Annotated in this window: 42 protein-coding genes (2 of these 42 only partly in view); 20 read left to right on the plus strand and 22 right to left on the minus strand. The window is 70.5% G+C overall.

Features of this window, described 5'->3' with window-relative positions:
• Nucleotides 1-541: the 5' portion of a non-ribosomal peptide synthetase gene (locus BLU84_RS15715; RefSeq protein WP_074869267.1), read on the minus strand. Its footprint begins 4553 nt before the window's first position; the window shows 541 of its 5094 coding nt (coding positions 1-541); it begins with the start codon at nucleotides 539-541; its stop codon lies off the left edge, out of view.
• 36 nt (nucleotides 542-577) lie between these two features.
• The gene (locus BLU84_RS15720; protein WP_083382681.1) at nucleotides 578-10060 is read right to left on the minus strand and encodes a non-ribosomal peptide synthetase; all 9483 of its coding nucleotides are present in this window, start codon (nucleotides 10058-10060) and stop codon (nucleotides 578-580) included.
• A 659-nt stretch (nucleotides 10061-10719) separates the two neighbouring features.
• On the opposite strand from BLU84_RS15720, the gene BLU84_RS15725 reads away from it, so the two are divergent.
• The gene (locus BLU84_RS15725) at nucleotides 10720-11121 is read left to right on the plus strand and encodes a DUF4180 domain-containing protein (RefSeq protein WP_083382682.1); all 402 of its coding nucleotides are present in this window, start codon (nucleotides 10720-10722) and stop codon (nucleotides 11119-11121) included.
• Between the two features lie 58 nt (nucleotides 11122-11179).
• Here BLU84_RS15725 and BLU84_RS15730 read toward each other — a convergent pair whose 3' ends face one another.
• Nucleotides 11180-11992 carry an isocitrate lyase/PEP mutase family protein gene (locus tag BLU84_RS15730; RefSeq protein ID WP_074870254.1) on the minus strand — a complete coding sequence of 271 codons (813 nt, stop codon included), beginning with the start codon at nucleotides 11990-11992 and terminating at the stop codon, nucleotides 11180-11182.
• Nucleotides 11993-12420: 428 nt separating this feature from the next.
• Between BLU84_RS15730 and BLU84_RS15735 the strand changes: the two genes are divergently transcribed.
• Nucleotides 12421-13107, plus strand: a complete 687-nt coding sequence (locus BLU84_RS15735; protein ID WP_074869274.1) for a response regulator — start codon at nucleotides 12421-12423, stop codon at nucleotides 13105-13107.
• A 426-nt stretch (nucleotides 13108-13533) separates the two neighbouring features.
• Here BLU84_RS15735 and BLU84_RS15740 read toward each other — a convergent pair whose 3' ends face one another.
• Nucleotides 13534-17136: an Rne/Rng family ribonuclease gene (locus BLU84_RS15740; protein ID WP_083382752.1), complete on the minus strand. Its 3603-nt coding sequence runs from the start codon at nucleotides 17134-17136 to the stop codon at nucleotides 13534-13536.
• A 513-nt stretch (nucleotides 17137-17649) separates the two neighbouring features.
• Here BLU84_RS15740 and BLU84_RS15745 point away from each other — a divergent pair.
• Nucleotides 17650-18609 carry an RluA family pseudouridine synthase gene (locus tag BLU84_RS15745; RefSeq protein WP_074869280.1) on the plus strand — a complete coding sequence of 320 codons (960 nt, stop codon included), beginning with the start codon at nucleotides 17650-17652 and terminating at the stop codon, nucleotides 18607-18609.
• Nucleotides 18610-18653: 44 nt separating this feature from the next.
• On the opposite strand, the gene BLU84_RS15750 is transcribed toward BLU84_RS15745, so the two are convergent.
• Genes BLU84_RS15750 through BLU84_RS15760 form a run of 3 tightly spaced genes read right to left on the minus strand, consistent with a single transcriptional unit; the run spans nucleotide 18654 to nucleotide 20035 of the window.
• Nucleotides 18654-19247, minus strand: a complete 594-nt coding sequence (locus BLU84_RS15750) for a hypothetical protein (protein WP_074869283.1) — start codon at nucleotides 19245-19247, stop codon at nucleotides 18654-18656.
• A gap of 31 nt (nucleotides 19248-19278) precedes the next feature.
• Entirely contained in the window at nucleotides 19279-19686 is a 408-nt protein-coding gene (locus BLU84_RS15755) for an energy transducer TonB (protein ID WP_074869286.1), read from the minus strand.
• Between the two features lie 7 nt (nucleotides 19687-19693).
• The gene (locus tag BLU84_RS15760) at nucleotides 19694-20035 is read right to left on the minus strand and encodes a 4a-hydroxytetrahydrobiopterin dehydratase (RefSeq protein WP_074869290.1); all 342 of its coding nucleotides are present in this window, start codon (nucleotides 20033-20035) and stop codon (nucleotides 19694-19696) included.
• A gap of 141 nt (nucleotides 20036-20176) precedes the next feature.
• Here BLU84_RS15760 and BLU84_RS15765 point away from each other — a divergent pair, with 141 nt between their 5' ends.
• Both BLU84_RS15765 and BLU84_RS15770 read left to right on the plus strand, forming a co-directional pair.
• Nucleotides 20177-20773: an NfuA family Fe-S biogenesis protein gene (locus BLU84_RS15765; RefSeq protein ID WP_074869293.1), complete on the plus strand. Its 597-nt coding sequence runs from the start codon at nucleotides 20177-20179 to the stop codon at nucleotides 20771-20773.
• Between the two features lie 19 nt (nucleotides 20774-20792).
• Nucleotides 20793-22526 (plus strand): hypothetical protein, encoded by a 1734-nt coding sequence (locus BLU84_RS15770; protein ID WP_074869296.1) that lies wholly within the window; start codon nucleotides 20793-20795, stop codon nucleotides 22524-22526.
• A gap of 742 nt (nucleotides 22527-23268) precedes the next feature.
• Here the strand turns inward: BLU84_RS15770 and BLU84_RS15775 are convergent.
• A complete protein-coding gene (locus BLU84_RS15775) occupies nucleotides 23269-23721 on the minus strand; it encodes a c-type cytochrome (RefSeq protein WP_074869299.1) in 453 nt (150 codons plus the stop codon).
• 11 nt (nucleotides 23722-23732) lie between these two features.
• Nucleotides 23733-24128, minus strand: coding sequence for a c-type cytochrome (locus BLU84_RS15780; RefSeq protein WP_074870257.1), 396 nt, complete (start codon nucleotides 24126-24128; stop codon nucleotides 23733-23735).
• 383 nt (nucleotides 24129-24511) lie between these two features.
• Here BLU84_RS15780 and BLU84_RS15785 point away from each other — a divergent pair, with 383 nt between their 5' ends.
• From BLU84_RS15785 to BLU84_RS15795, 3 genes are all read left to right on the plus strand, one after another.
• Nucleotides 24512-25663 carry an efflux RND transporter periplasmic adaptor subunit gene (locus tag BLU84_RS15785; protein ID WP_074869304.1) on the plus strand — a complete coding sequence of 384 codons (1152 nt, stop codon included), beginning with the start codon at nucleotides 24512-24514 and terminating at the stop codon, nucleotides 25661-25663.
• A 133-nt stretch (nucleotides 25664-25796) separates the two neighbouring features.
• Nucleotides 25797-29309, plus strand: a complete 3513-nt coding sequence (locus BLU84_RS15790) for an efflux RND transporter permease subunit (RefSeq protein WP_074869307.1) — start codon at nucleotides 25797-25799, stop codon at nucleotides 29307-29309.
• 1 nt (nucleotide 29310) lies between these two features.
• Nucleotides 29311-32394, plus strand: a complete 3084-nt coding sequence (locus BLU84_RS15795) for an efflux RND transporter permease subunit (RefSeq protein WP_074869311.1) — start codon at nucleotides 29311-29313, stop codon at nucleotides 32392-32394.
• 558 nt (nucleotides 32395-32952) lie between these two features.
• On the opposite strand, the gene BLU84_RS15800 is transcribed toward BLU84_RS15795, so the two are convergent.
• Together BLU84_RS15800 and BLU84_RS15805 are read right to left on the minus strand one after the other, a co-directional pair.
• A complete protein-coding gene (locus BLU84_RS15800; protein WP_074869314.1) occupies nucleotides 32953-34164 on the minus strand; it encodes a TraB/GumN family protein in 1212 nt (403 codons plus the stop codon).
• Between the two features lie 102 nt (nucleotides 34165-34266).
• Nucleotides 34267-34881: a TetR/AcrR family transcriptional regulator gene (locus BLU84_RS15805; RefSeq protein WP_074869317.1), complete on the minus strand. Its 615-nt coding sequence runs from the start codon at nucleotides 34879-34881 to the stop codon at nucleotides 34267-34269.
• A 128-nt stretch (nucleotides 34882-35009) separates the two neighbouring features.
• On the opposite strand from BLU84_RS15805, the gene BLU84_RS15810 reads away from it, so the two are divergent.
• Nucleotides 35010-35654, plus strand: a complete 645-nt coding sequence (locus BLU84_RS15810) for a glutathione S-transferase family protein (protein WP_233431164.1) — start codon at nucleotides 35010-35012, stop codon at nucleotides 35652-35654.
• A gap of 264 nt (nucleotides 35655-35918) precedes the next feature.
• On the opposite strand, the gene BLU84_RS15815 is transcribed toward BLU84_RS15810, so the two are convergent.
• The 7 genes from BLU84_RS15815 to ykgO form a co-directional block, all read right to left on the minus strand.
• The gene (locus BLU84_RS15815) at nucleotides 35919-36845 is read right to left on the minus strand and encodes an alpha/beta hydrolase (RefSeq protein WP_074869321.1); all 927 of its coding nucleotides are present in this window, start codon (nucleotides 36843-36845) and stop codon (nucleotides 35919-35921) included.
• Nucleotides 36846-36868: 23 nt separating this feature from the next.
• Entirely contained in the window at nucleotides 36869-37510 is a 642-nt protein-coding gene (locus BLU84_RS15820; protein ID WP_074869324.1) for a TetR/AcrR family transcriptional regulator, read from the minus strand.
• Nucleotides 37511-37883: 373 nt separating this feature from the next.
• Nucleotides 37884-38456, minus strand: coding sequence for a GNAT family N-acetyltransferase (locus tag BLU84_RS15825; protein ID WP_074869327.1), 573 nt, complete (start codon nucleotides 38454-38456; stop codon nucleotides 37884-37886).
• A complete protein-coding gene (locus BLU84_RS15830) occupies nucleotides 38456-39343 on the minus strand; it encodes a carbon-nitrogen hydrolase (protein WP_074869330.1) in 888 nt (295 codons plus the stop codon). The genes BLU84_RS15825 and BLU84_RS15830 overlap by 1 nt, the downstream gene beginning before the upstream one ends.
• Nucleotides 39344-39712: 369 nt before the next feature.
• On the minus strand, nucleotides 39713-40750 hold the full coding sequence (locus tag BLU84_RS15835; protein WP_074869336.1) for an agmatine deiminase family protein: 1038 nt from the start codon (nucleotides 40748-40750) through the stop codon (nucleotides 39713-39715).
• Between the two features lie 4 nt (nucleotides 40751-40754).
• Nucleotides 40755-41084: a hypothetical protein gene (locus tag BLU84_RS15840; protein ID WP_074869340.1), complete on the minus strand. Its 330-nt coding sequence runs from the start codon at nucleotides 41082-41084 to the stop codon at nucleotides 40755-40757.
• Between the two features lie 203 nt (nucleotides 41085-41287).
• Nucleotides 41288-41413, minus strand: coding sequence for a type B 50S ribosomal protein L36 (gene ykgO, locus BLU84_RS15845; RefSeq protein ID WP_010342887.1), 126 nt, complete (start codon nucleotides 41411-41413; stop codon nucleotides 41288-41290).
• Nucleotides 41414-41586: 173 nt separating this feature from the next.
• Between ykgO and cmk the strand changes: the two genes are divergently transcribed.
• From cmk to galU, 8 genes are all read left to right on the plus strand, one after another.
• The gene (cmk, locus tag BLU84_RS15850) at nucleotides 41587-42279 is read left to right on the plus strand and encodes a (d)CMP kinase (protein WP_074869343.1); all 693 of its coding nucleotides are present in this window, start codon (nucleotides 41587-41589) and stop codon (nucleotides 42277-42279) included.
• 200 nt (nucleotides 42280-42479) lie between these two features.
• Nucleotides 42480-44168, plus strand: coding sequence for a 30S ribosomal protein S1 (gene rpsA / locus BLU84_RS15855; RefSeq protein ID WP_074869346.1), 1689 nt, complete (start codon nucleotides 42480-42482; stop codon nucleotides 44166-44168).
• A gap of 268 nt (nucleotides 44169-44436) precedes the next feature.
• Nucleotides 44437-44739: an integration host factor subunit beta gene (locus BLU84_RS15860; RefSeq protein ID WP_057947915.1), complete on the plus strand. Its 303-nt coding sequence runs from the start codon at nucleotides 44437-44439 to the stop codon at nucleotides 44737-44739.
• Between the two features lie 226 nt (nucleotides 44740-44965).
• Nucleotides 44966-45247, plus strand: coding sequence for a LapA family protein (locus BLU84_RS15865; protein WP_074869349.1), 282 nt, complete (start codon nucleotides 44966-44968; stop codon nucleotides 45245-45247).
• A gap of 4 nt (nucleotides 45248-45251) precedes the next feature.
• Nucleotides 45252-46430 (plus strand): lipopolysaccharide assembly protein LapB, encoded by a 1179-nt coding sequence (gene lapB, locus BLU84_RS15870; RefSeq protein WP_074869352.1) that lies wholly within the window; start codon nucleotides 45252-45254, stop codon nucleotides 46428-46430.
• 3 nt (nucleotides 46431-46433) lie between these two features.
• Complete coding sequence (locus BLU84_RS15875; protein WP_074869355.1) at nucleotides 46434-47402, plus strand: MraY family glycosyltransferase; 969 nt, start codon at nucleotides 46434-46436, stop codon at nucleotides 47400-47402.
• Nucleotides 47403-47462: 60 nt separating this feature from the next.
• Nucleotides 47463-49373: a polysaccharide biosynthesis protein gene (locus BLU84_RS15880; protein ID WP_074869358.1), complete on the plus strand. Its 1911-nt coding sequence runs from the start codon at nucleotides 47463-47465 to the stop codon at nucleotides 49371-49373.
• Nucleotides 49373-50275 (plus strand): UTP--glucose-1-phosphate uridylyltransferase GalU, encoded by a 903-nt coding sequence (gene galU, locus BLU84_RS15885; RefSeq protein WP_074869363.1) that lies wholly within the window; start codon nucleotides 49373-49375, stop codon nucleotides 50273-50275. The genes BLU84_RS15880 and galU overlap by 1 nt, the downstream gene beginning before the upstream one ends.
• 241 nt (nucleotides 50276-50516) lie before the next feature.
• Here the strand turns inward: galU and BLU84_RS15890 are convergent, their stop codons facing one another.
• On the minus strand, nucleotides 50517-50945 hold the full coding sequence (locus tag BLU84_RS15890; protein WP_074869366.1) for a hypothetical protein: 429 nt from the start codon (nucleotides 50943-50945) through the stop codon (nucleotides 50517-50519).
• 129 nt (nucleotides 50946-51074) lie between these two features.
• On the opposite strand from BLU84_RS15890, the gene BLU84_RS15895 reads away from it, so the two are divergent.
• The 3 genes from BLU84_RS15895 (at nucleotide 51075) to BLU84_RS27535 (ending at nucleotide 53324) form a co-directional block, all read left to right on the plus strand.
• Nucleotides 51075-52370 (plus strand): NAD(P)/FAD-dependent oxidoreductase, encoded by a 1296-nt coding sequence (locus BLU84_RS15895; protein WP_074869369.1) that lies wholly within the window; start codon nucleotides 51075-51077, stop codon nucleotides 52368-52370.
• Nucleotides 52367-52732 carry a tRNA-binding protein gene (locus BLU84_RS15900; RefSeq protein ID WP_074869372.1) on the plus strand — a complete coding sequence of 122 codons (366 nt, stop codon included), beginning with the start codon at nucleotides 52367-52369 and terminating at the stop codon, nucleotides 52730-52732. The genes BLU84_RS15895 and BLU84_RS15900 overlap by 4 nt, the downstream gene beginning before the upstream one ends.
• Before the next feature lie 277 nt (nucleotides 52733-53009).
• Nucleotides 53010-53324 (plus strand): hypothetical protein, encoded by a 315-nt coding sequence (locus tag BLU84_RS27535; RefSeq protein ID WP_211664558.1) that lies wholly within the window; start codon nucleotides 53010-53012, stop codon nucleotides 53322-53324.
• A gap of 375 nt (nucleotides 53325-53699) precedes the next feature.
• On the opposite strand, the gene BLU84_RS15910 is transcribed toward BLU84_RS27535, so the two are convergent.
• The 3 genes from BLU84_RS15910 to BLU84_RS15920 form a co-directional block, all read right to left on the minus strand.
• Nucleotides 53700-54905, minus strand: coding sequence for an acetyl-CoA C-acyltransferase (locus BLU84_RS15910; RefSeq protein WP_074869376.1), 1206 nt, complete (start codon nucleotides 54903-54905; stop codon nucleotides 53700-53702).
• A gap of 27 nt (nucleotides 54906-54932) precedes the next feature.
• Nucleotides 54933-57308, minus strand: coding sequence for a 3-hydroxyacyl-CoA dehydrogenase/enoyl-CoA hydratase family protein (locus BLU84_RS15915; protein WP_074869379.1), 2376 nt, complete (start codon nucleotides 57306-57308; stop codon nucleotides 54933-54935).
• Between the two features lie 186 nt (nucleotides 57309-57494).
• Nucleotides 57495-57671, minus strand: the 3' portion of a protein-coding gene (locus BLU84_RS15920) for a TetR/AcrR family transcriptional regulator (RefSeq protein ID WP_074869381.1). 444 nt of this gene lie beyond the right edge of the window; 177 of the gene's 621 nt are visible here — the last part of the coding sequence; the start codon falls outside the window, past its right edge; it ends in the stop codon at nucleotides 57495-57497.

Consider the following 57671-nt stretch of genomic DNA (forward strand, 5'->3'; position numbering starts at 1 on the left):
AGGTGTAGATCACATAGGCCAGCCGCTGCGGATCGTCGCTGGGGTCGCAGGCCGCGGCGGGCGCGGGGCCGGGCCGGTGGCAGTCGTCGAGGTCGATGTCGCGGCCGTCGCCAGTGTCCGCCGCCAGTCCCAGCGCAAGGCGGCCGGCAGCGTCGCATAGCCGCGCCGCGGGCGCGGCGTCGTCCAGCAGCAGCTCCAGGCGCGCGCGCGGGTAGTCCGGATCCAGCGGCAGATACGCGGCGCCGGCCTTGAGCGCGGCGAGCATCGCCACCACCGGGGCGATGCCGCGCTCGGCGCAGACGGCGACGCGGTCGTCGGCGCCGACGCCCAGGCGCCGCAGCCGCTGCGCCAGCCGGTCGGCGCAGGCGTCGAGTTCGGCGTAGCTCCAGCGGCGTTCGCCGTGTTCGAGCGCGATCGCCTGCGGCGTGCGCTGCGCTTGCAGACGGAACAGCGCATCGACGCCGGCAGCGCCGTCGTCGTCGCGGTCGTCGTTGCCGGCGTGCGTCGCGCTTGCCGGCGTATTCGTACGGATATCGTCCATGGCCTCGTTACGATCGATGTGGGGAAGGGCGGCGGCTCAATCGCGATGGCGGTACAGCCACTGCGCGCAGCGGCGCAGGTGTTCGCGGTCGAGGGTGGGGAAACGCGTCGGATCCAGCTGTTCGGCGATGGCGTTGGAGATAACGACGTCCTCGTCGTCGTGGCTGCCGTCGTCGGGCGTCAGTTCGGGCGGCAGGATCGAAGCGATCGCCGCGGTCGCCGGATCGGCCGCGCATTCGCGCAGCCACTGCGGGTAAGGGCGCTTGGCCGCGGCCATGCCGGGCTGCTGCAGTGCGCAGTCGATCCAGTCGGCCAGGCGATAGCCGCGCGGGTCGGCGAGGTTGAAGCTGCGGCCGTTGCAATCGTCGCGCAGCGACAGCTCGACGATCGCCGCGGCCATGCGGTCCACCGCCAGCGAGTTCATGCGCAGGTCGATGTCGGGCGCGCTGCCCAGGCGATAGCAGGCCTGCACGAACAGGCTCCAGGCGTCGCTGGCGTTGCAGGCGCCGTCGCGGCCGGCGCCGGCGATGTGGGTGGGGCGGTAGACGGTGAACGGCAGCGCGCGTTCGCCGCCGGCGCGCAGCAGGCGTTCGGCCACCCACTTGCTGCGCGCGTAGCCGCTGCCGAGCGCGCGCCAGCAGCGCGCCAGCGCTTCTTCGTCCGCGGCCGGCGCGCCGAGCGCGCGCGCCTGCGACGGCGCGGGCAGGGTGCTGAGGGTCGAGACGTAGTGCACGTGCTTGCGCCGGGTGTGCGCGGCCAGACGCATCACTTCCACGGTGCCTTCGACGTTCGCCGGCTTGAGCGCGGCGTAGCCGTGCAGCGAGTTGACCCAGGCGCCGTTGTGGTAGATCGCGTCGATGCGTTCGGCCAAGGCGGCGAACGCGGCTTCGCTCAAGCCCAGGCGCGGCTGGGCCAGATCGCCGGGCACGATGATCACGCGCGCCGGATCGGCGATGCCGGCCAGGCCGAGCGCAGCCAGTGCGGCTTCGAGCCGGCGCCGGCCGTCGGCCTCGTCGGCGCAGCGGACCAGACAGTGCACGCGCGCGTCGGTGCCTTGCAGCAGCGCCTGCAGCAGGAACGCGCCGAGAAAACCGGTGGCGCCGGTCAACAGCAGTTCGCGGCAGTGAGCAGGCGCCGTGGCGGGCGGTAAACCGGCGCCGTCGATGGATGCGTCGAGCTCGGCTTCGGCGCCCAGGTTGGGGCCGTCGTTTTGCGCGGACGGGGCACGTTGCAGCAGCGCAGCCATGCGGTCCAGACGCGAATGCGCGAACAGTTCGCGCACCTGCACCGGCGCGTCGAATTCGTCGCGCAGCCGTGCGGCCAACTGCACTGCACGCAGCGAGTGGCCGCCGAGTTCGAAGAAATCGTCGTGGCGGCCGACCCGGTCCACGCCCAGCAGTTCTTGCCACAGCGCGGCCAGGCGCCGTTCGGCGCCGGGATGCGGCGGCTGGTAAGCGGCATGGGCGAAATCGCCGCCGCCGGGCGCGGGCAGCGCGCGCCGGTCGAGCTTGCCGTGCGCGGTCAGCGGCAGCGCGTCCATGCGCACGAACGCGGCCGGGCGCATGTAATCGGGCAGGCGTTCGGCCAGGAACGCGCGCAGCGTGGCGGCGAGCGCGTCTTCGTCGCCGGCGTCGGCGACCACATAGGCGGCGAGGTACGGCTCGCCGGCGCGGTCCTCGCGCGCGATCACCGCGCAGTCGCGCACCGTCGGATGCTCGCCCAGGCGCGCCTGGATCTCGCCCGGTTCGATGCGGAAGCCGCGCAGCTTGATCTGCTCGTCGTTGCGGCCGACGAACAGCAGTTCGCCGTCGGGCAGGTAACGCACCAGATCGCCGCTGCGGTACATGCGCGCGCCCGGCTTCGGGTCGAAGGGATCGTCGAGGAAGCGTTCGGCGGTGAGGTCGGGGCGGCCGAAATAGCCGCGGGCGACGCCGTCGCCGCCGATGTACAGCTCGCCGACCGCGCCGGTCGGCACCGGCTGGCGCTGCGCGTCGAGCAGGTACAGGCGCACGTTGGCCAGCGGCCGGCCGATCGGCAGCGGCGCTTCGGGATGGCGCGCGAAGTCGCGCGGTGCGGTCCAGGCGCTGGCGCAGACGGTGGCTTCGGTCGGGCCGTAGGCGTTGACCACGCGCGCGTGCGCCGACAGTGCGCGCATCAGCGCCGGGTTCGGCGCTTCGCCGCCGAACAGCAAGGTCGGGCGGTGCTCGAAGCGCGGCACGGCCTGGCCTTGCAGCAGCGCCGGTGGCAGGGTCGCGTGAGTGATGCGGTGGCGCTCGATGAAGTCCATCGCCGTCGCGGCCGAGGCGCGATCGGCCGGTTCCGGCAGGTACAGCGCGCCGCCGCGCACGAACGCCATCAACAGGTCGAACACGCTGGCATCGAAGCCGATCGAACCGAATTGCAGCACCCGGCTGCGCCGGCTCACGCCGAAGCGGCGCACCTGCGCGGCGGCCAGATGCATCGCGTTGCGGTGTTCGACCATTACGCCCTTAGGGGCGCCGGTGGAGCCGGAGGTGTAGATCAGATAGGCCAGGTCCGCGGCCTCGCGGCCGGGCACCTGCGGCGTGTGCGCGGGTTGTTGCTGCCACAGCGTCGCGTCGTCGAGATCCAGGCGCGGCGGCGCGGCCGAGTCTTCGGCTGCGTCGAGCGCATCGAGCGCGGCGCGGCCGGAGGCGTCGCACAGCGCCAGCGCCGGCGCGGCGTCGGCGAGGATGCGGCCGAGCCGCGCCGAAGGATAGGCCGGATCGAACGGCAGATAGACCGCGCCGGCCTTGAGGATGGCGAGCACGCCGGCGATGAAGCCGAAGCCGCGCTGCGCGCCGAGCGCGACCCGGTCGCCGCGGCCGATGCCGCGCGCGATCAGCGCGTGGGCGAGGCGATTGGCGCGGGCATCGAGTTCGGCATAGCTCAGGCTCGACTCGCCGTGGACCACCGCGTCGGCGTGCGGCGTGCGCGCGGCCTGGCGGGCGAAGGCGACATCGAGCAGGCCGTCGCGGTCGTAATCGGTTTGGTCGCGGTTGCGCTGGTGCAGCAGTTCCTCGCGCTCGCGCGGTGGCAGCAGCGGCCACTGCGCCAGCGGGCGGGCGTCTTCGGCCGCGAACGCGCGCAGCGCCGCCAGCAGATAATCGCGATGGCGCTCGATGGTGGCGGCGTCGAACAGCGCCGATGCGTAGTTGAGCCCGCCTTCGATCAGGCCGTCGCGTTCGCCCAGCACCAGTTCCAGGTCGAACTTGGCCCAGCGCAGGCGCAGCGGTTCGCCGCGTACCTCCAGGCCGGGCAGGCGCGGCAGCGCATCCTCATCGCTCTGCCAGGCGAACATGGCCTGGAACAGCGGCGCGCGATCGAGCCGCGGCGGCAGGCGCAGCGCTTCGACCACCTGTTCGAACGGCAAGTCCTGGTGCGCCTGCGCGTCGAGCGTGGCCGCGCGCACGCGCGCCAGCAGCGCGGCCGCGTCGGGCGCGCCGGACAGGTCGATGCGCAGCGCCAGAGTGTTGACGAAGAAACCGATCAGCGCCTGGGTCTCGTGGCGGTTGCGGCCGGCGGTGGCGGCGCCGACGACGATGTCGTCCTGCCCCGACACCCGTGCCAGCACCGCGCTCCACGCCGCCAGCACGGTCATGAACAAGGTCGCGCCGAAGCGCTGGCCGCAGCGCTTGAGCGCGGCGCTGAGCGCGGCGTCCAGGTGCAGCGGCACGAAACCGGCGTCGAAGGATTGCTGCGGCGGGCGCGGCCGGTCGGCCGGCAGTTCCAGCAGCGCCGGCGCATCGGCCAAGGTCGCGCGCCAGTAGTCGGCCTGGGCGCGCAGGCGCGCGTCGTCGGGGTGGCGGCGCTGCCAGACCGCGTAGTCGGGGTATTGCAGCGGCAGCGGCGGCAGCGGATCGGCGTGGCCTGCGGCGAACGCGGCGTACAGCGCGCTGAGCTCGTCCATCAGCACGCCCAGCGACCAGCCGTCGGCGACGATGTGGTGCAGCACCAGCAACAGCACGTGCTCGTCGCCACCGAGGCGGAACAGGCGCGCGCGCAGCAGCGGCCCGCGTTCCAGGTCGAACGGCGCGTCCACCTCGCGGTCCATGCGCGCGCGCAGGTGCGCCTGCGCGTCGTCGCCGCGCAGATCGCATTCGGCCCAGTCGATGCCGCTGGCGGGATCGAGCAGGCGCGCCCGGGCGTTGCCGGCGCGTTCGTAGAATACGCTGCGCAGCGCTTCGTGGCGGGCGACGATGCGCTCCAGCGCGCGCCGCAGCGCGGCCGGGTCGAGCGCGCCGCGCAGGCGCAGCGCCAGCGGAATGTGGTAGTTGGCGCTGACGCTGTAGAACTGCGAGAGAAACCACAGGCGTTGCTGCGACAGCGACAGCGGCAGCGCGCTGTCGTCGATGGCATTTGGGTCGCGCGGCCCGATTGCGGCGAAGGCGGCGCGGTTGGTGTCGCGTGCGGCGAGCGCGTCGATGGCCGCGGCGAGGTCGGCCAGGCGCGGCCGCGCGAACAGCTCGGCCAGCGGCAGCTCGACCGCGAACGCGCGCGCGATCCGGCTCAGCAGCCGAACCGCGATCAGCGAATGGCCGCCGAGTTCGAAGAAGTGGTCGCCGCGGCCGACCCGGGCCACCGCCAGCAGTTCCTGCCACAGCTGCGCCAGCGCGGTTTCGGTGGCGCCGCGCGGCGCTTCGAACCGGGCGTGGGCGAATGCGTGCGCGTCCGGCGCGGGCAGGGCGCGGGTGTCGAGTTTGCCGTTGGGCGTGACCGGCAGCGCGGCGACGGCGACGAAGGCCGCGGGCAGCATGTAGTCGGGCAGGCGCGCGGCCAGATGCGCGCGCAGCGCGCCGGCCCATTCGCTGTGGGCGTCGGCATCGGCGTCGATAGGGGCGTCGTCGCCGTGCGCCGGCACCGCGTAGGCGACCAGTGCGGTCGCGCCATCGGGGCGTTCGCGCGCGATCACCGCGCATTCGCGCACCTGCGGATGTTCGGCCAGGCGCGCTTCGATCTCGCCCGGCTCGATGCGGAAGCCGCGGATCTTGATCTGCTGGTCGTTGCGGCCGAGGAACTCCAGCCGACCGTCGGCGCGGAAACGGGCGAGGTCGCCGGTGCGGTACATGCGCGCAGCGCCGCCGGCGAAGGGATCGGCGAGGAAACGCTCGGCTTCCAGCGCGGGCCGGCCCAGGTAGCCGCGAGCGACGCAGGCGCCGGCCAGATACAGCTCACCGGCCGCGCCGCGCGGCACCGGCTGGCCGTGGCGGTCGAGCAGATAGACGCGGCTGCCCGAGATCGGCCGGCCGATCGGTGCGTGATCGGGCTCGGCGTCGAGATCGGGGCCGAGCGCGCAGGCGACCGCGACGTGGGTTTCGGTCGGGCCGTAGTGGTTGTGCAGGCGGCAATCGGGCAGGCGCCGCAGCATCCGCCGCAGCGGCGCGGTCAGGCGCAGTTGTTCGCCGGCGACGACGATCTCGCGCAGGTGCGCGCGCAGCCCGGCCAGCGCCGCGTCGTCGCAGTCCTGCACCGCTTCGGCCAGGCTTTGCGCGGCGATGTACGGCAAGTGCAGGCGGTCGACCGCGTGCGCGGCCAGCAACGCCGGCAGCGCGGCGATGTCCAGGCGCTGGCGCGCATCGATCATGACCAGGGCCGCGCCGCTGCACAGCGCGCCGAAGATTTCCTGGAACGCCACGTCGAAGCCGATCGCGGCGAACTGCAGCACCCGCTGCGCCGGCGCCAGCGCCTGGCGCTGCCAGTGCAGCAGCTGCGCCAGCGGCGCGTGCGGCATCGCCACGCCCTTGGGCGCGCCGGTGGAGCCGGAGGTGTAGATGACGTAGGCGAGGTGATCGGGGTGCGGCTCGGCGGGCGACGCGTGTTGCGTGTCGTCGCCATCGCCATCGTCGTCCGGATCCAGCACCGCTACGCCATCGGGCAGCGCCGCGGCCAGCGCATCGCGTCCGGCCGCGTCGGCCAGCACCGCGACCGGCGCCGCGTCGGCGAGGATCTGGACCAGACGCTCGCGCGGATGGTCCAGGTCCAACGGCACATAGGCGGCGCCGGCCTTGAGCGCGGCCAGCGCGCCGACCGCCACGCCGAAACCGCGCTGCGCGCACAGGCCGATGCGCGCGTCGGCGCTGGCGCCGCAAGCGCGCAGGCGCCGCGCCAGGCGGTCGGCGCGGGCGTCGAGTTCGGCGTAGTCCATGCGCCGGTCGCCGTGGATCAGCGCGGTCGCGTGCGGCGTCGCGCGGGCCTGGCGTTCGAACAGGCGATGCACGCAGTGCGGCGCGGCCGGCTGCGCTTCGGGTTCGCCGCGGCCGAGTTCGTCGAGCAGATGCGCCCGCTGCGCGGCATCGACCAGGGCGATGCGCGTGGCCGCGTGCTGCGGCTGCGCGCACATCGCGTCCAGCGCTGCGTGCAGGCAGCCGAGTTGGCGTTCGATGGTGGCGGCCTCGAACAGTTCGCTGGCGTAGCCCAGCTCGCCGACCAGTTCGCCGTCCTGCTCGCGCACATGCAGCTCCAGCTCGAAGCGCACCGCCGCGAACGGCTGGCTGGCGCGCACCTCCAGGCCGGGCAGGTCGAAGCGGCCGGTTTCGTTGCTCTGCCAGGCCAGCAGCGCCTGGAACAGCGGCGTGCGGTCGGCGCGGCGTTCGGGCTGGGCGAGTTCGACCACTTGTTCGAACGGCAGGTCCTGGTGCGCCTGCGCGCCGAGCGCGGCGGCGCGCACGCGCTGCAGCAGCTGCGCGGTGTCGGGCTCGTCGGCGAGGTTCACGCGCAGGGCCAGGGTGTTGACGAAGAAGCCGAGCAGGGGCTCGATCTCGGCGCGCTCGCGATTGGCCGAGGGCGTGCCGATCACCACTTCGTCCTGTCCGGACAGGCGCGCCAACACCACCGCCCAGGCCGCGGCCACGGCCATGAACAGGCTGCAGCCGTGGGCGCGGCACAGCTGCTGCAAGCGCTGCACGCGCGCGGCGTCCACGCGCAGCGGCAGCGCGCCGGCCGCGTGCGACGGCCGCGGCGGGCGCGGACGGTCGCTCGGCAAGGTCAACAAGCCGGATGCGCCGGCCAGCGTTTCGCGCCAGTACGCGGCCTGCGGCGCCAGCCGCTCGCCGTGCAGCCAGCGCCGCTCCCAGGCGGCGTAATCGGGGTATTGCACGCGCAGCGGCGGCAGCGGATCGGGCGCGCCGGCGCGTTGCGCGGCGTACAGCGCGCCGAGCTCGCGGCCGAGCAGATGCAGCGACCAGCCGTCGCAGACGATGTGGTGCTGGACCAGCATCAACACGTGGCGGCGCTCGCCGGTGCGGATCAGGCGCGCGCGGATCAACGGCCCGGCGGCCAGATCGAACGGCGTGCGCGCGTCGATCTCGCACAGCTCGCGCAAGCGCGCCGCGGCGTCGCCGGCGCCGCGCAGATCGTGCTCGGCCAGCGCCAGGCCGGCCGCGGCCGGCAATAGCCGCGCCTGCACGTCGCCGTCGACCGAGTCGAACACCGTGCGCAGCGCCTCGTGGCGCGCGAACACCGCGTCCAGGGCGCGGCCCAGCGCGGCGCGGTCGAGCTCGCCGTCCAGCTCCAGGCGCAGCGGCATGTTGTAGCTCACCGCGTCCGGGTCGAGCCGGTGCAGGAACCACAAGCGCTGCTGCGCGTGCGAGACCGCGAGCGCGCCGTCGCGTGGCGCCGGTTCGACCGGCGGCAGCGGCGGCTGCGCGTCTTCGGCGCGCGCGCTTTGCCGCGCGATCTCCTGCGCCAATGCGGCGAGGGTGGGGTGATCGAACAAAGCCTGCATCGGCAGGTCCACGCCGCTGCGTTCGCGCAGGCGCACGCGCAACCGCGCGCCGGTCAGCGAATGGCCGCCGAGGGCGAAGAAATCGTCGTCGCGGCCGATGCGTTCGATGCCGAGCAGTTCGCGCCACAGCTGCGCCAGCGTGGTTTCGTCCTCGCCCTGCGGCGGCCGGTAGTCGGCGTGGGCGCGGTCGGCGTCGCTGGGCGCCGGCAGCGCGGCGCGGTCGAGCTTGCCGTTGCCGGTCAGCGGCAGCGTCGGCACGGCCACGAACGCGGCCGGCAGCATGTAGCCGGGCAGGCGTTGCGCGAGGAAGGCGCGCAGCGTCACCGGTCCGGCTGCGCCGGCGTAGTAGGCGACCAGGCTCGGTTCGCCAGAGGCGTCTGCGCGCGCCACCACCGCGCATTCGCGCAACTGCGGATGCTCGCTCAGGCGCGCCTGGATCTCGCCCAGCTCGATGCGGTAGCCGCGCAGCTTGATCTGATCGTCGTTGCGGCCGAGGAACAGCAGCGAGCCGTCGATGAGTTCGCGCGCCAGATCGCCGGTGCGGTACATGCGCGCGCCGGCTTCGCCGGCGAACGGATCGGCAAGAAAGCGTTCCGCACTCAGTTCCGGCCGGCCCAAGTAACCGCGCGCCACGCCGTCGCCGCCGACGTGGATCTCGCCGGTTTCGCCGCGCGGCACCGGTCGGCCGTCGGCGTCGAGCAGGTACACGCGCACGCCGGCGAGCGCGCGGCCGATCGGTACCGGCGCGTCGGCGAGTGCGTCCGCTTCGGTTTCGATATCGGGCGCGATCCATTGGGTCGCGCACACGGTGATTTCGGTCGGGCCGTAAGCGTTGACCACGGTCGCCTGCGCGCTCAGTTCGCGCACCAGCGCGGGGCTGGGCGCTTCGCCGCCGAGGATCAGCACCGGGCGGCGGGCGAAGCGCAGCGCGCGGCCCTGTACGAACGCCGGCGGCAGCAAGGCATGGGTGAGGCGTTCGCGTTCGAACCATTGGTTGAACGCCTCGGCGCTGGCGCGCTGCGCGGAGGTGGCCAGATGCAGTTGCGCGCCGTGAGCCAATGCCATCGCCAGTTCCAGCACGCTGGCGTCGAAGCCCGGCGATGCGAACTGGGCGATGCGGCTGTCGGCGTCGATGCGCAGCCGCGTCAGTTCGGTCGCGCACAGATGCGCCAGGTTGCGGCGTTCGATCATCACGCCCTTGGGCGCGCCGGTGGAGCCGGAGGTGTAAATCACGTAGGCCAGGTGCTGCGGGCGCGACGCGTTCGCTTGCGGATCGCGCGCGGTCCAGGCGCGCTCATCGTCGCACACCGAATCGGCGAGCGGATCGAATACGCGCAGCGGCGCCAGCGCCTGCGCGCCGAGCGCGGCGCGGCCGGCGGCGTCGCACAGCGCGATCGTCGGTGCGGCATCGGCCAGCATCGCGGCCAGCCGCGTCGAAGCATGCTCGGGATCGAACGGCACGTAGGCCGCGCCGGCCTTGAGCGTGGCCAACACTGCGACCGGCAGGGCGAAGCCGCGTTGCGCGCACAGCGCGACCAGCCGGTCGGGGCCGGCGCCGGCTTCGATGAGCGTCTGCGCGAGCCGGTTGGCACGCGCGTTGAGTTCGCCGTAGCGCATGCGTTGGCCGTCGTGGACCAGCGCGATCGCATCGGGCCGCCGCTGCGCATGGCGTTCGAATCGCTGCTGCAGATCGTTCGCGGCGTCGTCGCGCGCGTCGCTAAGTTGCGGCGCGAGCGACGGTGCAGGGTTCAACGGGGAAGCGGATTCGAGTCGGGACATGGGCGCAGCGGGCTCCGGAGACGTCGACAGGCGAGGCCGCCCGACGGCGACCGGGTCGCGGTGCGACAGTCCGGTGGCAACGTCGCGACGGGCGACTCGTGAACGGGGATCGAGACGGGCGCGAAGACGATCGGTTCGCGACCGGGCTGGGGCGGCGCGACTGCCGCGGAAACATCGGGCATCCGTTCGCGTTGAAATGAACGTGATCGAATTCCGTTTCCGCGGTCGCCGGCGCCGTTCATCGCGTGCCTGTGGGCGGCCGCGCCGGCGCAGTCTGGCAACGAATGCAAGGCTTCCGAAGTGAGGGTTGTCATGGCCAGTCAGCTTGGCGCGGGCGCATCCCACGGGCTGAGAACGCAGATGCGCTCGCGACGATTGCGTGCGCGGTCACGCTTTGCGCATCGGCGTCGCAGCGGCGCTATTGGGTAAGCGCTGTCGCGGCGGCTGCGTGTGCGCATGCGGCATGATGCGCGCGCTCGATGACGCAGCCGATTGCGCAGCCGTTCGCCATCCGGCGTTTTCGTTCGCGGCGTTTGCCGTTTCGCCGTATACGCTTCGCGCTTGCCGCGTGCGTCGGCTACCGCGCGTCGGCGACGAAACGCGCGCTCCTGCGCGCAGCGCGTGCGAGACTGTGACGCCGCTTCCTTGGGTTCATCGATATGAACAACGTCGCCGACGCATCGGCACCCAATCCGGATTTCACCGTGCTCTCGTTCGGGGCCGAGCGCGTGCTGGTGTGCGCGGAAGCAGGCGCGCCGATCGCCGACGCGCGCGCGGCGACCGACTTGATCGGCGAAGCCTCGTTCGCCGGCGCGACGGTGTTGGCGTTGCCGGTGTCGCGGCTGGACGCGGCGTTCTTCCGCCTCGCCAGCGGGCTGGCCGGCGAGATCGCGCAGAAGGCGGTGAACTATCGCTTGCGACTGGCCGTGGTCGGCGATATCCAGGCGTACCTGCAGCGCAGCCAGCCGTTGCGCGACTGGGTGCGCGAGTGCGGCGAGGGCCGCGCGCTGATGTTCGTCGCCGATCTGGACGAACTGGCGCGCGCGCTCGAACGCGGCTGAGCGGCGCGCCCGCTCGGCGCGCTAACGATCAGCGCGCGGTCAGTCAACGCACGAAGAGTCAGCGCGGTTCGAACAAGGCGTTGAGTTCGCCGTAGCCCATCGCCGCGGCGGCCAGCGGCTTGCTGTCGCCGTCGTGCAGGAAACCGGCGGCGAGCCGTTGGGTCAGCGCGTGCACGGATTGGGCGAGGTCGGAACCGGCGCTGAGCCGGCGCACACCCCAGTCGCGCAGTTGCGCCGCCGGCGGCAGCGCGGCGCGGGCGAGCAGGTTCAGCGGCAGGCCGCAATCGGCGGCGATCGCGCGCACCTGGGTTTCGTCGGTCAGCCCGGGCACGAACAAGCCATCGGCGCCGGCCTCGCGGTAACGCGCGGCGCGCGCCAGGGTTTCCTCGACGCGGCGCGCGTCCGGCGCCAACCCGCGCAGATAGACGTCGGTGCGCGCGTTGACGAACAACGCCACGCCCAGCCGCGCGGCCGCGCGCTTGATCCGTTCGATCTTGGCGCACAGCGCGTCGGGCGCGCCGCCACCGTCTTCGAGGTTGATGCCGACCGCGCCGACCTCGATCACTCCGGCGACGTGGTCGGCGACGGTGTCGGGATCGTCGGAATAGCCGCCTTCCATGTCCACGCTCAGCGGCACCCGCACCGCGCGGGCGATGTCGGCGACGGTGGCGATCAGGCGCGGCACCGGCAGGTGGTCGCCGTCGGCGAAGCCGTGCGCCCAGGCCACGCCGGCGCTGGTGGTGGCCACGGCGGCGGCGCCCAGGCTCTCGATCAGGCGCGCGCTGCCGGCGTCCCAGGCGTTGGCGAGCAGCAACAGGCCGTCGGCGTGCAGATGGCGGAATCGTTCGGCGCGTTGGTCTTGCGCGGTCATGGGGCGGCTCGCGGCGGAGGGGAGGCCCAGCATCGCATGCGCGCCGGGGCGCGACCGGCCGCTTTCGGACGGATACACCCTCGGGCCGCGATCCCCTAGGGAGGCGGCGTCCAGCGCGCGCGCCGCCGCGGTTTTTTCCCGGTTTGCGCGGGCGATTGCGTTCAATCGCGCGGCGCTGAGATACCATTGCCGCGCGCTCGCACTAGCAACTCAGCCTAGGGATTGCCAAGTTGTGACCCAGTTCATCGGTTGCGGGCGGCATGGCAGCCGGCGTGCGCCTTTTCGGCGCGGCCAGATGCAGGACTCGGTGCGGACGCGGTGCGGCTCAGGGCGTCGGCGGTGAGCCAATAAATATCAATGCCTTGCGCGGCCCCCTGGGCGCCGCGTAGCCTCGTTGGCGTGGGCTTCAAGGCAGTTCTGGGGACGGTATGACCATCCGTGTATTCATCGTGGACGACCATGCGCTGGTGCGTACGGGCATGCGCATGATCCTCTCGGCGGAGACGGATATCGAAGTGCTGGCCGATGTGGAGAGCGGCGAGGAAGCCTTGCCGCTGATCCGCAAGCTCAAGCCCGACGTGGTGCTGTGCGACCTGCACCTGCCCGGCGTGAGCGGGCTGGAAGTCACCGAGCGCATCGTCAAGGGCGACCACGGCACCCGCGTGATCATCGTCTCCGTGCTCGAAGACGGGCCGATGCCCAAGCGCCTGCTCGAAGCCGGCGCCTCGGGTTATGTCGGCAAGGGCGGCGACGCCAGCGAACTGCTGCGCGCGATCCGCGACGTGGCGCGCGGCAAGCGCTATCTGGCCAGCAACATCGCCCAGCACCTGGCCTTGTCCACGCTCGACGGCGGCGCCTCGCCGTTCGACGAGCTCTCGCCGCGCGAGCTGGAGATCGCCTTGCTGCTGGTGCAGGGCTTCCGCCAGGAAGAGATCGCCTTGCTGCTGGTGCAGGGCTTCCGCCAGGAAGAGATCGCCAAGCGTTTGAGCCTGAGCGCGAAGACCGTCAACACCCACAAGACCCGGTTGTTCGAGAAGCTGACGATCACCGACACCATCGCCCTGGCGCGGTTGGCGGCGCAGTACGGGTTGGCCGATCCGGCGCATTCGTTGTAAGGCGGGCGGGTAGGCGATCCGACGTATTCGTCTGGAGCCGGGCGCGCAGAGCGCCGGCGGGTAGTGAAGCCGGCGCTCGGTGGCGGGCTCGCACGGGCGGATATGCGCAGCCGCGGCCATCGCAGGTCAAGCGGGTAAATCAAAATGGATTCCGGCTTTCGCCGGAATGACGGAATGGGGAAGCGCACGAGCGACCTTCCTGCCGTCATTCCGGCGAAAGCCGGAATCCATTTTGCTGTCGCGCGTGCTCGTACTCGCGCCTGCATGCTCGCGCACTGTTGCAGGCGCTACCGCACGGACTTTCGCGCGCGGCGCTTTCGCTGCGGGCTCATCTACACCGCCAGGCATAAAAAAACCGGCCGCGTGAGCGGCCGGTTTTCGTTTTCGCGGCGAGGGCAGGGCGGCCGCGTCGCAGCCGCCCCGCGATCAGGCGCGGTGCTCGTGCGAGCCGTCGCCGTTGTCGCCGTCGGCGGGCTTGCTCTCGCCGTCGGCCGCCGCTTCGGCGTTGTCGGCCACCGGCGCCGGCGCGACCGGATGCGGCAGGCCGTCGAACAGGCCGGCGGTGCTCGGCAGCAAGGGCGAGGCGGGCTCATCGGCGGCGGGCTCGGCGTCGACGGCCGCTTCGGCGACCGGCGCGGCCGGCGCTTCGGGCGGCGCGGCGAAGCTGAAGCCCGGCACGGCCTGGGCGGCTTCGCGCGCCGGCGAGGCCGCGGCCTGCGCCGCGGCTTCGGCCTGGGCCAGTTCGGCTTCGCTCGGCTGCACGGTTTCGGCGACCGCCACGACCGGCTCGACGACCGGCTCCGGCGTTGCCACGACCGCGGTTTCGACCGGGGTCGCTTCGACGGTCACGGCCGGCTCGACCGGCGCGGCAGCGACGACCGCAGGTGCGGCTTCGGCCTGCGGCTGAGCCTGGATCGCACTCTCAGCGGCGACCTGGGCCGGAGCGGCCTCGGCGGCCGGTTCGGCCTGGGCCGGGGCCTCGGCGCGGCTGTCGGTGTAGCTCGACGGCTCGACCGGGGCCGGGGCGACCGCGACCGGCTCGGCGGCGGCAGCGACTTCGACCGCAGCGGCCGCAGGCGCTTCGGCCTCGACCGCAGCGACGGTTTCGGCCTTCGGGGCCTCGGCCTTCGGCGCGAACGCGCTTTCGCCGGAATCGGCCGGAGCGTCGGTCTTGGCGACAGCGTGGCGGTCCGCTTCGGCCTGGACCGGCGCGACGGCAGCGTAGGACGCGCGTTCGCTGACGACCGGCGCGGCCGCATCGCGGTTTGCGGCTTCGGCCTGGGCCGAATCGGCCGGAGCGTCGGCCTGGACGTTGGCGGCGTCCTCACGACGGACCGGCGCAGCGGCTACCGCGGCAGCCGCGACGGCGGCCGGTGCGGCAGCAGCGGCGGCGCTGCGCGCCGGTGCAGGCGCGGCGACGTCGTCGAAGTCGAACTCCGGCTGCGAACGGTGCGCGGCGGCCGGGGCCTGGCCCGGTTCGGCGCCGGCATCGTCCTCGTCGTCGAAACCGCCGTCGGCGTCGAGCGCGCCGTCGGCGCCGCCCTCGGCACCGGCGTTCTCGCCGTTGCCGCGACGGCGGCGACGGCCACCGCGACGGCCGCGGCGGCGGCGGCCGCCGCTTTCGCCGGCATCGCCGGCGGCATCGGTCGGGGCGTCGTTGTTCGCGATCTCGCCAGCGGTGGTGCCGGCAGCGGTGGCGTCGGCGACGACAGCCGCTTCGACGGCTTCGTTCTTCAGCGGGGTCTCGGCAGCCGGCGCGGTGCCGGTGGCGACGACCGCAGCGACCGGCGCGACGACCGCGGCGGCGGCGACGGCCTCAGCGGCGGCGTCCTGGCGCGGCGGACGCGGCTCGCGCGGCGGACGCGGCGCATTGCCGTTCTGGGCCGGGTTGCCGTTGTGCGCATTGGCGTTGCCGGCCTGCGGCGCGGCCGCGTCCTGCTGCGGCTTGGCCGGCGGGTTCTGCGCCTGCTTGGGCTGCTGCGGCTGCTGTTGCTTGGGCGCCTGCGGGTTCTGCGGCTGGCCCTGCTTAGGCTGCTTCTGCTGGCCCGGCTGCTGCGCCTGGGCGCCGCCGGCCTGGGCCTGGCCCTGTTGCTGCGGCTGCTTTTCGCGACGCGGCTGCGCGTCCTGCTGGCGCGGCTCGTCGCGGCGGCCGTCGCGGCCGCCCTTGCCGTTGTTGCGGTTCTCGTTGCGACGCTGGCCGTTGCCGCGCTCGCCGCGCGACTCGTTGCGGCCGCCGTTGCCGCGGCTGCCGTCCTGGTTGCGCGAAGCCGGTTCCGGCGCGGCCGTAGCCGGCTGCGGAGTGCCGCGGAAGATGCGCAGGATGCGCTCGACCAGGCCGACCGAGTGGGTCGGCGCGGCCACCGGCGCGGGCGCCGGAGCCGGGACGGGCGCCGGCGCGGCGGCGGCCGGCGCTTCGCGCGGCTCGCGCAGCGGCGCGGGCTGGGCCGGGCGCACGTTGGTGACGGCCGGCGCTTCGGGAATGTTGAGGTGGGCCTTGGTCAGCGCGTGGACCGGCAGCTTGCGCTGGGTGCCGCGCTGGTAGCTGGGCTTGGCGGTTTCCTCGCCGACTTCGTTCTCGCGCACGCGCGTGACTTCGTAGTGCGGGGTTTCCAGGTGCTCGTCGGCGACGATGACGATCGGCGCGTCGTGGCGCGCTTCGATCTCCATCAGCGCGCGGCGCTTCTCGTTGAGCAGGAAGTTGGCGATCTCGGTCGGCGCCTGCACCAGCACCTGGCCGGTGTTTTCCTTCATCGCGTGCTCTTCGGCCACGCGCAGGATCGACAGCGACAGCGACTCGACGCTGCGCATGCGGCCGTGGCCCTCGCAGCGCGGGCAGACCAGCTGGCTGGACTCGCCCAGCGACGGACGCAGGCGCTGGCGGCTCAACTCGAGCAGGCCGAAGCGCGAGATGCGGCCGATCTGCACGCGCGCGCGGTCCTGCTTGAGCGCGTGCGACAGGCGGTTCTCGACCTCGCGCTGGTGGCGGTTGGACGACATGTCGATGAAGTCGATCACCACCAGGCCGCCGAGGTCGCGCAGGCGCATCTGGCGGGCGACTTCTTCGGCCGCTTCCAGGTTGGTGTTGAACGCGGTCTCCTCGATGTCGCCGCCCTTGGTGGCGCGCGCCGAGTTGACGTCGATCGCGGTCAGCGCCTCGGTCTGGTCGATCACCAGCGCGCCGCCGGAGGGCAGGCGCACGGTGCGCTCGTAGGCGTTCTCGATCTGCGATTCGATCTGGAAGCGGTTGAACAGCGGGGTGTCGTCGGCGTACTTCTTGAGCTTGCGCAGGTTGTGCGGCATCACCTGCTCGACGAACTGGCGCGCCTCGGCGTACATCTCGTCGGTGTCGACCAGGATCTCGCCGATGTCCGGGCGCATGTAGTCGCGCAGGGCGCGGATGATCAGGCGCGACTCCTGGTAGACCAGGAACGGGGCGGGCTTCTTCAGCGCCTCGTCGGTGATCGCCTTCCACACGCTGACCAGGTAGTCCAGGTCCCACTGCAGTTCTTCGGCGTCGCGGCCGACGCCGGCGGTGCGGATGATCACGCCCATGTCGTCGGGGATGGTCAGCTTGTCCATCGCCTCCTTGAGCGCGGCGCGGTCGTCGCCCTCGATCCGGCGCGAGACGCCGCCGGCGCTGGGCGAGTTCGGCATCAGCACCATGTAGCGGCCGGCCAGGGAGATGAAGCTGGTCAGGGCGGCGCCCTTGTTGCCGCGCTCTTCCTTGTCGACCTGGACCACGATCTCCTGGCCTTCGCGCAGCAGCTCGCGCAGGCCGGCCTTGTGGTGGTCCACGCCGGGCTGGAAGTAGTCGCGGGAGATTTCCTTCAGCGGCAGGAAGCCGTGGCGGTCGGCGCCGTAATCGATGAAGGCGGCTTCGAGCGAGGGTTCGAGCCGAGTGATGCGGCCCTTGTAGATGTTGGACTTCTTCTGTTCCTTCGACGGCTGTTCGATGTCGATGTCGTACAGGTTCTGGCCGTCGACGATGGCCACGCGCAGTTCTTCCGCCTGCGTCGCGTTGATCAGCATGCGCTTCATTGTTGCGTTCCTCGCGCGCTCTACCGCGCGGAACGCCATGGCGTTTCGCTATCTGGGAACTGAGTCCGCGCCGTCGCGTTCGGCGCCCGCGGGGTGCGGGCCGCCCGCCGCGCCGGCGAGGCCTCCACTACCAGCGCTACATCACCACGGCACGCCGCGGGAGCGCTTAATACCTTTCACGTACTTTCGGGCCGGCGGCGCGAACGCCGCACGGGACGGGCGGCGGCTGCTTCGAGTGTCTGCTCGTTCGTGTTCGAGGACGGACTCTGGCGCCGCACGGGTGTTCATCGCGACGGTGTCATCCGTCGGGCGAGGGCGGGTTCCGCCGGTCCGTCGCTGCTAACATGGCTGCCCCGTGGGCAGTGGTTAGACGCGGACCGGAATCGCGGGAGGGGCTTTCGGCCCCGTACCGGGTTGCCCGCCGCGAGGCGGACGACCGGGTGCAACTCCCAGCGAAATCAAAACCTTATCTCGCGTCGCGAGTGTAACAGATAACGCTTCGGGATGACCCAATCAGCAAACTCCGGCAATGCCGGCGCCCGTACCGTGCGCGTGCCCGACGATCGCGACGGCCAGCGCCTGGACAACTTCCTGCTCGGCCAACTCAAAGGTGCGCCCAGGTCCTTGATCTACAAGCTGGTCCGCTCCGGTCAGGTGCGCGTGAACGGGGGCCGGGCCAAGGCCGAGCGCAAGCTCGAGGCCGGCGACGAGGTACGCATCCCGCCGGTTCGTCTCACTGAGCCCGGCGACAAGCCGACGCCGCCGAAGGGCTTTCTCGACGCGATGGAGCGCTCCATCGTGTTCGAGGACGCGCGCCTGCTGGCCCTGAACAAGCCCTCCGGCGTGGCCAGCCACGGCGGCAGCGGGATCAGCTTCGGCGCGATCGAGACCCTGCGCGCGCTGCGCCCGAACCAGACCCTGGAGCTGGTCCACCGGCTCGACCGCGACACCTCCGGGCTGCTGATCGTGGCCAAGAAGCGCTCGGCCCTGACCGAGATGCAGGCCCTGATGCGCGAGGAGGGCGGCATCGCCAAGCGTTATCTGGCGCTGCTGACCGGGCGCATGCCCGACGGGACCATGAGCGTCGACGCGCCGCTGCACATCGGTCTGCGCCAGGGCGGCGAGCGCCACGTCCAGGTGCACCGCGACGGCAAGGCGTCGCTGAGCCACTTCAAGGTGCTGGAGCGCCGCGGCGGGCAGTCGTATTGCGAGGTGCGGATCGAAACCGGCCGCACCCACCAGATCCGCGTGCATTCCCAGCACATCGGCCACCCGGTCGCCGGCGACGACAAATACGGCGAGCCGGAAGCGAACAAGCGCCTGCGCGACCAAGCCGGCCTGCGCCGGCTGTTCCTGCACGCCTCGACCCTGGAGTTCGCGCTCGACGGCGGGCGCGAGCCGTATTTGCTCAACGCGCCGCTGGCGCCGGAGTTGGTCGAGGTGTTGGACCGGTTAGCAGGCTGAGCGGCGCGGCGAGCGCGCCGCCGGGCCCCGGGCGGGCCTGGCGGTCAGGGTGTCGTGGCGAACGAACCGATCTCGACGCTGGCTGCGACAAAGTTCCCGCTCAGAATCACCTGGCGACGCTTGTGCGCGTAGCGGTCTTCGTTTTCGAACCAGTTCAAGAGGGTGGCGCTGTCGTCGAAGTCCACGATGCGGCCGTTCTTGATGATCACGCAGATCCGGTTTCCCGAGACAGTGTCCGTCTCCAGGCAGACGAAGCGGGAGACGCTATCGTCGTGGATGTAGACCTGCAACAGCTGCGCTTTGCGCAGCGCGTCGCGCGGGCCGGCCAGTTCGAACGCGCGCAGATGCGCATCCACCCGGGTTTCCTCGGGCCGCACGTCGATGCCGTAATCGCCGGTCTCGAAGGCGAACCGGCATTCTTCCCACAGCAATGCCTCGATCTTCAGCAGATCGTCGTGGCCGAGCGCTAGCGTTTCGCGCAGCGTCTGCGTCATCCGCTCGGTCACGGCGGGTGCGCCGCGGTCGGCGGGGATCGCGGTGAATGCGACGGTTTGGCCGACCATCGGCAGCAACAGCTCGAAATGGCCGCAGCCCTCGTCGCACCACCGGATCAGCGTGGCGAGTTCGTCTTGGTGCATCTGGATATCCCCGGCGCCGGGCGGTTCGGCGTCAGCCGGCGGCCTGCCCGCAATGCTCCGGCCGCTCGGCCGGCGCGTGGAAGGTCACCGGCACCTGGATGTCGGTCGACACCGGCTTGCCGTTGCGGGTCGCCGCCTCGAAGCGCCAGCGCTGCACGCCCTTGGTCGCGGCCGCATCGAGCGCGGGCACGCCGCTGCTGGTCAGCACGTTGGCCCGGGTCGGCTTGCCTTCGGCGCCGACGGTGAGCTGCAGCACGACCTTGCCGCCGACCTGGTCGCAGCCGATTTCCAGCGGATAGTCCGGCGGCGGCGTGTCGACCGCGCGCAGCGGCGTGGACGGGATGATCGGCTCTTCGGCGGCGCGCTGGCCGCAGCCGCTGGCGGCGGCGATCAGGGCCAGGGCGAAGGGCGCGGCGAACAGGCGGCGATGCAGGGTCATGAGGTGATCAACCAATCAGGGCTTCGGCCTTGGCCGCGCAGATGAAGTCGTTCTCGCTGAGCCCGCCGACATCGTGGGTGGAATAGCGCACCACGCAGCGGTCGTAGTGCACGCCGAGGTCGGGGTGATGATCCTCGCGATGGGCCATGAACGCCAGTGCGTTCACGAACGCCATGGTCCGATAGTAGTCGTCGAAGCGGAAAGTCTTGGTGAGGGCGTGGCCGTCCTCGGCCAGCTCCCAGCCAGGCACCTGCAGCAGCAGTTCGCGCACGCGCGCTTCGCTGAGACGGTGCTCGCTGCCGCGCAGCGCGACGCAATGGGCCTGGTCGAGCGGAATGAGGTCGTTCATGGGGGGCTCCTGGCGGCCCGGCGCTGGCGCCGCGGCGTTGCGTCTGCGCCGCGGCGGCCCCATGTGAATGGACCCGTATCCGCGGCGGTCGTAGGCTTGCTGCGCGACATCCGGCCGCGCCGTCCCCGTTAGAATAGCCCGATGATCAATATTTCCGAATCCGCCCAGGCGCACTTCCGCAAGCTGATCGAACGCGAGGCCCTGCCGGGCCTGGGCGTGCGTCTGTCGGCGGTCCATCCCGGCACGCCGCGCGCCGACGTGCGCCTGGAGTTCGCCGAACCGGCCGACCTGGCCGGCGACGAGTGGGCGGTGGATTGCGACGGCTTCACCTTGTGGCTGCGCGCCGACAGCGTGAAGTACCTCGACGGCGCCGAGATCGATTACGAAACCCGCGCCACCGGCGGCCAGCTGCAGATCCGCGCGCCCAAGATCAAGGGCGAGGCGCCGGCCGATTCGGCCTCGCTGGTCGAGCGCGTGCACTGGATCGTCGAGCACGAGATCAACCCGCAGCTGGCCCAGCACCGCGGCCACGTGTCGGTGCAGGAAGTCACCGCCGAAGGCGTGGTGCTGCTGCGCTTCGGCGGCGGTTGCCACGGCTGCGGCATGGCCGACGTCACCCTCAAGCAGGGCATCGAAACCACCTTGATGAGCAAGGTGCCGGGCGTGACCGCGGTGCGCGACGCGACCGACCACGACACCGGCCAGGCGCCGTACATCCCGCGCGACAGCGCGGCCTGACCCCGCTGCGGCGCCGCCTGTGCCCACCGCCGCATCGATCATCGAAGCCCTGCAGCGACGGTTGCGGCTGACCCTGCGCCGCGATTCGCCCGAGCCCGGCGAGTACCCGTCGGCCTGGCAAGGCTGGCTGGACGCGCAGAGCGCGCGTCCCGGCGCGGTCACCGGCGCGACCGCCGACGCCTGGCTCGCGGTGTTCGCGCAGCGCCCGTTGAGCGCGCCGCCGCGGCGCGCGCCGGCGCTCAACCGCTGGCAGGCCTTCGCCACCTTGTGGCGGCAGCAGTGGCTGCCGCCGGAACCCGAAGACCGCCGCCTGCGCTGGGGCGCGGGCGCGATCTCGCTGCTGTGGCATCTGCTGTTCGGCGGGCTGCTGGTGTGGCTGATGTACCTGCAGTACTTCGCCACCCGTCCGCCGCCGCCGGGCGAGACCACGGTGACGATGATCGAATACGTCGGCCAGGGCACGCCGCAGGAGCCCGGCGGCGGTTCCCAGCAACCCAGCGATCAACCGCAACCGGCGCCGCCGGCCGAACCGGCGCCGTCGCAGCCCGCGCCGGCCGAGCCTTCGCCGCCAGCGCAGGTCGCGGTGGCCGCGCCGCCGCCGCCGCAGTTGCAGGCGCAGTTGCCGGATGTGCCGGTGCGCGACGTGCCCGAACCGCAGCTGCCGCCGCCGACGGTCGAGCAGCCGGTGATGGTCAGCAAGGAAACTCCCGACGCGCCGCAAGTGTTCGTGCTGCCGCCGACGCGCAAGCGCGTCGACGACAGCGTGCGCGCGCCGCAGATCCAGGCCGCGCAGCAGCCGCTGCGCAGCGTCGACGTGCCCGCGCCGGTGCAGCCGCCGGCGTTGCGCGCGCCGCAGCAGGAGATCGCGCTGCCGAGCGTGCAGGCGCGGCCGCGCGAGGTTGCGGTGCGCGATGTGCCCGCGCCGGCGCAACTGCCACAGTTGCAGGTGCGCGAAGCGGCGCCGCGGCCGGTCGAGGCGCCGCAATTGAATTCGAACCTGCCGCAGGTGCGCGTCGCCGCGATTCCGAGCCCGCCGACGCCCGCGCCGAGCCCGGCCCCGGCCGCCGCGACGCCGGCGCCCGCAGCGCCCGCCACCGCGACTTCGACCGCGCCCAGCGCCACCGCGGCGACGCCGTCGCCGTCCAGCGCCCGCCCGGCCGCGCCGAGCGCGCCCGCGGCCGGCCCGAGCGCGACCGCCGCGGCGCCGCCGGCGGCGAGCGCCGGCGCCGGCCCCAAGCCGAACCCCGCGCCCGGCAGCCTGCCGACGGCGCGGCGCGGCGACGATTGGGGCGATTCCACCCGCAACCGCCCGGGCGGCAAGCCCGGCGACGCGCCGGGCCTGTTCAATCCCGACGGCAGCGTGCGCATCGCCGACGCGCCGGGCTCGGCCTCGCCGGGGTTCCCGCCGGGCACGGTCACCGAGGAGATCAAGAACCTCGACCGCGCCGGCACCTGGCTGCGGCGCAAGCCCACCGACTACGAAGCGACCACGCTCGACAAGTACTGGCGGCCGAACGAAACCCTGCTGGCCGAGTGGGTGCGGCGCAGCGTCAAGAGCGTGATGATCCCGATCCCGGGCACCAGCAAGCGCATCAACTGCTCGGTCGCGCTGCTGATGCTGGGCGGCGGCTGCGGCATCAGCGACCCGAACCTCAACGACCAGCCGGCCGAAGCGCGGCCGCCGCCGGAGGTGCCGTTCAAGCCGCACCTGCAGGAAGACAACGGCAGCGTGCGGCCGCCGCCGGGTGGTTGAGGGGATGGGCGCGTAGGGCGGAAGGGCGGCGTGCGGAAGGGCAGCGTGCGGAAGGGCGGCCAAGCCCGTTTGCCGCGTAACCCGCCTATCGTCATGCCCGCGAAGGCGGGCATCCAGGGCTTCATCGGGGCATGACTTTGAAGTCTCTGGATCCCCGCCTTCGCGGGGATGACGGCTTGAGGCGACGCGGTACGACGCAGCATTGCGAACGCCGGTCGCCGCGGAATCCGCCTTTCGCCGCGGAACCTGCCTCTCGCCGCGAAACCTACCTATCGTCATGCCCGCGAAGGCGGGCATCCAGGGCTTTATCGAGGCATGACTCTGAAGTCTCTGGACCCCCGCGCTCGCGGGGATGACGGCTTGGGGTGGCGCGGTACGACGCAGCATTGCGAACGCCGGTCGCCGCGGAATCCACCTTTCGCCGCGAAGCCTACCTCTTGCCGCGAAGCCTACTTCTCGCCGCGAAAGCTACCTGTCGTCATGCCCGCGAAGGCGGGCATCCAGGGCTTTATCGCGGCATGACTCTGAAGTCTCTGGATCCCCGCTTTCGCGGGGATGACGGCTTGGAGCGGCGCGGCGAAACCTGCGCGCGGCGAAGCCTGGCGGCAAGCACCTGCTTGCCGTCATGCGGGCCAAGGGAGGCCCCTGAACTCACCACGCCGCTGCGCCATCGAAGCCCAAAACGCGAACGGCCCGCGATTGCGGGCCGTTCGTGCGGGCGCTCGCCGCGAGCGGCGCGGGCTCAGTGGATGCCGTGCAGGTCGCGCAGCTTGCCGTTGTCGATCGAGTTGAAATAGGCCGCCACATCGGCGATCTGCTGGTCGGTCAAGTCCTTGGCCTGATTCGACATCAGCGAATGCTCGCGGTCGCCGTCGCGGTACATCTGCAGCGAGTGGGCGATGTAGTCGTGGTACTGCCCGGCCAGACGCGGGGTGAGCGAGTCGTTCGGCTCGCGATTTTTCGGGCCGCCGTGGCATTCCACGCAGGCCTGGTTGGTCGGCGGGCGCTTGGTCTCGGCGAACTTCTCGCCCGCGGCGGCGTTGCCGGCCGGCAGGCCCGAGGACGAGGCGGTGTGGCCGTCGTTGCGGTCGGCCGAGGAATGGCCGGCCGGGGCGTCGCCGGAGTTGGAGCAGGCGGCCAGGGCGAGGGCGAGCGAGGCGATGGCGAGGCCGCGCAGGAAGCTGGGATTCGTCATGGGTCGGCGGCTCACTTGGCGCTGGAAAGGAAGGCGGCGATGTCGGCGATGTCCTGGTCCGAGAAGCTCTGCGCCTGGGCCTGCATCGTCGGGTGCTTGCGCGCGCCCTTCTTGTATTCGCTCAGCGCGTTGACCAGGTACTCCGGCGATTGGCCGACGATCTTGGGAACGTGGTAGTTCGGATACGCGTTCTTGTAGCCGGTGACGCCGTGGCAGCCCTGGCAGGTGTAAGTGAGCTGACGGCCCGTCTGCGCGTTGCCGACGGCAGCGGCCGGCGCGGCGGCGGGCGCCGCCGCCGCAGTGGCGGCGGGCGCGGCGGCGGCCGGAGTCTTGGCGGGGTCCTGCGCGGCCGCGGTCGCGGCGGCGAGGGTCAGGGCGAAGCAGCAGGCGATCGTCAGCGGTCGCATCATGTCGTAATCCGCAATCTCGAGTGGCTAGCGAAAGGTGGTGGCTGGCTCCGCGCGGCCAAGACCGCGCACAAGTCGGCGAGTATAGCCGGCACGGCGATTGCAACGAAGCGGTCCGTGGATGCATCCATACTGACGCCGGTCGCGGATTCGCGCCGGCGTCCGCCCGGGACAGGGGCCGGAGCACGACGGCGAACGCGGCCAAACGCGCGGCTTGCACAGCAGGCTTGCGCGTACCTTGCCTCAGAACCGATCCGTGGCTCCAGTCATCATGACCTTCGGCGGATGTTGCCTCGCCGGGTCGGTGATATACCTATATACAACACCGGCATACGACCGGTAACCGACGAATTTTCTAGTACTTTTTCTTGGGGTCGTCTCGAATGCGTCAACTCACCAACAACCGCGAGGGCGGTCCGGCGGTGCGCGTCACGGCAGCGGTCGCCGCACTGGCGCTGGCCTGCGCGCTGGGCTTGTCGGCCTGCAAGGGCGGCGCTGGCGCCGCCGAGGCGCAGGCTAAGGAAAGCAAGGACAAGGCATCGGACGCCGTGCCGGTGGAAGTGGCGGTGGCGGGGCGGCGCGCGATCGCGGCCAGCTACACCGGCACCGCGCCGCTGGAGGCGCGCGCCGAATCTCAGGTGGTGGCCAAGACCTCCGGCGTGGCGCTGGAGGTGATGGTCGTGGAAGGCCAGCCGGTCAAGGCCGGGCAGGTGCTGGTGCGGCTGGACTCGGCCCGCGCCGAGCAGCAGGCCGCGCAGACCGGCGCGACCTTGCGCAAGCTCGAGGCCAACTACGCCCGCTCGCGCCAGTTGGCCGAGCAGCGCCTGCTCAGCGCCAACGACAACGACCAACTGCGCTACGACATGGAAAATGCGCGCGCGGCCAACCGCCTGGCGATGCTGGAACTGTCCTACGCCAAGGTCGAAGCGCCGATCTCCGGCGTCATCGCCTCGCGCTCGATCAAGCCCGGCAACTTCGTCCAGATCAACTCGCCGATCATCCGCATCGTCGACACCTCGCACCTGGAAGCCGTACTCAACGTGCCCGAACGCGAACTGGCCACGCTCAAGGCCGGCCAGCCGGTGCAGATGAGCGTCGACGCGATGCCCGGCAAGAGCTTCGCCGGCAAGGTCGACCGCATCGCCCCGGTGGTGGACTCGGGCAGCGGCACCTTCCGGGTGATCTGCTCGTTCGAAGGCGGCGGCGTGCTGCAGCCGGGCATGTTCGGCCGCCTGCGCATCGATTACGACAGCCGCGCCGACGCGCTGGTGGTGCCGCGCGCGGCGCTGCTGGACGACGAGGGCGACCCGGCGGTGTTCGTGGTGCGCGGCAATAAGGTCGCGCGCACGCCGGTCAAGCTGGGCTACCTGGACGGCTCCTGGGCCGAGGTGCGCGCCGGGGTGAAGCCGGGCGAGCAGGTGGTGGTGGCCGGCAAGACCGCGCTGCGCGAAGGCAGCGAGGTGCTGGCGATCAACGCCAAGCAGGTCGCCAGCGCCGCCGCGCCGGCTGCGGCCGCGTCGCCGAACAAGCAATAAGCCGCGCCGGGCGCTGAGCCCGCGCAGCGGCGCCGCACGCCGGCGCCGCGCACGGGGCGAACGGCGGCGCGCGCCGCCGCGTCGCGCTGCGGCCTAGGCCGCGCCGCGCCCGATCCATATCGACATTTGCCGTATCGAACACTGGGGACCGGCTGTGGCTCAGCTTCCGGACGCGACGTCCTTCAATCTGGTGGAGTTTTCCACCCGCCGCCGCGTCACCGTGGCGATGGTCACCATCACCTTCCTGTTGTTCGGCCTGATCGCGCTGAACAGTCTGAAGGTCAATCTGCTGCCCGACCTCAGCTATCCCACGCTGACCGTGCGCACCGAATACACCGGCGCTGCGCCGACCGAGATCGAGACCCTGATCAGCGAGCCGCTGGAAGAAGCGGTCGGCGTGGTCAAGGGCCTGCGCAAGCTCAAGTCGGTCTCGCGCACCGGCCAGAGCGACGTGGTGCTGGAGTTCGCCTGGGGCACCGACATGGACCAGGCCAGCCTGGAGGTGCGCGACAAGATGGAAGTCGTGCAACTGCCGCTGGAGGCCAAGAAGCCGGTGCTGCTGCGCTTCAATCCCTCGACCGAGCCGATCCTGCGCATCGCCCTGTCGACCAAGGGCGGCGAGAAGGCCAGCGACAGCGAGGCGATCCGCCAGCTGACCGCGCTGCGCCGCTACGCCGACGACGATCTGAAGAAGAAGCTCGAGCCGGTCGACGGCGTCGCCGCGGTCAAGGTCGGCGGCGGCCTGGAGGACGAGATCCAGGTCGACATCGACCAGCAGAAGATCTCCCAGCTCAACCTGCCGATCGATACCGTCATCCAGCGGCTCAAGGCCGAGAACGTCAACGTCTCCGGCGGCCGCCTGGAAGAAGGGCAGCAGCGCTATCTGGTGCGCACGGTCAACGAGTTCGCGACCGTGCCGGAAATCCGCGAGATGCTGGTGACCACGCAGAAGGCCGGCGGCAACGCCGCGGCCGAGGCCGCCGCGCAGATGGCGCGGGTGGCCGCGGCCTCCGGCTCGGCCGACGCGATGGCCGCGGCGGCGTCGGTGGAAAGCGCCAACTCCGGCGACCAGGCGGTCGCCGCCGGCGGCAAGCCGGTGCGGCTGAAGGACATCGCTGAGGTGCGCCAGGGCTACAAGGAGCGCGAGTCGATCATCCGCCTGGGCGGCAAGGAGGCGGTGGAGCTGGCGATCTATAAGGAAGGCGACGCCAATACCGTAGCCACCGCCGACGCGGTGCAGGCGCGGCTGACCCAGATCAAGTCGCAGATCCCGCCGGACGTCGAGCTGACCACCATCGACGACCAGTCGCAGTTCATCCGCCACGCCATCGCCGACGTCAAGAAGGATGCGGTGATCGGCGGCCTGCTGGCGATCCTGATCATCTTCCTGTTCCTGCGCGACGGCTGGAGCACGTTCGTGATCGGCCTGTCGCTGCCGGTGTCGATCATCGCCACGTTCTTCTTCATGGACCGGCTCGGCCTGAGCCTCAACGTGATGTCGCTGGGCGGCCTGGCGCTGGCCACCGGCCTGGTCGTGGACGATTCCATCGTGGTGCTGGAATCCATCGCCAAGGCGCGCGAGCGCGGCCTGGGGATTCTGGAAGCGGCCGTGGTCGGCACCCGCGAGGTCAGCATGGCGGTGGTGGCCTCGACCCTGACCACCATCGCGGTGTTCCTGCCGCTGGTGTTCGTCGAAGGCATCGCCGGGCAGTTGTTCCGCGACCAGGCGCTGACCGTGGCGCTGGCCATCGGCATCTCGCTGATCGTGTCGATGACTCTGATCCCGATGCTCAGCGCGCTGCGCGGGCGGCCGGCGCTGAGCTTCCAGGAAGAACCGCCGCAGCCGCGCTGGGAGCCGAAGAATCCGGCGCTGCGCGCGCTGGCGTGGATTCCGCGCGGCATCGGCATCGCCGTGCGCTCGCTGTTCTTCGGCATCGCCTGGGCGATCGTGCGCGGCTGGCGCCTGCTCGGCGCGGTGGTCGGCCCGATCATGGGCAAGGCCAGCGACATCGCCATGTCGCCGTACGGCCGCGCCGAACGCGGTTATCTCAAGCTGTTGCCGGCGGCGATGGCGCACCGCGCGCTGGTGCTGACCCTGGCCGGCGCGGCCTTCCTCGCCACCCTGGCGGCAGTGCCGCTGCTGGGCGCGGACTTGATCCCGCAGCTGGCCCAGGACCGCTTCGACATGACCGTCAAGCTGCCGCCGGGCACGCCGTTGCGCGAGACCGATGCCTTGGTGCGCGAGATCCAGACCAAGCACGAGAAGGATCCCGGCATCCGCGCCTGGTTCGGCGTCAGCGGCAGCGGCACGCGGCTGGACGCGAACCCGACCGAGAGCGGCGAGAACATCGGCAAGGTCACCGTGGTGATGGCCGACGGCGGCAGCAAGCAGGTCGAGGCGCAGGAAACCGAACGCCTGCGCCAGACCATGCGCGCGCATCCGGGTGCCCAGGTCGACTTCGCCCGCCCGCAGCTTTTCAGCTTCTCCACGCCGCTGGAAATCGAGTTGCGCGGGCAGGACCTGGAAACCATTCAGCGCGCCGGCCAGCACATGGCCAAGCTGCTGCGCGGCAACCCGCACTTCGCCGACGTCAAATCCACGGTGGAGCAGGGCTTCCCCGAGATCCAGATCCGCTTCGACCAGGACCGCGCCGGCGCGCTCGGCCTGGCCACGCGCGACATCGCCGATGTGGTGGTGAAGAAGGTGCGCGGCGACGTCGCCACCCGCTACAGCTTCCGCGACCGCAAGATCGACGTGCTGGTGCGCGCGCGCCAGGCCGATCGCGCTTCGATCGAGAGCATCCGCCGGCTGATCGTCAACCCCGGCAGCAACCGCCCGGTGACGCTGGAATCGGTGGCCGAAGTCGTCGCCACCACCGGCCCGAGCGAGATCCACCGCGCCGATCAGGTGCGCGTGGCCATCGTCTCTTCGAACCTGCGCGACATCGACCTGGGCGGCGCCATCGCCGAGGTCGGCAAGATGGTGCGCGAGCAGCCGCTGAGCCCGGAGGTGCGCATGCACATCGGCGGGCAGGGCGAGGAGCTGCAGCAGTCGATCAATTCGCTGCTGTTCGCGTTCGGCTTGGCGATCTTCCTGGTCTACCTGGTGATGGCCTCGCAGTTCGAATCCTTGCTGCATCCGTTCGTGATCTTGTTCACCATCCCGCTGGCCCTGGTCGGCGCGGTGCTGGCGCTGCTGCTGACCAATTCGACGATCTCGGTGGTGGTGTTCATCGGCCTGATCCTGCTGGTCGGCCTGGTGGTCAAGAACGCGATCATCCTGATCGACAAGGTCAACCAGTTGCGCGAGCACGGCGTGGCCAAGCGCGAGGCGTTGATCGAAGGCGCGCGCTCGCGCCTGCGCCCGATCATCATGACCACGCTGTGCACCTTGTTCGGCTTCCTGCCGCTGGCCATCGCCACCGGCGAAGGCGCCGAGGTGCGCTCGCCGATGGCAATCACGGTGATCGGCGGCCTGCTGGTGTCGACCCTGCTGACCCTGGTGGTGATCCCGGTGGTGTACGACCTGCTCGACCGCCGCGGCGACGCCTATTACCGCGAACGGGTGCGCAAGGCCCGCCGCCGTGATGCGGCCGTGGCGCAAACGCTGGGCCACGACAACGATCCGCTGACCGGGGCGCACTGACATGAGCGGCGTCGCCGAGATCAGCATCAAGCGGCCGATCACGACCATCATGTTGTTCGTGTCGATGTTCGTGATCGGCCTGATCGCGGCCGTGCGGCTGCCGTTGGAGTCGCTGCCGGACATCACCGCGCCGTTCCTGCTGGTGCAGCTGCCTTACGACGGCTCCACCCCGGAGGAAGTCGAACGCACCATCCTGCGCCCGGCCGAAGAGGCGCTGGCGACGATGACCGGGATCAAGCGCCTGCACGGCACCGCCAGTTCCGACGCGGCCACGATCCAGATGGAGTTCAAGGACTGGGACCGCGACATCGCCATCGCCGCGTCCGAGGCGCGCGAGCGCATCGACGCGATCGTCGACGACCTGCCCGACGGCTTCCAGCGCTACTTCGTGTTCAAGTGGTCCAGCGCCGACCAGGCCATCTTGCAGGTGCGTCTGGCCGGCGACATGGACCTGAGCCATTCCTACGATTTGATCGACCGCGAGTTCAAGCGCCGGCTCGAACGCATCCCGGGCGTGGCCAAGGTCGAGATCGGCGGCGCCGCGCCCAACGAGGTCGAGATCGCAATCCTGCCCGACCGCATGGTCGCCCACGACGTCGATCTCAATACCCTGACCAAGCGCCTGCAGGCGCTGAACTTCTCCATTTCCGCCGGCGAGATCGAGGACGGCGGCCGCCGCCTGCGGGTGCAGCCGATCGGCCAGGTGGTCGACCTGGAGCAGTTCCGCAACGTCAGCATCAACAACACCGGCCTGAAGCTGCGCGACATCGCCGATGTGCGGCTGAAGGCGGCGCGGCTGGAAACCGGGCGGCGCCTGGACGGGCGCCCGGCGATCGGCCTGGACATCTTCAAGGAGCGCAGCGCCAACCTGGTCGAGGTCTCGCGCCTGGCCCTGGCCGAGGTCGAGGCGATCCGCGCCCAGCCGGAGCTGCGCAACATCGAGATCAAGGTGGTGCGCAACCAGGGCGAGGACGTGACCAGCTCGCTGCTGGAACTGGCCGAGGCCGGCGCGATCGGCCTGCTGCTGTCGATCGCGGTGCTGTACTTCTTCCTGCGCCATTGGCCTTCGACGCTGATGGTGACCCTGGCCATTCCGATCTGCTTCGTGATGACCCTGGGCTTCATGCACTTCGTCGGCGTGACCCTCAACGTGCTGTCGCTGATGGGCTTGCTGCTGGCGGTGGGCATGCTGGTGGACAACGCGGTGGTGGTGGTGGAGAGCATCTACCAGGAACGCGAGAAGATGCCCGATCAGCCGGAGCTGGCCTCGATCGTCGGCACCCGCCACGTCGCCATCGCGCTGTCGGCCGGCACCTTGTGCCACTGCATCGTGTTCCTGCCCAACCTGCTCGGCGAGACCAACGACATCAGCATCTTCATGTCGCAGATCGCCATCACCATCTCGGTGTCGCTGCTGGCCTCGTGGCTGGTCGCGGTGAGCCTGATCCCGATGATCTCCGCGCGGCTCAAGACCCCGCCGGCGGTGGCCAGCGACCGCGGCCTGATCGCGCGCCTGCAGCGCTCCTACGCGCGCTTCCTGCGCTGGACTTTGGAACACCGCGGCGCCAGCGTCATCGGCATCATCCTGGTGGTGCTGGTCAGCGTGTTCCCGGCGACCCAGACCAAGTTCGACATGTTCGGCAACGAGGGCGGCAAGGAGGCCTTCATCCAGTACCACTGGAAGGGCAGCTACACCCGCGAGCAGATGTCGGAGGAAATCCTCAAGGTCGAGAAGTTCCTGGAAGCGCGCCGCAAGCAGTACCACCTCAAGCAGATCTATTCGTTCTTCAGCACGCAGGGCGGCGGCGACGCCGGCACCCGCTTGCAGTTCCACGAGAACGAGGTGGAGAACACCAAGCCGCTGGTCGATGCGATCTCCAAGGCGCTGCCGAAGTCGGCCAAGGCCGAGATCAGCATGGGCCAGGACGAGGGCGGCGGCCAGAACGGCGGCAAGAGCGTGCAGGTGCAGTTGGTCGGCGACTCGACCGAGACCCTGAGCGAGCTGGCCGGCGACATCGTGCCGATCCTGGCCCGGCGCAAGGAACTGCGCGATGTGCGCGTGGACATCGGCGACCGCAACACCGAGCTCAACGTGCGCGTGGACCGCGAGCGCGCCGCCTCGTTCGGCTTCAGCGTCGAGGAAGTCTCGCGCTTCGTCGGCCTGGCCCTGCGCGGCGCGCAGTTGCGCGACTTCCAGCGCGGCGAGACCGAAGTGCCGGTGTGGGCGCGCTTCGCCGGCGCGGAGAACTACGGCATCGAGAACCTGTCGGAGTTCACCGTGCGCGCCGCCGACGGCCGCAGCGTGCCGCTGCTGGCGATGGTCGACGTGGCGGTGCGGCCGACCGCGAGCCAGATCAACCGCAACAACCGCCAGACCACGCTGACCATCCAGGCCAGCCTCAACGGCAAGGCGACCACGCCCGAGGCGCGCAAGGCGATGGAGGAAACGCTCAAGACCGTGGCGTTCCCGGCCGGCTACAACTACAGCTTCGACGGCAGCTCGTTCGAGCGCGACGACGATGCCGGCAAGCAGATGATGTTCAACCTCATCATCGCCCTGGTGATGATCTACGTGGTGATGGCGGCGGTGTTCGAGTCGCTGCTGTTCCCGGCGGCGATCATGAGCTGCGTGGTGTTCTCGATCTTCGGCGTGTTCTGGCTGTTCTGGATCACCGGCAGCTCGTTCACGGTGATGGCCTTCATCGGCATCCTGGTGCTGATGGGGGTGGTGGTGAACAACGGCATCGTCATGGTCGAGCACATCAACAACCTGCGCCGGCGCGGCCTGAGCCGCAACGAGGCGCTGGTGGAAGGCAGCCGCGAGCGCTTGCGGCCGATCATGATGACCATGGGCACGGCGATCCTGGCGATGATCCCGATCTCGCTCAGCGACACCGTGGTGCTCGGCGGCCTGGCCTATTCGCCGATGGCGCGCGCGGTGGCCGGCGGCCTGGCGTTCTCGACCGTGGTCAGCCTGCTGTTCCTGCCGACCATCTACGCCATCCTCGACGACATGCGCGACGGCAGCGCCGCGCTGGTGCGGCGCGCGCGCGGCGTGGCGGCGAAGGGTGAGGCGGCGGCGTAGGCCTGAGAGACGGGGGCGAACCGCCCCCTGTAGGAGCGGCGCAAGCCGCGACCGCGACACTTCGCTTACGACGCAACCTGCCGTCCCGCGGTCGCGGCTCGCGCCGCTCCTACAGGAAGCAAACCGTTTTTGCGAAGGTGCGTGTGGCGGCTGCGGCACCGCGCTTGCGGCGCGACCTGCCGCTCCGCGGTCGCGGCTTGCGCCGCTCCTACAGGGAGCAATCTGTTTTTGCGAAGGTGCGTGTGGCGGCTGCGGCATCGCGCTTGCGGCGCGATCTGTTGCCCCGCGGTCGCGGCTTGCGCCGCTCCTACAGGGAGCAAACCGTTTTTGCGAAGGTTCGGGCGCCGACTGTAGGAGCGGCGCAAGCCGCGACCGCGACACGGCGCTTACGGCGCAACTCGATCGAGGCGGGCAGGCCACGCGAACGGGCGCGAGAACAAGACGATGCCGCAACCGGCACGGCTTCCCGCACGGCTTCGCCCCGGCGCAAACGAAAACGGCGCCGCAAACGCGGCGCCGTTGTCCGAAACCTGCGCCGCCAGCGCCCCGCGTCCCGCGTCAGCCCACCAGCTTGCTGGCGATGCGGAACCCCGCCAGCCACACGCCGATGCCGGTGCCGATGTTGGTCAGCATGAAATTGAGCACCACGCGCGCGACCCGGTTGCGGTACCAGCCGCGCACGGTCTGCGCATCGTCGCGCAGGGCCATGAAGTCGCCGTAGGCCGGCTTGCGCCGGTGCACTTCCACCAGCGCGCTGACCGCGCCGGCCGGCACGCCGGGACGGAACGGCTTGAGCGGCGCCACCAGCGCCGCGGTGATGATGCTCAGCGGATGCCCGCCGGCGAGCAGGCAGCCCAGCGCGGCCAGGCCGCCGGTGTACATGACCCACTGCAGCAGCAGGTCCGCGCCCATCGCCGCGCCGCCTTTCCAAAAGCCCCAGGCGATGCCGGCCAGGATCAGCCCGGTGATCGCGATCATCACCCACGGCACCTTGCTCTTGGTCTTGATCTGTTCCAGCTCGGTGCGCTGCGCGACCGGGTCGCCCTGGTCCTCGCGCAGGTGCTTGGCCAGGCCTTGCAGATGGCCGGCGCCGACCACCGCCAGCACCTCGCGCGATTCGCCCACGGTTTCGCGCAGGCGCGCGGCCATGTAGCGGTCGCGCTCGGCGATCACGGTCTCGTACAACTGCGGGCTTTCCTTGGCGAACTCGCCGAAGCTCGATTCGAGCATGTCGCCCTGCTTGAGCTTCTCGATCTCTTCCTCGCCGACCTCGTCGGCGGCGAACAGGCTGGTGACCAGGCCGACGCCGAGCTTGGTCCGGCCCCAGAAGCCCAGTTGCTGCGAGGCGCGTCTGAAGGTCAGGCCGACCTCGCGGTCGATCAGGTGCACCGGCAGCTCGCGTTCGCGCGCCTCGACCACCGCGCGCTTGAGCTCGGCGCCGGGCTCGATGCCGAGCTGTTCGGCGAGCCGGCGCTGGTACGCGGCCAGGGCCAGGTTGGCGGCGAACAGCGCGGTCTTGCCCGAGCGGATCACCTGGATCAGATCCAGCCGCGCCAGCGCGTCCGGATCGGTCAGCGCCTGCAGGCGCTGCGCGTCCAGTTCGACCGCGACCGCATCGAAGCGGCCGCTGCCGACCGCGTCGCGCACCGCCTCGACGCTGGCCTGGGACACGTGTGCGGTGCCCAGCAGGGTGTAGCGGACGCCGTCGCGTTCGACGATGGCGTGCGGTTGGCCTTGCAGGCCGTCGGGGACGATCGAAGGTGAGTTCATGCGCTGGGTGGCGGGCTCGCGGCGGCTGTGCCGGAGCACAGAAAGTCCCGCAGCATAGAGGCTGCGGCAGGGGGCGGCAAACCGGCGCCGGCGCCGGTGCGGCTAGCTGCGCGCCCGGCGCGTCCGCGCCCGCGGCGGGGCCGGCGCGGGCGTCGCGATGGCGTCGGTCAGGGCCAGCACCTGGTCGAGCGCGGTGCGGCGGATCTCTTTGCCCAATTCGGCGTCGTCGATGGCGCGCGCGAGCATGGTGCCGCCGACGCACAGCGTCGCCATCGCCACCGCGCGCTCGCGCGCCTCGCGGCCGGGGCCGAGCGAGCGCTGCATCATCGCGATCAGGCTGTCGAGCACCTGGGTGTAGGCGCGCTTGACGCAGTCGTCGCCGCGCCCGACCTCGGAGGAGAACGCGACCAACGGGCAGGGATAGTCGAAATCGGCGACGTGGCGATCGGACAGGTACTCGCGCGCCAGCCGCGCGGCCGCCGGCGGATCGGTCTCGCAGCCGCCGTCGGGCATCGCGGTCAGGATGTGCTCGACCGCCTCGGCGTACAGGTCCTGCTTGCGCTTGAAGTGGTTGTAGAAGCCGCCGCGGGTCAGGCCGGCCTCGGCCATGATCTCGTCGATCGACACCTCGGCGAAGCCGCGGCGGGTGAACAGCCTGCGCGCGGTGGAGACGATGCGCGCGCGGGTCTGGGCTTTGTGTTCGCTGGTGTAGGGCATGGCGGCGGCCGCGGGGCGGGTGAGGGCGGGCTGAGATGGGTTTAGCACGATTTTAAATATGTTCTTGAACATATTTACCCGGCTCGCAGAATCGGCGGCGCGACATCCCCCGCCACCTGGAAACCGCCATGAAGCCCATGCAGCTGTATTACTTCGAATCCCCCAACGCGCGCACCGCCTGCGCCGCCGCGCGCCACCTCGGCGCACCGGTCGAGTTCGTGCGCATCGACCTCAAGCTCGGCGAGCACCGCCGCCCCGACTATCTGGCGCTCAACCCCAACGGCAAGGTGCCGACCCTGGTCGACGGCGGCACCGTGCTGTGGGAATCGCCGGCGATCATGGCCTACCTGGCGCAACAGTCGGGCTCGGACCTGTGGCCGTCGACGCCGTCGGCGCAGGTCGAACTGCTGCGCTGGGTGCATTGGAGCGCGGCGCACTTCAACCACCACGGCGGTGCGCTGTTCTTCGAACGCATCGTCAAGGCCGCGTTCGGGTTCGGCGCGCCGGATCCGGCCGCGATCGAGGCGGCGGACAAGCACTTCCGCCGTTTCGCCCAGGTGCTGGATGCGCACTTGGAGGGCCGGCGTTACCTGCTCGGCGACACGCTCAGCGTCGCCGACTTCGCCGCCGCGACGATGCTGCCGTGGAAGGACGCCGCGCAGTTGCCGCTCGACGGCTGCCCGCGCCTGACCGAGTGGTATGCGCGGATCGAGGCGCTGCCGGCCTGGCGCCAGCCGTATCCCGACGCCGAGGCGGCGGATATGGCGGCCTGAAGCCGCAGCGAGTCTGCGCCAGGGCCGCCCTGGCGCACGGCGGGCCGCAACGTCGGCCAAGACGGCGGCCCGCATCGCCCGAGAGGCGAACGGTCCGGCCGAAGCGGGAGGGGTGAGCTCCGGCCGGACCGGTTCGCGCTTGCTCGGATTCAGCGATCTTCCTGAGTCGGAACGCAGCCGCCACGGAGTACAGGCCGTGCGCACCGGCCCACGACGCGCACGCCGCCGCGGGCCGCAATCACCCGCGTCAGGCCCGCGCCGCGCTCAGGCCATCCCGTAAGGCAGGTTCGCGCTCGACACGATCTTGTCGCCGACCGCTTCGCCGCGCAGGAAGCGCAGCGTCGCCGCGATCACCGTCTGATCGTCGGCGATGCGGTTGTGGCCCAGCCCCTGGGTGGTCAGCAGGCGCGAATCCGGCCAGTAGCGCGCATAGCGCTCGCCTTCGGCCCAGGGCACTTCGCGATCGCCCAGGTCGTGCACGATCAACGCCGGCTGGGCGATGCTCGGCGCGTTGCGGTGCGCCTGCTGCGAATCGAAACTGATGCCGATGCGCGCTTCGAAGTAGGCGAACATGCGCCGGCACAGGTCTTCGCCGACCCACAGGAAGCGGGCGAAACGCTTGACCGCGGCGACCGGATCGGCCGCCGGCGCGATCAGCACCGCGCGCTCGGCGCGCAGCCCGCGCGCCATCGCCAGCAAGGTCGCCGCGCCGCCGAGCGAATGCCCGATCGCCGCCGCCGCCGGCCCGTAATGCGTGCCGACCGCGTGCAGGTGGCGGGTGAAGTCGGGCAGGGTGGCCAGCCGGCCTTCGCTGCGCCCATGCGCGAGCTGATCGAACGCGACCACCGCATAACCGGCCGCGCGCAGCGCCGGCAGCCACTTGGCCACGCGGGTGCCGTGGCTGGACCAGCCGTGGGCGAACAGCACATACGGCTGGCGGCGCGGATCGCCCCACACGTAGCAGGCGATGGCATGGCCGTCGACGTGCAGGGTTTCCTCGCGCGCGTCCGCGGTCGGCGCGGCCAGCGCGCGACGGCGGCTGGAAGCGAACGGGGTGCAGAACAGGTCGGCGGCGCGGCGCATGGTCGCCTCCGGCGCGAACCAGGCGCCGACGGCGAAGCCCAGGCGCAGGCCGTATAAACGAAAGACGTTACGAACGGTCGTGCTAATTCTGGCGGCAGGAACGGACATGACGGGCCTCGTGGGGTAGGCGATCAGGCTAGGGAAGGAACCGCGACGACGGCGGGCGCACGCGGGGCGGCATACGAGCGCAACAGGCGCTCGAGCGCGCGGCGGCCGCGCGCGACGGCGGCGTCGAAACCGAACAGGCCGGCGTCGTGATGCACGATCAGCGCGGTGCCGTAGATTTCGAACGCCAGTTGCTCGGTATCGGTCTCGGCGCCGAGCTCGCCGGTGTCCACGCACAACTGCACGGCCTGGGCCAGCACCTGGCGCCAGCGCTTTTGCTGCTCGACCACCCAATCGCGCAGCGCGCCGGGGCGGTCGTCGTATTCGCTGACCGCACCGAGCAGCACGCAGCCGCCGTCGGTGTGGCGCGACCAGTCGAACCAAGCATCGACGATGGCGCGCAGCCGCACCAGCCCGCGCGGCTGCTGCAACGCCGGCAGCAGGACGTAGGCGACGAAGCGCTCGCCGGCCTTGTCCAGCACCGCCAGCTGCAAGTCTTCGCGCGAGCCGAAGTGGGCGAACACGCCGCTCTTGGACATGCCCACCGCGGCCGCCAGCGGCCCGATCGACAGCCCTTCCAGGCCGGCCGAGCAGGCGATGCCGTAGGCCTGGTCGAGGATGGCTTCGCGGGTGGCGGCGCCTTTGTTGGTGGCGGTCAGGGTGGACATAGGGCGCAAAATAGCACGTCCGTTCGTTTTAATGGAGCCGTCCGTCGGCCGCTCCCTGCACCGGCCGGCACCGCGACAGCGCGCGCCGGCATCCCGCACTGTTGACTCAAATTGCGGAATTCGGGGTTTCAAATTGTGTTTTTCGCGCCCGCGCCGCGCCCAACGCAAAAACGCCCCTCCTACGCCGCCCCGATCGCCCCCTGTAGGAGCGGCGCAAGCCGCGACCGCGCCAACCATGCGCCGGCGCAGACCGCGTTGCAGGCCGTCGTGCCCGATCCGGGCAACGGCAGCCCGCGCCGCACGGTGGCGGCTTGCGTCGTAGTCGGGGTGTCGCGGTCGCGGCTTGCGCCGCTCCTACACGAGGAAGCGAGGCCTATTTGAGGCCGGGGACGTCCGGGTCCGGCTCGCCGAGATTGCCGTCGCCCAGCGGCAGCACCATCTGCACCGTGTCCAGCCAGCGCCCGTGCTTGCGCCCCAGGCCCGGGAACACGCCGGCGAGCTTGAAACCGAGCCGCTCGTGCAGCGCCACCGAAGCGGCGTTGCTGCCGTCGCCGATCACCGCGACCATCTGGCGGAAGCCGAGCGCCGCGCAGTCCTCGATCAACCGCCGCATCAGCGCGCCGCCGATGCCGCGGCCGTGGCAGTCGGGTTCGACGTAGACCGAGTTCTCCACCGTCCAGCGATAGCCGATGCGGGTGCGGTACGCGCTGGCGTAGGCGTAGCCGGCGAAACGCGCGGCGCCGTCCTCGATCAGTTCGGCGATCAGGTACGGATAACCGGCGTCGGCGATCGCGTGCCAGCGCCGGCGCATCTCGGCCCGGTCGGGCACGTCGTATTCGTAAGTCGCCACGCCCTCGCGCACCTCGCGCGCGTACAGCGCGGCGATCGCGTCCAGGTCGGACTCGACCGCCGCGCGCAGGCGCAGCGCGGGCGCGGGCGCCGGCATCAGTCGCGGTAGCGCTTGAGCAGGTCGGCGTAGGCGTCGATGCGGCGGTCGCGCAGGAACGGCCAGATCCGCCGCACGTGTTCGCTGCGGCCCAGGTCGACCTCGGCCATCACGATTTCCGGCTCGGCGGTCTTGGCCTCGGCCAGGTACTCGCCCTGCGGGCCGAGCACGTGGCTGGAACCCCAGAACTGGATGCCCGAGGCGCCGAGCGGCGAGGCCTCGAACCCGACGCGATTGACGCTCAGCACCGGCAAGCCGTTGGCGACCGCGTGGCCGCGGTGGCTCAGGATCCAGGCGTTGCGCTGGCGGTCCTTCTCGTCCTGGGCGTCGTCGGGATCCCAGCCGATCGCGGTCGGGTACAGCAGCAGCTCCGCGCCGGCCAGCGCCATCAACCGCGCGCCTTCGGGATACCACTGGTCCCAGCACACCAGCACGCCCAGGCGCCCGACCGAGGTCTGGATCGGCTCGAAACCGATGTCGCCCGGGGTGAAGTAGAACTTCTCGTAGAACCCCGGATCGTCCGGGATGTGCATCTTGCGGTACTTGCCGGCGATGGAACCGTCGGTCTCATAGACCACCGCGGTGTTGTGGTACAGCCCGGCCGCGCGGCGCTCGAACAGCGAGCTGACCAGGACTATGCCGTGCTGCTTGGCCAGCGCGCCGAGGCGCTCGGTACTCGGGCCGGGAATGGTTTCGGCCAGGTCGAACTCGCTGACCGATTCGTGCTGGCAGAAGTACGGGCCGTTGTGCAGTTCCTGCAGCAGCACCAGCTTGGCGCCCTGCTGGGCGGCCTCGCCGACGCGCTGCTCGATGTTGGCCAGATTGGCCTCGCGCGAGCCGTGGTCGCGGTCCTGGATCAGGGCGACGGGGAGGGTGGTCTTTTTCATCGGGTGCACGGGTCCGGCTGTGGGGCGTGGGCCTATTGTAGGACCGCGCCATGACGATGGGCGCTGGGAGCGTTGGCGGCGGAAGCACGGGAAAGAAGGCGGGAGCCGGGTTCGCGCGGCTTCGAATGCCCCCACACCGTCATTCCGGCGCAAGCCGGAATCCATTTTGATGTTGCTGTTGCCTTGCCGCTGCGGGCACGGCGGAGCGAAATCAAAATGGATTCCGGCTTTCGCCGGAATGACGGAGTGAGAATGTGCAACGACCTGCGAGGTCACGCAGATCGGCTTCGCGGCTCGCTGGGGCCGGGAGCGCGAGCCGTGAGCGTGAGACGAAGTGCGCCGCGCGACTTGCGCGACGCACCCTGCGGCTTACGCCACCACGCCCCGAGGCAACTGCATGGTCACGCAATGCAGGCTGCCGTTCTGCCAGATCAGCGACCGGCACGGCACCGCGACGATTTCGCGGTCCGGGAAGGCCTGCGCCAGCACCGCCTGCGCGGCCGGATCGGCGGCGTCGCCGTAGGCCGGCATCAGCACCGCGCCGTCGACGATCAGGAAGTTGGCGTAGCTGGCCGCCAGGCGACGGTCTTCGTCGATGATCGGCTTGGCCCACGGCAGCGCGAACAAGCGGTACGGCTGGCCGTCGCGGGTGCGCAGCGCGGCCAGTTCGGCGCCCATCGCCTGCAGCTCCGGGTAATGCGAGTCGCTCGGGTCGTCGCAGCCCTGGTAGACGATGGCGTCTTGCGCGGCGAAGCGGGCGAGGGTGTCGATGTGGGCGTCGGTGTCGTCGCCTTCCAGGTAGCCGTGGTCGAGCCACAGCACCCGGTCCTGGCGCAGCCACGCCGACAGCTTGGCGGTGATTTCTTCGCGGCTGAGCGTGGGATGGCGCTCGTGCAGGCAGCGCCAGGTGGTCAGCAGGGTGCCGGCGCCGTCGGTCTCGATGCCGCCGCCTTCCAGGGCGAAGTCGATGCTCTCGCGCTCGCTGTCGGCGAACACGCCCTGCTCATGCAGGCGTTCGACCAGCAGGTCGTCCTGGCTGGCGTCGAACTTGCCGCCCCAGCCGGTGAAGCGGAAGTCGAGCAAGCGAAAGCCGCCGTCCTCGCGCATGAGCGTGATCGGGCCGGAATCGCGCAGCCAGGTGTCGTCGTAAGGCGCGTCGATGAAACGCACCTGCGACATGTCGATCCGGGCCGAGGACAGGCGCGCGCGGGCGTAGGCCTGGACGTCGTCGTCGGCCACGCAGATCAGCGCCGGCTGGAAGCGGGTGATGGCCGCGACCAGGGCGATGTAGGTCTCTTCGACCTCGCCCAGGCGGTCGGCCCAGTCGGTGTCGGCGTTCGGCCACGCGATCAGGACCGCGGACTGGGGTTCCCACTCCGCGGGGAAGCGCAATGCGTTGTTGGTCATAACCTCAAAGGATAGGCGGTTTGGGCCCGATTTCGCCGGCACCGGCCTTGTTCGCCACCACGTCGATCACCCGGCTCTTCTCGAAGTACACGGTGAAGGCCGGATACACCCAGCGGTTGATCTGCGGCCACGCTTTCTTCTGGCCACCGCGCGAATCCAGGCGCTGGGCCGGCTCGCCGTAGCGCGCCTTGACCTGGTCCATGCTCTGGCCGCGCGCCGGCAGGGCCGCCTTGCCTTGTTCCTGCACGCGCTGGATCAGCAGGGTATCGGCCGAGGCCGCGCCGGACAGGGCCAGCAGGGCGAGCAGGGGTGCAACGGCAACGCGCAGCTTCATGGCGAATTCACCTGGCAAAGGACGCGGGATTCTAGGCACAAGGTGACGCGTAGCGGCAGGGTGCGGCCGTCACGGTTTGGCGAAACAGGGCCGGCCCGGACGTAAAGACGGGCCGGTGGAGGGGGGCTGGAACGAAGAAAGCCGCCTTGCGGCGGCTTTCGACTTGAACCTCAAGCGGCGGACTCAACGTCCGCGGCTGCGGATCAGCGCTGACGCGCCTTGAAACGCGGGTTCGACTTGCAGATCACGAAGACCTTGCCGCGGCGGCGAACGACTTTGCAGTCGCGGTGGCGGGCCTTCGCCGACTTCAGAGAGGACAGGACCTTCATGACAGATCTCGGCTGGTTGAGTGGATGGGATGGGTTGGGAAAAGCTAGCCCGCGATTGTAGCGGACAAAATGTCGGCCGATCAAGTGGTTGCGCACTCGGACGCAAAATCCGTTCGCCGGCCGGGCCGGCGAGGGCGGTCCGCCGGGGCCGCGTCGGCCGCATAATGCGGCATATGAACAGCGCATCTTCCCCGAACCCCACCGTTCCCGTCCTGACCATCGATGGCCCCTCCGGCTCCGGCAAGGGCACCATCAGCCGCCTGATCGCCCAGCGCCTGGGCTGGCATTACCTGGATTCCGGCGCCCTGTACCGCGCGGTCGGCGTCGCCGCCGGCTGGGCCGACCTGGACCTGGCCGACCCGGCCGCCCTGGTCCGCTGCGCCTTCGACACCCACATCGGCTTCCGCGACGACGCCTCCGGCGAGCTGCGGGTGCTGGTCAACGAGGTCGACGCCACCGACGAGCTGCGCACCGAGACCGCCGGCGCGGCCGCCTCGGCCATCGCCGCCATTCCCGAGGTCCGAGCGGCGCTCAAGGACCGCCAACGCGCATTCAGGCAGGCGCCGGGCCTGGTCGCCGACGGCCGCGACATGGGCACGGTCATCTTCCCGGACGCCCAATACAAGGTGTTCCTGACCGCCAGCGCCGATGAACGCGCGGAAAGGCGCTATAAGCAGTTGAAGGACAAGGGGGTTTCGGTTACTTTAGACGGTCTGCTGCGGGAGATTCTCGCCCGCGACGCCCGTGACGCCCAGCGCGCGGTGGCTCCCTTGCGCCCGGCCATTGATGCCGTCCGCATCGACACCACCGGTCTTGGAATCGACACGGTAGTCGAACAGGTGCTGGCTTTGCTGCCTGCGCGCTGAACGGCGCGGCGCGACGAAACCTTCGCAGCAGAAGCAGTTGTACCAAAGCCCCGGCGCACCCGCGTCGGATCAACCACAACACATGATGCGGCTGCATCGCATCACATAACGGGTGGGTCGACCACGTTCTGCTTGCGTTGCCACGACGGCAACGATGTCAAACGGTGCGATCCGTGTGTTCAACCGAGTAATCAAATCCAATGACCGAATCATTTGCCGAACTGTTCGAACAGAGCCAGCAATACCTGGCCAAGCTGAAGCCGGGCGCCATCGTCACCGGCGTCGTCGTGGAAGTCCGCGGCGACGTGGTGGTGATCAACGCCGGCCTGAAGTCCGAAGGCATCGTGCCGATCGAACAGTTCCGTAACGACGCCGGCGAAATCGACGTCGCCGAGGGCGACGAAGTCAAGGTCGCCCTCGACTCCATCGAGAACGGCTTCGGCGAAACCGTGCTTTCGCGCGAGAAGGCCAAGCGCGCGATGGTGTGGGACGAACTCGAGCAGGCGCTCGAGAAGAACGAGACCATCACCGGCCGCATCAGCGGCAAGGTGAAGGGCGGCTTCACCGTCGACATCAAGGACGTCCGCGGCTTCCTGCCCGGTTCGCTGGTCGACGTGCGTCCGGTGCGCGACTCGGCGTACCTGGAAGGCAAGGAGCTCGAGTTCAAGCTCATCAAGCTCGACCGCAAGCGCAACAACATCGTCGTCTCCCGCCGTGCGGTGGTCGAGAGCGAGTACAGCGTCGAGCGCGAGCAGCTGATGGAGAAGCTGCAGGAAGGCGCGATCCTCAAGGGCGTGGTCAAGAACCTCACCGACTACGGCGCGTTCGTGGACCTGGGCGGCATCGACGGCCTGCTGCACATCACCGATATGGCGTGGAAGCGCGTGCGCCATCCGTCGGAAGTGGTGGAAGTCGGTCAGGAACTCGACGTGCGCGTGCTCAAGTACGACCGCGAGCGCAACCGCGTCAGCCTCGGCCTCAAGCAGCTGGGCGAGGATCCGTGGGACAACATCGCCCGCCGCTACCCGGCCAACACCCGCGTGTTCGGCAAGGTCAGCAACGTCACCGATTACGGCGCGTTCGTCGAGATCGAGCCGGGCGTCGAAGGCCTGGTCCACGTCTCCGAAATGGATTGGACCAACAAGAACGTCAACCCGTCCAAGATCGTGCAGGTCGGCGATGAAGTTCAGGTCATGGTGCTCGACGTCGATGAAGAGCGTCGCCGTATCTCGCTGGGCATGAAGCAGGTCACCTCGAACCCGTGGGAGACCTTCGCGGCCATCCACAAGAAGGGCGACAAGGTCGAAGGCCAGATCAAGTCGATCACCGACTTCGGTATCTTCATCGGCCTGGACGGCGGCATCGACGGCCTGGTCCACCTGTCCGACATCAGCTGGAACACCACCGGCGAAGACGTGGTCCGCAACTACAAGAAGGGCGACACGCTGGAAGCCGTCGTCCTGGCCGTGGATCCGGAGCGCGAGCGCATCAGCCTGGGCGTCAAGCAGTTGGAGCAGGACCCGATGGGTCAGTACGTCGCTTCCAACGCCAAGGGCTCGATCGTCAAGGGCGTGGTGAAGGAAGTCGACGCCAAGGGCGCGGTGATCGAACTGGCCGACGGCATCGAAGGCTACGTCGCCGCGCGCGACATCGCCAAGGAGCGCGTCGAGGACGCGTCGCAGTACCTGAAGGTCGGCCAGGACGTCGAGGCCAAGATCATCGGTACCGACCGCAAGGGCCGCAGCATGCAGCTGTCGATCAAGGCGAAGGACGAGGCCGACCAGCAGGAAGCCATGGCGGACTACAACCGTCACGCCGGCGACGCTGCCAGCGGCACCACCAGCCTGGGCGCGCTGCTGCGCGAGCGCCTGAGCGGCAAGTCCGAGTAATCGCTGTACCGCCGCCGTCCCGGTTCGCCGGGGCGGCGGCCATCCTCCGCGGCGCCGCTCGCCGGCGCCGTCGGACGATGGGCGACACCGGTTTCATGCTTCAGATGTCTACGATGTTCGCGGTGCCGCGTTCCCCATCCTGGGCGGGGCATCGGGCCCGGCGGGCCGGCTCGGCCGGAACGCGCGCGGGCCAGCGGCAGGGGATCGCGCGCGGCGCGAGGCCGCATCTTCACCAAAGACCTTTTCATAAGGCCAGGCAACACTGCGCATGACCAAGTCCGAGCTCATCGAGATCCTTTCCCAGCGTCAGGCCCACCTCAAGGGCGACGACGTGGATCTGGCGGTGAAAGCCTTGTTGGAAATGATGGGCGGCGCCTTGTCGGCCGGCGAGCGGATCGAGATCCGCGGCTTCGGCAGCTTTTCGCTGCACTATCGTCCGCCGCGCCTGGGCCGCAACCCGAAGACCGGCGAATCGGTCGCGCTGCCCGGCAAACACGTGCCGCACTTCAAGCCCGGCAAGGAATTGCGCGAGCGCGTCAGCGGCGTGACCCCGCTGGACGAGGAAGGCTGAGGCCGCTGCAACCGTCCGCCACCGCGGCGGGCCATGGCCGCCGGGCATCGTCCCGATCCGGCCGCAGGCGAGGGCGCGTTCGCCGCTCGCCATCGTGCGGTCCTTCGTGCCGCGCATCGCCATATCGCGTTCCCCTACACCGCGCTGCTTCGCGTCGGCTACTCTTTGCCTGCCGTACGCTGCGCCTGCCGCTGGCAGGGCGCGCACACGAACACCGGGAGTCCTCATGCGCCTGATCCGCGTACTCATCGCCGTGCTGTGTCTGGCCGCCGGCGCCCTGCTCGGCGCGCTCAACCGCCAGAGCGTCAGCATCGACCTGGGCTTCGGCTTCGTCCCGGCGACCTCGCTGGGCATCGTCCTGATCGTGGCGCTGCTGGCCGGCGCGCTGATCGGCGGGCTGGCGATCAGCGCCAGCGTGGTGCTGCCGCTGCGCCGCCGCCTGGCGCGCGCCGAACGCACCGCCTCGACCGGCGCCCAGCTGCCGGCCGTCACCGCCGCCGAGAATTGAGCGCATGGAATTCATCAGTCAGTGGTTCTGGTTCTTCCTGTTGCTGCCGATCGCCGCGCTCAGCGGTTGGGTGATCGGCCGCCGCGGCGGCGAGCGGCATAGCGACAATCAGGTCAGCCACCTGTCCACCACCTATTTCCGCGGCCTCAACTACCTGCTCAACGAGCAGCCGGACAAGGCCATCGAGCTGTTCCTGCACATCGCCGAGCTCGACAAGGACACCTTCGAGACCCAGGTCGCGCTCGGCCATCTGTTCCGCCGCCGCGGCGAAGTCGACCGCGCCATCCGCCTGCACCAGGCGCTGGTGCAGCGGCCGGGGCTGAGCGATCAGCAGAAGGTCCAGGCGCTGCTGGCGCTGGGCGAGGACTACATGCGTTCGGGCCTGCTCGACCGCGCCGAGACCGTCTTCAGCGACCTGGTCGCGCTGGACATGCGCGCGCCGCTGGCCTTGCGCCATCTGATCGGCATCTACCAGGCCGAGCGCGACTGGGGCAAGGCGATCGAGAACGCGCAGCGCTTTGAAGCCGCGACCGGCGAGCCGATGGGCAAGCTGATCGCCCAGTTCGAATGCGAGCTGGCCGACCGCCACCGCGCCGCCGGCGACGCCCAGGCCGCGCGCGATGCGGTCAAGCGCGCCTACGAGGCCGACGCCAACTCGGTGCGCGCGGGCATGCTGGAAGGCCGGATCGAAGTCGAGGCCGGCAACGACGCCGCCGCGATCCGCGCGTTCGAACGCGTCGCCCGCGCCGATCCGGACTACCTGCCCGAAGTGCTGCCGGCGCTGCTGAGCTGCTACGAACGCAATGGCGACCCGACCGGCGCGCGCGCGTTCCTGGCTGAGATGTGCGAGCACTACCGCGGCATTTCGCCGGTGCTGGCGCTGACCCGCATGGTCGAAGCCGAGGACGGCGTGCCGGCGGCGCGCGCGTATCTGGCGCGCCAACTCAAGGACCGCCCGTCGGTGCGCGGTGAGGCGGCGCTGATCGACCTGACCCTGGCCGAGGGCGCCGACCCGCTGGCGACCCTGCACGACCTCAAGCACATCACCGACCAATTGCTGGTGCGCAACCCGAGCTACCGCTGCAACCGCTGCGGCTTCGGCGCGCGCAGCCACCACTGGCAATGCCCGAGCTGCAAGGAGTGGGGCACGGTCAAGCCGCTGCTCAACTACGCGGTGGTCTGAGCGATGTGGGCGTGGATCGGCATGCACGCCGTGCTGGCCGCGGCCGGCACCTGGCTGGCGCGCGCCTACGCGCTGCGCAGCCGCCTGATCGACCAGCCCGGCGAGCGCCGCAGCCATAGCGTGGCGACCCCGCGCGGCGGCGGCATCGCCATCGTGGTCGCGCTGCTGGTGGCGACGCTGTCGCTGGCGCTGAAGTTTCCCGCCTACGCCGGGCTGGCCCTGGCGTTCGGCGTCGGCCTGCTGATGGTCGCGGCGATCGGCTGGGTCGACGACCACCGTCCGCTGTCGCCGTGGCTGCGCCTGGCCGTGCACGTACTGGCGGCGGCGTTGCTGGCGGCGGCGATCTGGCTGTTGCGCGGCGACCCCTGGCTGGCCCTGGCCGCGTTCGTGTTCGCGGTCGGGCTGACCAACGTGTGGAACTTCATGGACGGCATCAACGGCCTGGCCGCCTCGCAGGCGGCGCTGGTCGCGCTGGCCCTGGCCGGGTTCGGCGGGGCGGTGTGGAGCTGGTTGGCGCTGGCGCTGCTGGCGGCCTGCGCCGGGTTCCTGCCGTTCAACTTCCCGCGCGCGCGGATCTTCATGGGCGACGTCGGCAGCGGGGCGATCGGCTACGCCATCGCCGGCATCGGCGCACTGGCCGCGACCGGCCTGGACGCCTGGCACGCGCCGCTGCTGCTGATCCCGCTGGCCGCATTCATGGTCGATTCCAGCCTGACCTTGCTGCGCCGGGTGCGCCGCGGCGAGCGCTGGTGGACCCCGCACACCCAGCATGCGTACCAGGTGTGGGCGCGCCGCGCCGGACATGTCCGGGTCACGCTCGCTTATGCGATTTTCACGCTACTGTCCTTAGTCTCGCTGCACCTTGTGACCGAAGTCCGTATCGGTTTCATGCTGTGTATGGGGGCCGGGTGGTATATATCCGCCGCTTTTTTGTGGTGGCTGATCCAGCGGACCGAACGGGCCGCGTCCTGACCTCAGGGCCGGGTCGGCGAGCGTACCGACCGAACTCAAAGATTTACAGGCGAGGCAGGAATGAGCTCATTGCGTGATCGACTCAAGAGCGGGCTGCCTCGTCTGGCGGTGGTCGCGCACGATCTCGCGATGGTCTGGCTGGTCTGGCAAGCGCTGCACAAGCTGCGCTTCGGGGTGATCGCGCAGCCGCCGCCGCTGCCGCTGTGGTCGACCGAGATCGCCCTGGTCCTGGCCGCCCAGGGCCTGGTGTTCTGGCAGGTCGGCCTGTACCGCGGGCTGTGGCGCTTCGCCGGCGTGCCCGACCTTTGGAACATCTTCAAGGCCTGCATGCTCGGCCTGTTCGCGATCGTGCTCGGGCTGTTCCTCTACAACCGCGTCGACCAGGTGCCGCGCACCGTGCTGGTGCTGTACCCGCTGGTGCTGATGGGCATGCTCGGCGCGCCGCGCCTGCTGTACCGGGCGTGGAAGGACAGCCGCATCGACAGCGCCAACGCGGTGTCGGTGCGGATCCTCATCCTCGGCGCCGGCCGCGCCGGCGAGGCGCTGGTGCGCGATCTGCGCCGCTTCGGCACCTACCACCCCATCGGCTTCCTCGACGACGCCGCGCGCCTGCGCGGCAGCAAGGTCCAGGGCGTGCCGGTGCTGGGCAAGGTCGACGACGTCGCCGACATCGCCCGCGAGACCGCGGCCAAGCTGCTGGTCATCGCAATGCCCTCGGCCGACGCCAACGCGATGCAGCGCATCGTCATTGCCTGCGAGCGCACCGGCCTGCCGTTCCGCATGGTCCCGCGCCTGCAGGACGTGCTGGAAGGGCGCTCGCTGCCGGGCGAACTGAAGGAAGTCGCGATCGAGGACCTGCTCGGCCGCAAGCCGGTGTTGCCGGACTGGAAGGCGATCCGCGGCTGGCTGGGCGGACGCTCGGTGCTGGTCACCGGCGCCGGCGGCTCGATCGGTTCGGAGCTGGTGCGCCAGTGCGCGCGCCACGGCGCATCGCGCATCGCCCTGATCGAGATCGACGAGCTCGCTCTGGTCACCTCCGAGACCGCGCTGCGCCGCGATTTCCCCGACGTCGAATTCATCCCGGTCCTGGGCGACTGCGGCGACCGCGCGGTGATCGAATACGCGCTCAAGCTGGCCGAACCCGACGCCGCCTTCCACGCCGCCGCCTACAAGCAGGTGCCGCTGCTGGAAGCGCAGTTGCGCGAAGCGGTGCGCAACAACGTGCTGGCCACCGAAACCGTCGCCCGCGCCTGCCGCGCGGCCGGGGTCGGCACCTTCGTGCTGATCTCCACCGACAAGGCGGTCGACCCGGTCAACGTGCTCGGCGCGACCAAGCGCCTGGCCGAGATGACCTGCCAGGCCCTGGCCGACCAGCGCAAGACCCGCTTCGTCACCGTGCGCTTCGGCAACGTGCTCGACTCGGCCGGCAGCGTGGTGCCGCTGTTCCGCGAGCAGATCCGCGCCGGCGGCCCGGTCACCGTGACCGACCCGGAAGTGACCCGCTTCTTCATGACCATCCCCGAAGCCTGCCAGCTGATCCTGCAGGCCTCGGCGATCGGCACCCATGAGGCGATCTACACCCTGGACATGGGCGAGCCGGTGCCGATCCGCCTGCTGGCCGAGCAGATGATCCGCCTGGCCGGCAAGCAGCCGGGGCGCGACGTGGCCATCGTCTACACCGGCCTGCGCCCGGGCGAAAAGCTGCACGAGACCTTGTTCCACGCCGACGAGCGCTACCGCCCGACGGTGCATCCCAAGATCCTGCAGGCCGAGCCGCGCGAGGTGACGATGAGCGCGCTGGAGCACTCGCTGGTGCAGCTGCGCGAGGCGTCGATCCGCTACGACCGCGACGCCCTGGGCGCCTTGCTGCGCGTCGCGGTTCCGGAGTTCCAGCCCATCGGCGAACACCCGGATTACAAGGAATCGGCTACCGTGGTGGCCTTTCCCGCCCGCAACGCCAGGAAGATTTGATGGCTGCACGCATCCGCAAGGCCGTATTTCCCGTCGCCGGCCTCGGCACCCGGTTCCTTCCCGCGACCAAGACCGTTCCCAAGGAAATGCTGCCGATCATCGACCGGCCGCTGATCCAGTACGCGGTCGACGAGGCCGTGGAGGCCGGTTGCGACACCCTGGTGTTCATCACCAACCGCTACAAGCACGCGGTCGCGGACTATTTCGACAAGGCCTACGAGCTGGAACACAAGCTCGAGCGTTCGGGCAAGACCGAGCAGCTGGAGCTGATCCGCAACGTGCTGCCGCCGGGCGTGCGCGCGGTGTTCGTGACCCAGGCCGAAGCGCTGGGCCTGGGCCATGCGGTGCTGTGCGCCAAGGACGTGATCGGCAACGAGCCCTTCGCCGTGCTGCTGCCGGACGATCTGATCTGGAACCGCGGCGGCGCGGGCGCGCTCAAGCAGATGGCCGACGCCGCCGAAGCCAGCGGCGCCAGCACCATCGCCGTGCAGGACGTGCCGCGCGAGCAGACCGGCAGCTACGGCATCGTCGCCACCTCCAACTTCGACGCGCGCCAGGGCCGCATCACCGCGATCGTCGAGAAGCCCAAGCCCGAGGTCGCGCCGAGCAACCTGGCCGTGGTCGGCCGCTACGTGCTCAACCCGCGCATCTTCGAGCTGCTGGAGAGCACCACGCCGGGCGCCGGCGGCGAAATCCAGCTGACCGACGCGATCGCGACCCTGCTGCAGCAAGAAGCGGTCAACGCCTATCGCTTCCAGGGCACGCGCTTCGACTGCGGCACCCACATCGGCCTGATCGAGGCGACGATCCGCTACGCGCTCGATCACGAGAAGCTCAGCGACTCGGCGCGGCAGATGATGCAGAACGCGCTCAACGAACTCGGCGTCGAAGACCTCGCCTGAGCCGTCCGTGCCGCTGTACCGCGAAGGCCGCCGTCCGCGAGGATCGGCGGCCTTTTCGTTCGTGGTGCGCATCGGCGCGGGGCGAGGTTGACGGAAGTTGCGGCGCAGTTGCCTTGTCGCGGTCGCGGCTTGCGCCGCTCCTACAGGGGCTTCGGCTGGCTTGGTTTGACTGCAGGAGCGGCGCAAGCCGCGACTGCCAGAGCGGTGCGAGACCGCCAACCCGCGCGATCGGGCAGGGCGCTTACGCCAGCCACCAACCCACCGCCAGCGCCGCTGCGACGCAAGCGAGCGCTGCGCGCTGGGCGAGCCGGCCGAGCCGCTCGCTGCGGCGCGCCCAGGCCTCGGCGGCGGCGGCGCGCAGTACGCGCACGTCGCGATACGTCTTCCAGTCGCGCGGTGGGAACCGCCCCTGCGCGGCGGCGGCGCGGCCGAGCCGGCGCAGGCCGGCGCCCCACAGCCACAGCGGCGCCACCGGCGCCAGCGCCAGGCCAGTGAGGGCGCGTCGCAGCCAGCGCTGCGCCTCGATCGGATCGGCGCCGGCGATGTGCGCCTGCAGGTTCTGCAGCCAGCCGTGCAACTGCCACAGCGCCAGCGCGCAGCCCGCGGCGATGGCCAGCAGCAGCCACAGGCTGCGTCTGCGATAGGCTGGGTCGGCGCGGTGGATTTCCATCGTCGGTATCGTATTTATTACGATCGCCTTTATACGAGCATCACTCCTCCGTCGGCAGATCGGCGGCGCGCCGGACGCAGCGCGCGCCGTATCGGCCCGTCCGCCGCCACCCTGCGCCGTCGCCCGTCCATGTCCTCACTCGCCGACCACTACTACCGCGCCAGCCTCGATTCCGACCGCCAATGGCCGGCGCTGGAGGAACCGACGCGGGCGCGGGTGTGCGTGATCGGCGGCGGCTTCGCCGGCCTCAACACCGCGCTCGGGCTGGCCGAGCGCGGCGTCGGCGAGGTGGTGCTGCTGGAGGCGCAGCGGGTCGGCTACGGCGCGTCCGGGCGCAACGGCGGCTTCGTGTTCGGCGGCTTCTCGCGCGGCGAGGATGCCTTGCTGCGCGAGCTCGGGCCGGCGCGGGCGCGCGATCTGTATCAGGGCACGCTCGACGCGGTCGAACTGATCCGCACGCGCATCCGCCGCTACGGCATCGACTGCGAAGCGACCGAGGCCGGCGTCATCTGGGCCAACTGGTTCCGCGACCCGGAGGTGCTGCGCGCGCGCCAGCGCCTGCTGGCCGAGCACTTCGGCGTGGAGTGGCAGTGGTGGCCGCGCGAGCGCCTGCGCGAACGCGTGCGCAGCCCGCGCTATCACGACGCGCTGTTCGAACCGCAGGCCTTCCACTTCCATCCGCTCAAATACGCCCAGGGCATCGCCGCGCAGGCGCAGGCGCTGGGCGTACGCGTGCACGAGGGCTCGCCGGCGCTGGCGCTGGAGCGCGACGGCGAGGGCTGGCGGGTGCGCAGCGAGCGCGGCGAGGTGCGCGCCGAGCAGGTGGTGCTGGCCTGCGGCGGGTATCTGGCCGGGTTGCGGCGCGAGGTCGACGCGGCGGTGATGCCGATCGCGACCTATGTGATGGTGACCCAGCCGCTGGGCGAGCTGCTCGACGCCGCGCTGCAGACCCGCGCGGCGATCTACGACAGCCGTTTCGCCTTCGACTACTATCGGCCGCTGCGCGACGGCCGGCTGCTGTGGGGCGGGCGCATCTCGGTGCGCGACCGCTCGCCGCAGCAGGTGCAGGCCTTGCTGTATCGCGATGTGTTGCGGGTGTTCCCGCAGTTGTCCGGGGTGCGCATCGACTATGCATGGTCGGGCCTGATGAGCTACGCGCGCCACCAGATGCCGCAGATCGGTCATCTCGGCGACGGGCTGTGGCTGGCCCAGGCCTTCGGCGGCCACGGCGTGGCGCCGACCACGTTCGCCGGCGAGCTGCTGGCCGCCGCGATCGCCCACGGCGACGAACGCTGGCGCGAGCTGTCGGGCTACGGCCTGGGCTCGGCGTTCAAGCCCGCCGGGCTGGCGGCCGCGCAACTGAGCTACGCCTGGGCGCAGTTCAAGGATTGGTTCAAGGACAACAGCGAGAGACGCGATCGATGAGCGAGAACGAACACGGCGCCGCCCCGGCGCACGAGCCGATCACCTGGGGCGATTTCGAGAAAGTGGTGATCTGCGCCGGGACCGTGACCCAGGTCGAGGAGTTCCCGCAGGCGCGCAAGCCGGCGTGGAAGCTGTGGGTCGACTTCGGCCCGTACGGGGTGCGCAAGACCAGCGCGCAGATCCGCCACTTGTACTCGGCCGAGGAATTGGTCGGGCGGCAGATCGTCGGGGTGATCAATTTCCCGCCCAAGCAGATCGGGCCGTTCGTGTCGGAGTTCCTGCTGACCGGGTTTCCGACCGAAGAGGGCGTGGTGGTGACGGCGGTGGAGCGGCCGGTGCCGAACGGGACGCGGCTGGCCTGAGGCGGGTGGGGCGGGTGCGGGGCGCGCGGGGCGTTGGTGGTTGCGTCGTAGGTGTGGTTTCGCGGTCGCGGCTTGCGCCGCTCCTACAGGGGGCGGCCGTAGCCACGATTCCGACTGTAGGAGCGGCGCAAGCCGCGACCGCGAAACCGCACCTACGACGCCCGCACCGCGCACCTTCATTAAGTAAATTTAATCCGCCCAACACATCCCCTCGCACACGACAGCGCTAGCATCCCCCTGCGATCCACATTCGGGTCGTCTTTCAGGGAGACTCGCCATGCGCCGCACGCTCGCCGTTTCGCTCGCTTCCGTTCTGCTGTCCCTGAGCCTGGGCGCGTTCGCCGCGCCGCAACCCGCGCCCGCGGCGCAGCCGACGCCGGCCGCCAAACCCGCAGCGACCATGCCCGCCGCCAAGCCGGCTGCGACCCCCGCACCCGCCGCCACGGCGGCCCCCGCCAAGACCGCGCCGGCGAAGGCCGCGACCGAGCGCTGCCGCGACGCCAAGGGCAAGTTCATCGCTTGCGCGACCAAGAAGGCCGAGACCAAGCATTGCCGCGACGCCAAGGGCAAGTTCACCGCCTGCCCGAAGTAAGCCTCGCCCGCGCGGCCGCCGCGAGCCGGCGGCCGCGTCGTCCCCGTTATCGTCCGCGCGCGCCAAGTTGTGGGCGGCGTCGCGCGCACCCGGTGCCTGGTCCAGCCAGGCACCGGGTTTTTTGTTTCTCGAATCTACGGTCGCCCCCCCCCCCTGTAGGAGCGGCGCGAGCCGCGACCGCGCCAACGCAACTACGGCGAAAACCTTGGCGTAGCGGTACAAGCTGCAATCGCTGCCGCAGCGCGGGTGCGAGAAGCGTTCGTCGTGGTTGCGTTGGCGCAGTCGCGGCTCGCGCCGCTCCTACAAAGAGCGATCGCGGCGCCAATAAAAAACCCCGGGAAATCCCGGGGTTTTTCGTAACGCGAACGGCTTGGCTTACAGCGCTTCGAAAATGCCCGCCGCGCCCATGCCGGTGCCGATGCACATCGTCACCAGGCCGTACTTCTGCTTGCGCCGCTGCAGGCCGTGGACGATGGTCGCGGTGCGGATCGCGCCGGTGGCGCCGAGCGGGTGGCCGAGCGCGATCGCGCCGCCGAGCGGGTTGACCTTGGACGGGTCGAGTTCGCTGTCGCGGATCACCGCCAGCGCCTGCGCAGCGAAGGCTTCGTTGAGCTCGATCCAGTCCAGCTGGTCCTTGCTCAGGCCGGCCTGCTTGAGCGCCTTCGGGATCGCCGCGATCGGGCCGATGCCCATCACTTCCGGACGCACGCCGGCGACCGAGAAGCTGACGAAGCGCGCCAGCGGGGTCAGGCCGTAGTCCTTCACCGCCTGGCCCGAGGCCAGCAGGATCGCGGCCGCGCCGTCGCTCATCTGCGAGCTGTTGCCGGCGGTGACGGTGCCGCCGAACTGGCCGTTGCGGAACACCGGCCGCAGCTTGGCCAGGCCTTCCACCGAAGTATCGGCGCGCGGGCCTTCGTCGTTCTCGACCAGCAGCTGGCGCAGCTTGATCGCATTGCTCGACAGGTCCGGCACGTGCGAAATCACGTCGTACGGGGTGATCTCGCGCTTGAACTCGCCGGCCGCCTGCGCCGCCAGCGCCTTGAGGTGCGAAGCCGCGGCGAACGCGTCCTGCTCCTCGCGCGAGACCTTCCATTCCTCGGCGACCTTCTCGGCGGTGATGCCCATGCCGTAGGCGATGGCGACATGGTCGTCCTTGAACACCGACGGCGACAGCGCGACCTTGTTGCCCATCATCGGCACCATCGACATCGACTCGGTGCCGCCGGCCAGGACCAGGTCGGCGTTGCCTAGGCGGATCTCGTTGGCCGCCAGCGCCACGGCCTGCAGGCCGGAGGAGCAGAAGCGGTTGACGGTCTGCGCGGCGACGGTGTCGGGCAGGCCGGCCAGCAGCACGCCGATGCGCGCCACGTTCATGCCTTGCTCGCCCTCGGGCATGGCGCAGCCGATGATGGCGTCGTCGATGCGGCTCAGATCGATGCCCGGCGCCTGCGCGACCACGGCCTTGAGCACGTGCGCGAGCATGTCGTCGGGACGGGTGTTGCGGAACACGCCGCGCGGCGCCTTGCCGACCGGGGTACGGGTGGCGGCGACGATGTAGGCGTCTTGGATTTGCTTGGTCATCTCGATGGGTCCTATGTCGTCGTCGGCTTAGTTGCGCAGCGGCTTGCCGGTCTTGAGCATGTGCGCGATGCGCTCCTGGGTCTTGGGCATCTGCGCCAAGGCCACGAAGTGCTCGCGTTCGAGCTTGAGCAGCCATTCCTCGTCGACCAGCGCGCCGCGGTCGACTTCGCCGCCGCAGATCACCGTGGCGATGCGGGTGGCGATCTCGTAGTCGTGCGGCGAGATGAAGCGGCCTTCGAGCATGTTTACCAGCAGCATCTTGAAGGTGGCGATGCCGACGTCGCCGGCGGCCTGGATGCGGCGCGCCGGCAGCGGCGGACGGTAGCCGGCCTCGGCCAGCCCGCGCGCCTGCGCCTTGGCCGCGTGCAGCAGCTCGAAGCCGTTGAACACGACGATGTCGTCGGCGCGGGCGAGCTTGAGCTCGCGCGCTTCGAACGCGGACGTGGAGACCTTGCCCATCGCCACGCTCTCGAACGCGGTCTTCAGGTGCGCGAACACGTCGCCGCCCGGGCCGGCCGCGTCGGAGGCGCGCACCGCCAGTTCCTTGAGGCCGCCGCCGGCCGGCAGCAGGCCCACGCCGGCCTCGACCAGGCCGATGTAGCTTTCCAGCGAGAACACCGCGCGCGCCGAATGCATCTGGAACTCGCAGCCGCCGCCCAGGGCCAGGCCGCGCACCGCCGCGACCACCGGCACCAGCGAATACTTGATGCGCTGGCTGGTGGCCTGGAAGTTGGCGACCATCGCCTCGAAGCCCTTGATGTCGCCGGCCTGCAGCAGGCCGAGCGCGCCGGACAGGTCGGCGCCGGCCGAGAACGGCTCCTTCGGCTGCCAGATCACCACGCCCTTGAACTTCTTCTCGGCGATGCCGATCGCTTCCTGGATGCCGTTCAACACATGGTCGTTGACCGTGTGCATCTTGGTCTTGAAGCTGATCACCGCGATGTCGTCGCCTTCATCGGCCCACAGGCGGATGCCGTCGTTCTCGAACACGGTCTGGCCCTGCGAGAACTTCTCGCCGAGCAGCGCGTCGGGGAAGCGCTGGCGCGCGTAGACCGGATTGGACGAGCGCGGCACCTGGGCGCCGCGGCCCGGGCTGTAGCTGCCCTTGTGGTCGTGCACGCCGTCGCGGCCGTCGAACACCCAGTTCGGCAGCGGCGCGCTGGCCATGGCCTTGCCGGCGACGATGTCTTCGGCGATCCAGTCGGCGACCTGCTTCCAGCCCGCGGCCTGCCAGGTCTCGAACGGGCCCAGCGACCAGCCGTAGCCCCAGCGCATGGCGAAGTCGACGTCGCGCGCGGTGTCGGCGATGGATTCCAGGTGGAAGGCGCTGTAGTGGAAGGTGTCGCGGAACGCCGCCCACAGGAACTGCGCCTGCGGGTTCTGGCTGGCGCGCAGCGCGGCGAACTTCCTGGCCGGATCCTTTTCCTTCAGCATCGCCGCGACCTCGGCATCGGGCTCGCCGGCGGAGACGCGGTAGTCCTGGGCCTTGAGGTCCAGCACCAGGATGTCCTTGCCCTTCTTGGTGTAGAAGCCGGCGCCGGCCTTCTGCCCCAGCGCGCCCTTCTCGACCAGGGCGCTGAGCCACTTGGGCGCCTTGAAGTACGAGTGCCACGGGTCGTCGGGCAGGGTGTCGGCCATGGTCTTGATGACGTGGGCCATGGTGTCCAGGCCGACCACGTCCGCGGTGCGGTAGGTCGCCGACTTCGGCCGGCCGATCGCCGGGCCGGTCAGCGCGTCGACGGTGTCGAAGCCCAGGCCGAACTGCTCGGTGTGGTGCATCGCGGCCAGCATCGAGAACACGCCGATGCGGTTGCCGATGAAGTTCGGGGTGTCCTTGGCGATCACCACGCCCTTGCCCAGGGTGGTGGTGAGGAAGGTTTCCAGGCCTTCCAGCACCGCCGCGTCGGTGGTCTTGGCCGGGATCAGCTCGGCCAGGTGCATGTAGCGCGGCGGGTTGAAGAAGTGCACGCCGAGGAAGCGGTGGCGCAGCTCTTCCGGCAGCACTTCGGCGAGCTTGTTGATGCCCAGGCCCGAGGTGTTGGAGGCCAGCACCGCGTGCTCGGGCACGTAGGCGGCGATCTTCTTGTACAGGTCCTGCTTCCAGTCCATGCGTTCGGCGATGGCTTCGATCACCAGGTCGCAGCTGCGCAGCTGTTCCAGGCCGGTGTCGTAGTTGGCCGCGGTCAGGCGCTCGGCCAGGGCCTTGCTGGCCAGCGGCGCCGGGCTGAGCTTGGCCAGGTTGGCGATGGCCTTGTCGACGATGCCGTTCGGCGCGCCCTCTTTGGCGGCCAGGTCGAACAGGACCGTGTCGACGCCGGCATTGGTCAGGTGCGCGGCGATCTGGGCGCCCATGACGCCGGCCCCGAGGACCGCGGCGCGACGGACTAGCAATTGGTTGGACATCGTCTACAACTCCTTGGAAGGAATAGAGTTTTTATCGAAGCGGGCGGGCAGGCAGCGGGCCCGGGAAAAGCGCGATGGAGCGAAGCGAAGACTTTCGTGGCGGAGGTGTTCGGCGGCGGGAGGTACGGGACCGGGCGCGACGCGCTCCGGCGGCGCGGCCCCCGCCGGGGCCGGCGCCTGCGCCGCTCAGCTCTTGAAGCCGGCGGCGGCGAAGCGGATCAGTTCGCGCGCGGCGCGTTCACGGTGCGCCTGTTCGGTGACACCGGCGGGACGCTTGATCAGGCCGAAGTCGGCCATCGCATAGGTCAGCGAGCCGGCCAGGAAGTCCAGGCGCCAGTACAGCTCTTCCTTGCTCAGCCCCGG

This window comes from Lysobacter enzymogenes, assembly GCF_900106525.1.
GTDB lineage: Bacteria > Pseudomonadota > Gammaproteobacteria > Xanthomonadales > Xanthomonadaceae > Lysobacter > Lysobacter enzymogenes.

What these genes read in the sequence shown, in the direction of transcription:
- BLU84_RS15720 (WP_083382681.1), bottom strand. Translation starts at nt 10,060, where the DNA reads ATGTCCCGACTCGAATCCGCTTCCCCGTTGAACCCTGCACCGTCGCTC.
- BLU84_RS15725 (WP_083382682.1), top strand. Translation starts at nt 10,720, where the DNA reads ATGAACAACGTCGCCGACGCATCGGCACCCAATCCGGATTTCACCGTG.
- BLU84_RS15730 (WP_074870254.1), bottom strand. Translation starts at nt 11,992, where the DNA reads ATGACCGCGCAAGACCAACGCGCCGAACGATTCCGCCATCTGCACGCC.
- BLU84_RS15735 (WP_074869274.1), top strand. Translation starts at nt 12,421, where the DNA reads ATGACCATCCGTGTATTCATCGTGGACGACCATGCGCTGGTGCGTACG.
- BLU84_RS15740 (WP_083382752.1), bottom strand. Translation starts at nt 17,136, where the DNA reads ATGCTGATCAACGCGACGCAGGCGGAAGAACTGCGCGTGGCCATCGTC.
- BLU84_RS15745 (WP_074869280.1), top strand. Translation starts at nt 17,650, where the DNA reads ATGACCCAATCAGCAAACTCCGGCAATGCCGGCGCCCGTACCGTGCGC.
- BLU84_RS15750 (WP_074869283.1), bottom strand. Translation starts at nt 19,247, where the DNA reads ATGCACCAAGACGAACTCGCCACGCTGATCCGGTGGTGCGACGAGGGC.
- BLU84_RS15755 (WP_074869286.1), bottom strand. Translation starts at nt 19,686, where the DNA reads ATGACCCTGCATCGCCGCCTGTTCGCCGCGCCCTTCGCCCTGGCCCTG.
- BLU84_RS15760 (WP_074869290.1), bottom strand. Translation starts at nt 20,035, where the DNA reads ATGAACGACCTCATTCCGCTCGACCAGGCCCATTGCGTCGCGCTGCGC.
- BLU84_RS15765 (WP_074869293.1), top strand. Translation starts at nt 20,177, where the DNA reads ATGATCAATATTTCCGAATCCGCCCAGGCGCACTTCCGCAAGCTGATC.
- BLU84_RS15775 (WP_074869299.1), bottom strand. Translation starts at nt 23,721, where the DNA reads ATGACGAATCCCAGCTTCCTGCGCGGCCTCGCCATCGCCTCGCTCGCC.
- BLU84_RS15780 (WP_074870257.1), bottom strand. Translation starts at nt 24,128, where the DNA reads ATGCGACCGCTGACGATCGCCTGCTGCTTCGCCCTGACCCTCGCCGCC.
- BLU84_RS15785 (WP_074869304.1), top strand. Translation starts at nt 24,512, where the DNA reads ATGCGTCAACTCACCAACAACCGCGAGGGCGGTCCGGCGGTGCGCGTC.
- BLU84_RS15795 (WP_074869311.1), top strand. Translation starts at nt 29,311, where the DNA reads ATGAGCGGCGTCGCCGAGATCAGCATCAAGCGGCCGATCACGACCATC.
- BLU84_RS15800 (WP_074869314.1), bottom strand. Translation starts at nt 34,164, where the DNA reads ATGAACTCACCTTCGATCGTCCCCGACGGCCTGCAAGGCCAACCGCAC.
- BLU84_RS15805 (WP_074869317.1), bottom strand. Translation starts at nt 34,881, where the DNA reads ATGCCCTACACCAGCGAACACAAAGCCCAGACCCGCGCGCGCATCGTC.
- BLU84_RS15810 (WP_233431164.1), top strand. Translation starts at nt 35,010, where the DNA reads ATGAAGCCCATGCAGCTGTATTACTTCGAATCCCCCAACGCGCGCACC.
- BLU84_RS15815 (WP_074869321.1), bottom strand. Translation starts at nt 36,845, where the DNA reads ATGTCCGTTCCTGCCGCCAGAATTAGCACGACCGTTCGTAACGTCTTT.
- BLU84_RS15820 (WP_074869324.1), bottom strand. Translation starts at nt 37,510, where the DNA reads ATGTCCACCCTGACCGCCACCAACAAAGGCGCCGCCACCCGCGAAGCC.
- BLU84_RS15825 (WP_074869327.1), bottom strand. Translation starts at nt 38,456, where the DNA reads ATGCCGGCGCCCGCGCCCGCGCTGCGCCTGCGCGCGGCGGTCGAGTCC.
- BLU84_RS15830 (WP_074869330.1), bottom strand. Translation starts at nt 39,343, where the DNA reads ATGAAAAAGACCACCCTCCCCGTCGCCCTGATCCAGGACCGCGACCAC.
- BLU84_RS15835 (WP_074869336.1), bottom strand. Translation starts at nt 40,750, where the DNA reads ATGACCAACAACGCATTGCGCTTCCCCGCGGAGTGGGAACCCCAGTCC.
- BLU84_RS15840 (WP_074869340.1), bottom strand. Translation starts at nt 41,084, where the DNA reads ATGAAGCTGCGCGTTGCCGTTGCACCCCTGCTCGCCCTGCTGGCCCTG.
- ykgO (WP_010342887.1), bottom strand. Translation starts at nt 41,413, where the DNA reads ATGAAGGTCCTGTCCTCTCTGAAGTCGGCGAAGGCCCGCCACCGCGAC.
- cmk (WP_074869343.1), top strand. Translation starts at nt 41,587, where the DNA reads ATGAACAGCGCATCTTCCCCGAACCCCACCGTTCCCGTCCTGACCATC.
- rpsA (WP_074869346.1), top strand. Translation starts at nt 42,480, where the DNA reads ATGACCGAATCATTTGCCGAACTGTTCGAACAGAGCCAGCAATACCTG.
- BLU84_RS15860 (WP_057947915.1), top strand. Translation starts at nt 44,437, where the DNA reads ATGACCAAGTCCGAGCTCATCGAGATCCTTTCCCAGCGTCAGGCCCAC.
- BLU84_RS15865 (WP_074869349.1), top strand. Translation starts at nt 44,966, where the DNA reads ATGCGCCTGATCCGCGTACTCATCGCCGTGCTGTGTCTGGCCGCCGGC.
- lapB (WP_074869352.1), top strand. Translation starts at nt 45,252, where the DNA reads ATGGAATTCATCAGTCAGTGGTTCTGGTTCTTCCTGTTGCTGCCGATC.
- BLU84_RS15875 (WP_074869355.1), top strand. Translation starts at nt 46,434, where the DNA reads ATGTGGGCGTGGATCGGCATGCACGCCGTGCTGGCCGCGGCCGGCACC.
- BLU84_RS15880 (WP_074869358.1), top strand. Translation starts at nt 47,463, where the DNA reads ATGAGCTCATTGCGTGATCGACTCAAGAGCGGGCTGCCTCGTCTGGCG.
- galU (WP_074869363.1), top strand. Translation starts at nt 49,373, where the DNA reads ATGGCTGCACGCATCCGCAAGGCCGTATTTCCCGTCGCCGGCCTCGGC.
- BLU84_RS15890 (WP_074869366.1), bottom strand. Translation starts at nt 50,945, where the DNA reads ATGGAAATCCACCGCGCCGACCCAGCCTATCGCAGACGCAGCCTGTGG.
- BLU84_RS15895 (WP_074869369.1), top strand. Translation starts at nt 51,075, where the DNA reads ATGTCCTCACTCGCCGACCACTACTACCGCGCCAGCCTCGATTCCGAC.
- BLU84_RS15900 (WP_074869372.1), top strand. Translation starts at nt 52,367, where the DNA reads ATGAGCGAGAACGAACACGGCGCCGCCCCGGCGCACGAGCCGATCACC.
- BLU84_RS27535 (WP_211664558.1), top strand. Translation starts at nt 53,010, where the DNA reads ATGCGCCGCACGCTCGCCGTTTCGCTCGCTTCCGTTCTGCTGTCCCTG.
- BLU84_RS15910 (WP_074869376.1), bottom strand. Translation starts at nt 54,905, where the DNA reads ATGACCAAGCAAATCCAAGACGCCTACATCGTCGCCGCCACCCGTACC.
- BLU84_RS15915 (WP_074869379.1), bottom strand. Translation starts at nt 57,308, where the DNA reads ATGTCCAACCAATTGCTAGTCCGTCGCGCCGCGGTCCTCGGGGCCGGC.